The sequence below is a fragment of the Burkholderia sp. 4M9327F10 genome, from assembly GCF_005503145.1.
In the GTDB taxonomy this organism is placed as follows: Bacteria; Pseudomonadota; Gammaproteobacteria; order Burkholderiales; family Burkholderiaceae; genus Paraburkholderia.
The window spans coordinates 1-57,468 of the sequence record NZ_SCNV01000051.1 but is presented as its reverse complement, the minus strand read 5'-3'; the positions used below and the strand labels follow the sequence as shown (position 1 = coordinate 57,468).

Here is a 57,468-nt window from a genome sequence, read left to right as displayed (position 1 = left end):
ACAAGGGCACGCTCGGGCCCGATGTGATCGACATCCGCAAGCTCTACGGCCAGACCGGCAAGTTCACGTACGACCCGGGCTTTATGTCCACGGCGGCGTGCAACTCGGCCATCACCTATATCGACGGCGACAAGGGCGAGCTGCTGTACCGCGGCTACCCGATCGACAACCTCGCGCAGAACGCCGACTTCCTCGAATCCTGCTACTTGCTGCTCAAGGGCGAACTGCCGAACGCCAAGGAAAAGGAAGCCTTCGTTGCCACCGTCAAGCAACACACGATGGTGCACGAACAGATGCACTTCTTCTTCCGCGGTTTCCGCCGCGACGCGCACCCGATGGCGATTCTGGTGGCGGCAGTCGGCGCGCTGTCGGCGTTCTATCACGACTCGCTCGACATCAATAACCCGGAGCACCGCGAAGTCTCCGCGGCACGCATGATCGCAAAGCTGCCGACGCTGGTGGCAATGGCGTACAAGTACAGCATCGGCCAGCCGTTCGTGTATCCGAAGAACGACCTGTCGTACAGTGCGAACTTCATGCACATGATGTTCTCGAACCCGTGCGAAGAGTACAAGGTCAACGACGTGCTGGTGCGCGCACTGGACCGTATCCTGATCCTGCACGCGGACCACGAGCAGAACGCCTCGACCTCGACGGTGCGTCTGGCAGGTTCCTCGGGCGCGAACCCGTTTGCGTGTATCGCAGCCGGTATCGCCTGCCTGTGGGGCCCGGCACACGGCGGCGCGAACGAAGCGGCGCTGAACATGCTGGAAGAGATCGGCTCGGTCGACAACATTCCTGAGTTCATCAAGCAGGTGAAGGACAAGAACTCGGGCGTGAAGCTGATGGGCTTCGGTCACCGCGTGTACAAGAACTACGACCCGCGTGCCAAGCTGATGCGCGAAACCTGCCACGAAGTGCTGGAAGAGCTGGGCCTGCACGACGACCCGCTGTTCAAGCTGGCCATGGCACTGGAAAAGATCGCGCTGGAAGACGAGTACTTCGTGTCGCGCAAGCTGTACCCGAACGTCGACTTCTACTCGGGCATTGTGCAGCGCGCGCTGGGCATCCCGACCTCGATGTTCACGTGTATCTTCGCGATGGCGCGCACGGTGGGCTGGATTGCGCAATGGAACGAAATGATCGCCGATCCGGAACAGAAGATTGGCCGTCCGCGTCAGTTGTTCGTCGGCGATACGCCGCGTGAAGCGAAGCCGATTGCTCAGCGCTGATTGCAGCGTCGATTGCAACGCTGATTGAGCATTGATTGACTAACGGGACGGCTTGAGCACAACTCGAGCGCAGACCGTGAGCGGGCGTTGTCTCCGGATACAGGAGCAACGCCCGCGCTCCGTTTACGGGCGGAGGCATGCCAGAGGGGGCGTCGAAACTTGCGCCAAAACTGCATGACGCGTGCCACCTGCGCGCATACGCTGCCGCAGCGCATCGTTCGTAGCGATTTGTTACGCCTTCTGGAAGTCTGACTGGCTCAAATTCACCACAGTCCTGTGTTAAGTTCGTTCGACAGGTGTAGACCCTCTACAATCGGAACGAAGCCCATAGCACAGGAGCAAGCTGATGCAGCAACCCGAAGCCCTTGGCGGACTGTCTCACTCAGGCGGCGTGGATCACAGCGAACACGAACCGGATGGCGCGTTTATCCCGCCGGAAAACCTCAACGTCGCTAGCGCGAACCAGTACGTGCTGAAGTCGGGCGACACCTTTATCGTCAACGACCCGCTGGGCGACATCACCGGTATCGACGACGGCCTGTTCGTCAACGACACGCGAGTGCTTTCGCAACTGCGGCTGACTTTCGGCGGGCGCGCGCCGTCGCTGCTTTCGGGCAGCGTCAGCAGCGACAACACGGCCTTTACCGCGCATCTGACCAACCGGCCCTTGCCTCCGCTCGGCGGCGACAGCACGCCCGAGGGTGTGATTCACGTGGAGCGGGTGCGCGTGCTGTCCGGCACGGTGCTCAACGAAGCGATTGAACTGACCAACTACGGCACCAAAGACGCAGTTGTGCCGCTTTCCATTTCATTTGCCAGCGACTTCCGCGACATGTTCGAAGTGCGTGGCCTGAAACGCGACAAGCAGGGCAAGGTCGAACCGGCACGCGTCGAGAATGGCGAGGTGCTGCTCGGCTACGTAGGGCTCGATAACGTCGCGCGCAACGTAGGCATTGCGTTCTCGCCGACCCCGGACAAGCTCTTTGCCAATCGGGCCGACTATACGGTGAACCTGCCGGCCCAGGCATGCGTGTCGATCTACCTCGCGGTGGATGTGCAGGTGAAGGCCGAGCAGGCAGTCGCAAGTGCAGGCGTCTCGAAGCCGGCGCATGCGCTGAGCGAGACCCACCTGTCGCAGATCGACACGGTGCGTCCGCGCGTCGGCCGAGCCGCCGTGCGCGCGGCGCTGGTCGACGCCCACCTCGTGATGCGCGAGCGGCGCCGGGCAACGGCGCGGGTGCGTTCGAGCAATCCGCTTTTCAACGCATGGATCGACCGCTCGCTTGCCGATCTCGGCCTGCTCACCACCGATCTGGAAACCGGCCCTTATCCTTATGCCGGCATCCCATGGTTTTCGACCCCGTTTGGCCGCGATGCGCTGATTACGTCGCTGCAGACGCTTTGGCTGCAGCCTGGCCTCGCACGTGGCGTCCTGCGCTTTCTTGCCGAGCATCAGGCGCGCGAGAATTCGGCGTTTCGCGATGCGGCGGTCGGCAAGATCATGCATGAGATGCGCAAGAGCGAAATGGCGGCCACCGGCGAGGTGCCGTTTGCGCTGTATTACGGCGGGGTCGACTCCACGCCGTTGTTTATCGTGCTGGCCGGCGCCTATGTGGCGCGCACCAACGACGTGGCCCTGATCGACGAGTTGTGGCCGGCGCTGGTGCGCGCGGCGCAGTGGGTCGCGGGCGTCTGCGACAAGAACCGCTATGGCCTGCTCGACTATCAGCGCGAATCGGATGGCGGTCTTGCGAATCAGGGCTGGAAAGACAGTCACGATTCAGTCTTTCACGCGGATGGACGCTTTCCTGACGGTCCGATTGCACTCGTCGAAGTGCAGGCCTACGCGAGCGCGGCGTTCGACACGATGGCGCACTTTGCCACGCTGCGTGGTCAGCCAGACGACGCGGCCGGTTACAGCAAGCGGGCGAAAGCTATCCGCGAGTGTGTCGAAGAAAAATACTGGATGGAAGAGTCGGGCTTCTACGGCATCGCGCTCGACGGTCATGGCGAACTATGCCGTGTGATGGCCTCGAACGCCGGCCATCTGCTCGCCTTCGGCCTGCCGTCGCGCGAGCGCGGCGAAGCGGTGGTGCGGGGTCTGGAATCGACGCTGTTCCACACCGGCTGGGGTGTCCGTACGCTTGCGGCAGGGCAGGCGCGCTTCAATCCGATGGCGTATCACAACGGCTCGGTCTGGCCGCACGACAATGCCCTGTGCGCTCGCGGCGTGGCGCGCTACGGCGGCAAGGCGACCGCGGTGAAGCTGCTGCAGGCGCTGTTCCAGGCGGCGGTCAATTTCGACATGCGCCTGCCCGAACTGTTCTGCGGCTTTCCGCGTCGGCGCGGCGAACCGCCTACCGCGTATCCGGTGGCTTGTCTGCCGCAGGCGTGGGCGGCAGGCTCGCCGTTCATGATGCTGGAAGCATGTCTGGGCGTCACCGTGGACGCGGCGCGGCGCGAAGTCCTGATCGAACAGCCGATGCTGCCCGATGGTATCGACTGGCTGGAAATCGGCGATATGCGCGTCGGCGATTCGAGCGTGACCATTACCTTCCGGCGCGTGGCGGGCAAGGTGGTGGCCTCGGCCGAACAGGGGGATGTACGGGTGGTGGCATTGCTGTAAGCCTGACGTAGCTATCGTGGTGCGTGCGGTAGGCCGGGTGGTAACATTTGTTGTCAACTGACTTCCCAACTTACTCCCCGGTCCATCGCATGCCCGACAGTTTCGACCAGCTTGCCGCCCTGATCCGGGCGCGCTTCTCAGAACTGAGTCCGCAATTCCAGATGGGAGCGGCTTTCCTGCTGGATCATCCCGACGAAGTCGCTGTTTCCTCCATGCGCAAGGTGGCTGAACGGGCCCAGGTGCAACCGGCATCGCTCGTGCGGCTCTCGCAGCAACTGGGTTTTCCTGGCTGGAACGAGCTGCGTGACCTGTTCGTGGCGCGCGTGCGCACGCGGCCGGAACCGCTCGCAAGCCGCGCCCGCTCGCTTGTCAAGATCAATGCCAAAGATGCGCTGGCGCATGATCTGCTAATCGCGCAACAACACAATCTGGACGTTACCGCCGCGCAAAGTGCGCGTGTCACGGTCGAGACGGCGCGTCTGCTGCGCCGTGCGCCGCATGTGCACGTGGCCGGGTTTCGCTCGTGCTATGCGGTGGCGTTCAGCCTCGTGTACGGCTACCGGCTGTTTCGCCCTTCGGTGTCGCTGCTGGCAGGCGAAGCGGGCACGCTGGAGATGCAGTTGCGCACCATCGAACGCGATAGTGCGACCGTCGTCATCAGCTTTGCGCCGTATTCGGTGGAGGCTGCAAGGGTGGCCGAAGCGGCGCTCGAAAAAGGCAGCAAGCTGATTGCGATCACCGACAGCGCGGTGTCGCCGATCGCGCTGAATGCCGACAAGGTGCTGATTTTTTCACACGAGAGCCCGTCGTTTTTCCCGTCGCTTGTCGCGGCCACTGCGATCGCCGAGTCGCTGGTCGCGCATCTGCTCGCGCTGGAAGGCGCTGGCGCTGTCGAACAGCTTGAGATTGCCGAACGTTCGATGCACGCAAAGGGCGCGTACGTTCCCTGATTGCGCCAACTGTCGCGCGTGCCGCGCCGCCATGGCGCGCTGCACCATGGCGGGGGCAATGGGCAAGCTCCGCTCGGTCCGCAACCGCATCCCGCCTTAGGTTATTGGGCGTCCCTCACCTATACTCAAAAGCAGCCTTTTCGGCCCGCCAAGGTGGGCAAGACGGGGTATGGGCTCGCCAGTTGAGAGCAAACGGTCGACCGCCTGCTCGACGGCGTCGGGGAGGGTGTCTCATGAGTCCAGTCGAAAGCGTGGTTCAGGCCGTGCTGTATGAGGGATACATGTTGTATCCATACCGGCCGTCTTCCGTGAAGTACCGGCAGCGCTCGACCTTTGGCGGCGTTTATCCGCGTGCTTACTCGCAGGCATCGGGCCGCGATCCGTGGCTGATGCAAAGCGAGTTCCTCGTGCGCGGCGATGCCCGCACCCGCGTCGCGCTGCAAGTGGGCTTTCTGCAGGTGATCGAGCGCATTGTGCTGGATGCGCCAGGCGCGTCGCACGGAGCGCCGGCCTCCGAGGCGCAGGCCTGGCGCCAGGTGCCGATGCTCGAAATCGACGGGCGCCGCTATTATCCCTGGCAGGAAGCCGTCGAGCGGCAGATCCGCATTCCGGAGTGTGTGCTGGGCGAACTGCTTGGCTCACCGCGCCAGATCGCGCTCGCGTTCGAAGCAGGCAACGATCTCGAGACGCTTGCCGACTGTCACCGCGTGGTGCGCGGTGCGTTGCGGCGCACGCGCCGTCAACTGAAAGGCCGGGTCGAAGTGGCAGCCGAACCGGCTGGAGGCGGCGCCTTCCGCGTGATGATCCGTATCCTCAACGAAACCCCGTTAAAGCGCGCAGATACGCTGACACGCGCTGCCGCCTCGCTTTACGCCCTGGTGTCGTGCCATACGATCCTGAGCGTCAGGGGCGGGGAATGCGTGTCGTCGATCGATCCGCCGGCCGGGCTCGAGGCGGCCGCGGCATTGTGCAAGAACATTGGCGCGTGGCCGGTGCTGGTAGGCGACGAGAGCCGGCCCGACACGATGCTGGCCTCGCCGGTCGTCCTCTATGATTTTCCGCAGATTGCGCCGGAAAGCGCCGAGCGGGCGTCGCCGTCGGCTGAACTGGATGGGCAGCCGTATCTCGCATGTGTGCGCGTCGCGGGTGTGGAAATTCAGGTGGGCGATCAGGTCCGCCTGCATCCACGCTGCCGCGCGGATATCTTCGACGCTGCCTTAAGCGGCATGGTCGCGACCATCGAGTCGATCGAGCGCGATTTCGACGATCACGTGCATGTGGCGGTGACGATCGGCGACGAGTCAGGCAAGGATCCTGGCATGGCGCGCATGCCGGGTCATCGCTTCTTTTTTGGGCCGGACGAGATCGAGCCGTTGAGCGATGGCGGGAGGCGGGCATAAACGGTGTCGAGTCGGCACGCTGCTGCGTTTTTATCCAGAGCGCCGGTGTTTCCGCTCCATTCGATGTTGCTGCGAACGCATTGACAACATATGTTGTTAAGAGGTATAAATTCGTATCGAGTGTTGAATCGGTGCCGGCGTGTCCACGAGGGCTAACGGCATCCTTTCAGCGTCGCTGCACGGGCAGAGCGGTTAGCGTTGTCATGCCTTTGCGGCGTCATCGCGAGCAGGACATCAACGAGGCATAACCGTCAATGCAGGAATGGAGTCTTTTCCGGATCACCGGCCAGCCCGATGATATCGGCTACAGGTTGGGTGAGCTGGCGCGGCCGGTCATGTCGGCCTATATGGCGCAAAGCGCCGCGTGGCAGCGGGTCAGCCAGTGGCGTGGCCATCCGTTTGTGGAGAGCTTGCGGCGCGCCGCAGAAGCACATTTTCCCGCGCTTGTAGCAGAGCTCGAAGGCATGGCCGCCGGGCTGGGGTGGTCCGCGCAGGACGTGTTTCTGTGGAACTGCCGCGGCGAGCTGATTCACAACGCGCCGGACGGCTGCACCACGCTCGCGGCGGTTGCGGGCAATGCGCGTTTCATTGCCCACAATGAAGACGGCGATCCGTATCTGCGCGAACGGTGCTTCCTGGTAGACGTCCAGCCAGCCGGTAAACCGGGTTTCGTCAGTTTCTACTACCCGGGTTCGCTGCCCGGTCACACGTTTGCAGTCAACCGCGCCGGTCTCGTGCAGGCGATCAACAACCTGCGCATCCGTGTGCCGGCGGCGGGCGTGCCGCGCATGATCCTCGCTCGTGCGGTCCTCGACACCCGCTCGCTGGACGAGGCCGTCGCGCTGTTGCGCGAGGCGCCGCGCGCCAGCGGCTTTCATCACACGCTCGGCTGTGTCGGCGACGCCCGGCTGTTGAGTGTCGAGGCCACCGTGCAGCGCTGCTCGATCCTGTCTCCGGCTATGGGGGTTGCGCAGCGCTTCGGTCATGCGAATCATCTGATTCACGACGGATGCGATCGCGAAGCGCAGATCGTGACCGATTCGTCGCGCGACCGTCAGGCGCGTGTCGATGCCTTGCTGCCTTCGCTTCGCACCCCGGTGACGGACGACGCGCTGCTGCGCGTGCTGCGAGACGAGGCGCCCGCCGGCCTGCCGATCTTCCGCGACGACCCGCTCGATCCCGACGACGAAAACACCCTGGCTACCGCGCTGTTTCGCCTCGAAGCAGACGGTGTGGCAATGCAGGTTTACCGGCAAGGCCATTGTGCGTTCGACACATTCATCCCCAAGACCGCGGCTGCGCAAGCCACTTTCTGACCGCTATCCTGCCATCCCGCGAAAAGGAATCGTATGTCCGCCGTGTTTCACCGTGCCCCGAAGCAAACCCTGCCAGTCGCCGTCGCGGGCGACGGCATCGAAGTGATCGATTCGACCGGCAAGCGCTATATCGACGCGTCAGGCGGCGCCGCCGTCTCGTGCCTGGGCCATAGCAACCAGCGTGTGATCGATGCGATCCGGCGCCAGTCACAACAGTTGCCGTATGCGCACACGTCGTTCTTCACGACGCAAGTGGCCGAAGAACTCGCGGATCGTCTTGTGGCGGGCGCGCCGCAGGGACTCGAGCATGTGTATTTCGTCTCGGGCGGCTCAGAGGCGATCGAGGCCGCGCTGAAACTGGCGCGGCAGTATTTCGTCGAAAAGGGCGAACCGCAACGCCGCCATTTCATTGCACGCCGCCAGAGCTATCACGGCAATACGCTGGGAGCGCTGGCGATTGGCGGCAATGCGTGGCGGCGTGAACCGTTCCTGCCGATCCTGATCGAAGCGCATCACGTCAGCCCGTGCTACGCGTATCGCGAGCAGCGCGCGGAAGAAAGCGAGGAAGCGTTTGCCCAGCGTCTTGCGGATGAACTGGAGCAGAAGATTCTCGAACTCGGCGCTGGGAGCGTGGCGGCCTTTGTCGCCGAGACGGTGGTGGGGGCGACCGCCGGTGCCGTGCCGCCGGTGCGTGAGTATTTCCGCAAGATTCGCGCGGTCTGCGACCGCTATGGCGTGCTGCTGATTCTGGATGAAATCATGTCCGGCATGGGACGCACCGGCTATCTTTACGCGTGCGAAGAAGACGGCGTGGCGCCGGATCTGCTGACTATCGCGAAGGGGCTAGGCGCAGGCTATCAGCCGATTGGCGCAACACTGGTCAGCAAGCGGATTTACGACACGATTGTCGGCGGTTCGGGTTTTTTCCAGCATGGCCACACGTATATCGGGCACGCAACGGCCTGCGCCGCCGCACTTGAAGTGCAGCGCGTAATTGCCGAAGACAACCTGCTGCAAAACGTACAGGCGCGCGGCGAACAGTTGCGTGCGCAACTTCGCGAACACTACGCGGAGCATCCGTATATCGGCGATGTGCGCGGCCGTGGGCTGTTCGTCGGCGTCGAACTGGTGCGGGAGCGGGCCAGCAAGACGCCGTTCGATGCCAGGCTCAAACTGCATGCCGCGATCAAGCGCGAGGCGTTTGCGCGCGGGCTGATGGTGTATCCGATGGGCGGGACTGTCGACGGCCAGATTGGCGATCACGTTTTACTGGCGCCGCCGTTTATCTGCACTGCACAGGACATCGACAATATTGTCAGCCGCCTTGTTGATTCGATCGATGCTGCGCTTCATGCGGCATCGTGAATGTGAGCCACTGCTTCACTATTGATGAGGGTTTCCATGACTGACCGCTTACCCCGCTTATCCCGCTTACCACGTTTCGACACAGCGCATGCCACCCCCGAGCAGAAGGCCGTTCTCGACGAGATTCTGTCCGGGCCACGCGGGAATCTGAACGGCCCGTTTCTGGGTTGGATTTACAGCCCGGAACTCGCGCAGCAAGCGCAGCGCCTGGGCGCGTTCTGTCGCTACCGCACGGGCTTGCCGCTGCGCTTGTCGGAGCTGGCGATTCTGGTGACGGCGGCGCGCTGGCAGGCCCAGGCGGAGTGGTATATCCACTATCCGATCGCGCTCGAGGCGGGCGTGTCGGCGGCGGACGCGGAGGCGATCCGTTCGGGGCAGCAGCCGGCGTTTGCGGACCCCGACGAGGCCTTGATCTACGCTTTTGCGAACGAACTGTATGACGCGAAGCGCGTGTCCGATGCCACCTATGAGGCGACAGTGGCGCGCTTTGGGCGCGAGGTGACAATCAATCTGGTTGGCTTGCTTGGTTACTATGCGCTTGTCGCGATGACGCTGAATGTGTTCGGCATGCGGGCAGAAGGGCAGGTGACGTTGCCGTTTGCGGAGTGAGGGACCGACGTCGCCATCAAAGCGCTCCCGATGAGGCGGTGGGCTTCTTGCGGCGAATGCGTTTCGGAACGGCTTGATCCATCAGGCTTAGGCCAACATCGTCGGAGGCGGTATCAAGCAGGTTTGTGAAGCGCTCCAACTCGCTCAGCACAAACAGCGCAGTAGCCACTGTGCCCACCGCGACAGTTGGGTCACCTTTTTCAAGCCGCTGCAAGGTTTTCAACGAGACCTGCAGACGTTCCGCCATCGATTGGGTAGAGATACGACGGCGTCTCCGCGCGAGCGCAATGTCTTCGCCGAGCTTTTTTAGTCCGCGACGAACCGGCAACGGTAGGGTATCTACTTTTTCAGCTTTTTGTGACTGATTATCATGGTTTGGCGGTTTCATGTGACCGATTATAGGCTGAGCAAGGAAGTAGTGCTCCAGCACCCCAAGAGCCCCTACATGCAGAGCTCCCTCAGAATATTCTGCAGCACGCTGCAACAGCCAACGCATCAGGGCCAGAGCCCGTTGAGCGGCTAAGGCAAGAAGGGGTCTCATCGCGTCATGCAGTTCCTCGCACTCATCAAATCCCATAACCGCCTATCATGAAATTCGGTCCACGCCCGCGTCTGTCGCGCTGCGTGCCATGCACCCACCTTCGCCGGTACCGCAAGAAACCCGGGCGTGACCGTTGCGGCAGGCGTTCAGGTGGGTAGCACGGCAGCGCCGGCAGGGCACCCTTTGGAGAGAACGATGAAGCGCAAGGCATCAGCGGTCTGGCAAGGCGGCCTGCAGGACGGAAAAGGCACGATTTCGACTGACAGTGGAGTTCTGAAGGACACCCAGTATTCGTTTGCGACCCGTTTCGAAAACGGCATCGGCACCAATCCGGAAGAGTTGATCGCGGCGGCGCATGCCGGCTGCTTCTCCATGGCGCTTTCGGCCGAACTGGGTCAGGCGGGTATCAAGCCCGAGCGCATCGGCACCACAGCCACCCTGACGCTTGACAAGGTCGAGGGCGGCTTCGCCATTACCGCGGTCCACCTGGACGTGAAGGTGAAAATCCCCGGCGGCGACAAGGCTGCGTTCGAGAAAGCCACGGCGAACGCCAAGGCGGGTTGCCCGGTTTCGAAGGTGCTGAACGCCACCATCACGATGGATGCAACCCTCGAAACCTGAGCGTTGAGTGCAGGCAAATCAGCCGGCTATCGCGCCGTCCTTACATCGGCGGCGCGACTCCGTCTTTCTCGACCACTACCCGTTGCGCCACAAACGCCCCTTGCTCGCCGGGCGTGGCGACTACGAACACCTTCTTGCCCGCAGTCAGATCGGTGCGGGCGGCCGGCGTGAAGGTCACCACCGGGACATTCGGCGGCACCGTCACCACGTTATTGCCGCCCTTGTACGACAGCTTCAGATCGCGGCCGTTGGTGCCCTCGACCACCGTGTCGACATTCGCGTTCGTCATCGAACTGTTGGGACCGAGATCCCACGCATAGTGCCCTTCACCGGTGCCGCGCGCCGATTCAGGAAACACCACCACTTCGGTGGCGGTCAGCTTGCCGTCGGTTCCGGTCGTGGCCGCGGTGCCGACGAACGAGCCGGGTTTGATATCGGCCAGTTGCATCGCCTTGACCGCCGAGATGCCGACGTTCGGCGCGACGTTGATGGACACCGTATCGCCGCTGCGGCGATGCACCTGCAGGACGTCGCCGTTGAGCGAGACGATTTCGCCGCGAATCCGCGTCGGTTTGACAGCAGGCGTCTGGGCGAGCGCGGCGCCGGCGAACGCCAGCGTTACAAGCGTCGCGCCAAGTTTCAGTCGAATGGACATGGAACCTCCGTACAGTGTGGTTGAGTTGAAAATCAGAGTGCCGCTCAGGAACCGCCGAACCAGTTGTAGCCCTGGTTCTCCCAGTAACCACCGGGATATTCGTTCGTCACCGTAATCGCGACGATGTGCTTGGGATTCTTGTAGCCGAGCTTGGTGGGCATGCGCAGCTTCATCGGAAAGCCGTATTTCGGCGGCAGCGTCTGGCCGTCGTAGGTCAGTGTGAGAAGCGTCTGCGCATGCAGCGCAGTAGGCATGTCGATGCTGGTCCAGTAGTTGTCCGCGCAATGCAGCGAGACGAAGCGCGCCGTGGTGTCGGCGCCGGCGCGCCTGAGGAAATCGGCGAAGCGCACGCCGCCCCAGCGGCCGATCGCGCTCCATCCTTCAATGCAGATATGCCGGGTAATCTGGTCCTGTTGCGGCAACGCGTGCAGCTCGTCGAGCGTCCATACGCGTTTGCCGTTCGCAAGCCCGCCCACCTGAAGACGGTACGTGCCGGCATCGACGTCCGGCACGTCGTCGATGTCGTAGAACGCGTTGAACGGAAACGGCCGCGTGATCATCGACTCGGGATAGGTCGGCGCCATCCGGTTCGGATCGAACAGCAGCGCCTGCACGTCGTCGTTGAAGAATGAGATCTTGCGCAGCATCGTATTGACCGACTTGTCGGTGCTCAGGTCGCAGCCCGACAGCAGGGCCAGCCCGCCAAGCGAGAGGATCCGCTTGCCGAGCAGGCGGCGCGCCGGGTCCTTCAATGCCTTGTGGGCGTCCTTGAGAATGGAGTCGCCGTGCGACGCCAGCGTCGTGCCCGGTTCGCTGCGAGGTTTGCGAATCGCCATGTCTACCGTCCTCGAATCATCAGAAGCAGCGAGCGCGGCACCAGCGCGACCATCACGACGTGCACGACGAAGAAGGCCACCAGCACGCTCATGCAGATGAAGTGCACGACGCGTGCATTGTCGTAGCCGCCCATCAGCGTGCGCAGCAGCGGAAACTGCACCGACTTCCACACGGCCAGTCCCGAGAGTACGAGCAGCACGATATCGGCGATCACCACGAGGTAGGCGAGCTTCTGGATGGCGTTGTAGCGGGACAGGTCGCCGTGCGTGAGGCGGCCGCGCAGGGCCGCGAGCGTATCGGCGGCGAGCGCGCGAAAACTGAGCGGCAGCAGCTTGTTGCGCAGCCGTCCTGATACCAGATTGAGGCCCAGATAGACGAGGAAATTTGCTACCAGCAGCCACATCACCGCGAAGTGCCAAAGCAGCGCGCCGCCGAGCCAGCCGCCCAGGGTGATCGCCGCCGGAAACCGCAAGGCCGGAAAGATCGGCGAGGCGTTATAAACCTGCCAGCCGCTCATCACCATCAGGATGACGGCCAGCGCATTGATCCAGTGCGTAATGCGGACCCAGACAGGTTGAATCGTGCGGTGACTCAAGGTGCTCTCGCGGTTGGTGGCAATGCACGTGTAGCAGGGCGCCCACGCGGGCCGGCCATGCGTCGACTGCCGCGTAGGGGTATCGCAGCTACTGGCGCGGCTTCAGGGTGGCAAACACCACCTAGCCGGCCTTATTCCGTCGAAATAAAAAGAATTTTTCTTACAGGAAGATAACGACGAGGCAGCTCAGAGCCCTTGCGCAGGACGCAAGGGCTGCAAGGGACGCAGGCAGGGGAATGCAGGGTAGCGCTTCAGGGGCAGGGTTACGGACGCGCGTCTTGCTGAGCCATGCGAATCAGCGTGGAGCGGTTGCCGACCCCAAGCTTTTGAAACGCGCGGTCCACGTGCGTGCGCACGGTGGTGTACGAAATGCCGAGCCGCTCCGCGATCTGCTTGTCGAGCAGGCCCTCGATGATGAGGCTAACCACTTCCTGCTCACGCGCGGTCAGTGCCTTGAGAACCCGCTCTGAAATCATACGGGTGTGCGCCGGCATGGCTTCAGCCAAACCGGCCGACGCGCGAGCACGGGCGAGTGCGGTAGTGAAGGCGGGACGAATCAGTTCGGCCAGTGCGAGATCGTGATCCGAGAAATTGTCGCGTTGCTTGCCGCGCCAGATGCGCAGGTCGCCGATATTCGTGTCGCCCGACCACGCAAAAATGTCCATGCCCCAATGCAGCCCGTCGCGGCGCAGGAAGTCGTTGAACAACTCGGTGCGCACGAGTTCCTGCTGGGGAATCACATCGGTGACGCGCACCGCTTGCCGGCAATTGTGCAACAAGGGGGTGACGGTGTCGTGGTACTGATAGTAGCGCTCGTAATCGGAGAGGTTGTCATCCGACATATTGAGTGCGACGCGATTCACATACTCTTGCTTCGTAGCATCCCATACATACGAGCCGAGATAATCCGCGCGCAGCAGATCGAGCATTCTGACGCCGACTTCCCGGCGCATTAAATCTTCCGGCAAGGCGTCAGCAAGAACGGCAAAAATGTCTGAGACCACGGCGGTCTCACGGCTTGTCAGATACATGGCGTTCCGGACTGCTCGAAAATCGACGTGAGGCCTGCGCCGTCTGGCGTCCGGCCGATAGGGGATAAACCAGGAAACCACTCCCGGCCAGCTTACACGGCCAAAGTTAATGATTCAAGCAAACAGTAAAAATGCCGTTAAGCCGTGAGCGTGATAGCTTCCTGGTGGCCGGGTAAGTGCGTAAATGTCCGTAAATGCGCGGCACCGGCCGCCACCTTATGCATGATTATCTTTCGCCAACGAGGAGCAGCATGCCGTTCATTCCGAATCTTCGCCGCCGCACACGTCCCGCCGCCGACATCACCGGCGCGGTGCCCGAGAGTCCCAGTTTTGGCTATATCGACACATTATTCGATTACGGCGCTTACCTGAGCGCGGTGCCTGATGCCCTCGGCCGGGTGCCGCCGGCAGCGGCGAACGGCACGATCGCGATTATCGGCGCGGGTATTGCCGGACTCGTCTGCGCGTATGAGCTGCTACGTGCCGGTGCGGCGAATGTCATGCTGTTCGAGGCCTCGGAGCGCATTGGCGGCCGCGCGTGGAGTTCAGTCTTTACGGAAGCCGCGCCCGAGTACCTCGCCGAACTGGGCGCGATGCGCTTTCCGCCCAGCGAGTACAGCCTGTTCCACTACCTCGACCGCTTCGGCATCCAGGCCACTTCGAGCTTTCCCGACCCCGGCGCGGTTCTGACCAACCTCGGCTATCAGGGTAAGACCTATACGTGGCCTGCACACGGCAATCCGCCCGATATGTTCACGACGGTCAACGCCGGCTGGAATGCCTTCATCAGCGAGGGTTTTACGCCGGAGAGCGGCCCCGCGCTGATTGCACCGGTGGCGATTACCGCCTTGCTGCGCAACGGGCAGGGCGCCGCGGCCCGCGACGCGTGGCAGGCCTATATCGATGCGTTCGGCAACGAGAGCTTCTACAGCGCGCTGTGCCGGATGTTCGGCAGTGCCAACCCGCCAGGCGGCACGCGCTGGCGCTTTCCCGACGACTACGAGCTGTTCGGTGCCCTCGGGGTGGGGTCGGGCGGCCTGGGGCCGATGTACCCGGTCGCCTTCCTCGAGATCGTCCGTTTGATGGTGGACGAACTGGAAACAGACCAGTTGTTTATCCCCGCGGGCATTGAATCGCTTGCACGCGCGTTTTCGACGCAGGTCTTTGCGCGGCGCTCGATCGCACAGCGCGTGGTCAAGACGCCGGTCTCGCGGGTCAGCCGCGACGCGGGAAAGGTCAAGCTGTGGCTCGCGGACGGCACCACACAGTTTGCCGACCGGGTGATTGTGACCGCGAGCACGCGCGCCATGCAGATCGACATGGGGCTCAACTCGGTGGGCTCAGCGCTTTCACCGCAACAGTGCACGGCAATCAGCGATGTGCATCTGACGAGTTCCTCCAAGGTCTTCGTCATGACCCAGCGCAAGTTCTGGCTGGACGAGAATCTGCCGGCCAACATTCAGACCGACACGCTGGTGCGCGGCGTTTATTGCCTCGACTATGCGCCGCAGAATCCCAATTCAGCGGGTGTCGTGCTGCTCAGCTATGCCTGGGAGGACGACGCAATCAAGCAACTGGCATTGGGCGACAACGTCCAGCGCGTGCAACGGCTGGTGACGGATCTCGCCCAGACCAACGCGGCATTCGCGCGCCATGTGGTGCCGATCAACAACGACTACGACACCTATGTGCGGGTGGTGGACTGGGATCTGGAGCGCGGCTACTACGGCGCCTTCAAGCTGAATTTTGCCGGTGGCGATGGCTATAGCCAGCAACTCTTCTTCCAGTTCCAGTCCAGCCGCGACGCGTCGACCGATCCCTACATCTACCTTGCGGGCGATAGCTGTTCGTTCACGGGAGGGTGGGTGGAAGGCGCTTTGCAGACCGGGGTCAACGCGGTTTGCGCGGTGATTCGGAGCCTCGGCGGTGAACTATACGGTGCGTCCAACCCGCTCGATGACATGGCGCCGCAATACAACTACGGCGGACGGGCGGCAGGGCTGGCCACCGGGTTTTAACCGCGCCAATCGTTTGCGCGGGCCATTTCAGGCAAAAAAAGACCCGCGCAAGGCGGGTCTTATCTCTCAGGTTCAGCGGCGCCCTTTGTATCAGGTGCTGTACGTGCAGTCTTCGCCGGGTCCGGCATCTGCGTTGGATCCGGTACTTCAAATAAATATACCTGATGCATATTCCCACTCCATCCTCATTTCTGAGGACAAAAAAAACGCCAGCTTACGCTGGCGTGAAAAGTTCTGGCAATTCCGAGGGCCGCCAGAACCTGAGAGACGGTAGGGCGCGACGAACGCGCCGATGCGAGTGTCGCAGCAGCAGATGAACATGTTGCGACGCGCATCAACTTCGCAATCTTACTGCTAAATCGTCCTCAGGAAATCAAAAACCGCAAGCTGTTAGATTTCACAGCTATTCTGCATCGACTTCAATGCCCTATAAATATCGTGCCGGCACGGTCCGCGGTATGCCGCTGTACTCTCAAGTGGCTTGCAGTCGAACGTGCCAGGCGGAGCACTAGATCAACCCGGTGGCAACGGCTTTGACGACGGCTTGCACCTTGTTGGTCGCAGCGAGTTTCAGCAGTACGTTGTTGACGTGGAAATTGACCGTCCGTTCGGTAATGCTGAGTATTTTGCCAATTTCATATGACGTTTTGCCTTCACCCGTCCAGCGCAGGACCTCGCGCTCGCGGGCGGTGAGCGTTGTGCTCACCTCAGGCAGGAGTTTGCTTTCGAGGAATTGACCCATCCGCATGTGGCAGAGATTGGATAGCCAGCTGGCCGGCAATTGAAGTTTCTCCAGCTCGGTGGGGGATAACGGCTCGGCGTGACGCGACATGGTTAGCAGTCCGAATGCACCATGTGCTGTCCAGCTGGATTGGGCGACGCCGAACCTGATGCCGAAATCCCAGGCGTCGGACCACAGGCGTGGCGCCTCGTCGTACATGGCATCGGGCCAGACGATCAGATTGGTGTTGCGCATGCCGGCGCGCACGGTTGGGTCGATGGCAAGAAAATTGTTGGTTTGATAGTGCTCCATCCAGCCGGGCGGGTAGGAGTCGAAAATCCTGACCGCCGGCTTCGAGACCGGCAGAGGCATGCGAATTCCGTAACAGCAATATTCGAAACCAAGCGCGCTGGCGAAAGACGTGATTTCCTCAAATAACTCATATTCGTCTCTTGCAGCATAAAACGACTGGTAAGCATCCTGGAAGTAAGATTCCATTTCGGCCCCCTCTCTCTCATATAACAGCTTTTTATCGAACCAAGCCCGTTCAGATCCAGCCACAGATAACAGGCCCGATGAAACTTCCTGCACTACGCTTCCATTTCCCGTCATCAGACGGCTATATCCGGGTTCCCGAACTCATGCTGAACCGCGTGACGCTGGCGCATGTGTCGTCAGGGATCGACACAGAGTTGCTGGCTCATTTGCGTGCGGACGCGATTGAAGCATTTAATGCCGGTTACACGGAGTGGCGGGGCGCAATCCACCCGTTCACGTCCCACATCTCGGTTGGTTGGGATTGGTATATCGAACGTACATCAGGCGCGTTCCTGATCGCCTGGGGCGATGTGAGAAGCAACCTGATGGGCGTCGATCGCTCAGGTACAGATATGGGAATGGCATGCACCGCGCAAGCGCTCATACGCCGGCTCATCCGGTTGAACTGGTCGCATACGGTGGCCGCCACCGTTGCTTCGCACGCATGTGAACAGCAGGGTCTTTTTCCCCCTGTTTACCGGCATTGAGCATTGCGGCAGCCATGTATCGATTACGAAATTCCTGCCGTTTATTTATAAGCAAAAGCCCCGCGCTTTGCAATCGTAAATTCGTTTTTCGGCAAAGCATTTTCACCAGTGAAAATTTTTTGTCATAAGCCCCTGTCAACTCTGTCAGTTACCACGGGCTTTTCCCCGGGCTCTAATGCGCTCGATTAAAACAGACCACGGGGCGCACAATGCGGACTGACATTCACGACGATGGACGCTTGCCCGAGGCTGTGGGCGATGCGCTCGCTCAATATCGGCACGAGATTTTTGTCAAGCAGCTCGGATGGCGGCTGCCGATGGCGGACAACGGCTTCGAGCGCGACCAGTACGACCGTGACGATACGGTCTACGTGGTCGGACGTGACGAAGCCGGTTCGATTTGCGGCTGTGCGAGGCTGCTGCCCACCACGCGGCCTTATCTTCTCAAAGACCTGTTTCCCTCTCTGCTTGCGCAGGGAATGGACGCGCCCGAATCGCCGGCGGTCTGGGAGCTGTCGCGCTTCGCGGCGAGTCCGCTGGCGATGGGGCAGTCCGAGAGCGGGGCGCTTAGCTGGGTGTTCCGGCCGATGCTGGCCTCGGTCGTGCGTTGCGCCGCGCAGCTCGGCGCGCGGCAAATCATCGGCGTCACCTACCTGAGCATGGAACGACTGTTTCGCCGCATTGGCGTACATGCGCACCGGGCAGGACCGGCCCAATGCATCGATGGCCGGATGGTGGTCGCCTGCTGGATCGACATCGACAGTCAGACGCTAGCGGCGCTCGATATCGAACTCACGCCCGATGAAGCCAGCCCACTGGCGGGATTCGCTCAAGCCCGGCGCGATCCGCTCTACGCAGCGTAAGCGTGCGGCTTTTGTACAGCGGCCGTATGGTCCACCTCAATTGACGATGCGGCCGGCATGATAAAGAATCGTAAGCATCGAATTCGATAATTTTGAAAAGTCTTGAATTCTTCTGGATCGACATATTAGTATCACACCGTAACGCGACACTATGCTCCACTGTGCATTACGGATGACGTAGTTTCTGCACTTTCTGGGTGCATACATATAAAGAGAATAAACGAGGCATCGAATACCCGATTGACGTCGCGTGTCGTATTGACGTGGCGTGCAAGCGGGGGTTCGCATCATATACATAGTGTGTGGTGCGGGCTGCGATGGCGCGGTAGCCGGCTTGGATCGCACCTTCCCCGGGGGGCAGGTGGCATGGGCCCGATCCATTGGCTGTACGGCTCCCAAAGCGTCCGCTCAGGCGGGCGCGGTATCAGTGCGCATTTGCTCAGGCAAGTGTACGGGATACGCCCATGCCCATCGAAAAACTGGTTGTTCCACTCCCGACAGGCCGGAAAGTCTACGTCGAGCGGCACGTATTCAATCCGGATTTCGAAAGTGTCATTCTGATCAACGGCGCATTAGCAACTACCGCGTCGTTTGGACAGACAATCAAATATCTAGGCGAGCGCTATAACGCGATCTGTTTCGATTTACCTTATGCGGGGCAATCGAAAGCCTATAACGCCGGCGAATTCGTTCTGACCAAGGACGATGAAGTCGATATTCTGCTGCATCTGATCGGCGTATTCGAACCGGCTTTCCTGCTTTCCGTGTCCTGGGGCGGCGTGGCCTCGCTGCTGGCGCTTTCGCGCAGGCAAACCAGCGTGCGGCGGGCGGTGATTGCCTCGTTCTCGCCCCTGCTCAACGCGGCCATGACCGACTACGTGAGCTGTGCGCGCGATTACATCGCCGCGGGCGAAAACCTCAGGGCCGCGCAACTGCTCAACGACACCGTGGGCCGTCATCTGCCCAGGATCATGAAGCTCTACAACTACCGGTATCTGACCGCACTGCCGCGCCAGGAACAGGAGCAGGTGGCGTTTCACGTCGAGCAGATCCTGGCGATTCGTCCCGAACAGTACCTGCACGAATTCCGTAATATCCGCTGCGAGCTCAAGTTCATCAACGGCGAGCTGGATGAATACACCACGCCCGACGATGTGCGGACGCTGGCAGTGCATCTTGCCCGCGCCGAATTCACCACCATCGAGCAGGCCGGTCACTTTCTCGATCTGGAAGGGCGTCATCAGTTGCGTCAGGTGCGCACGGCGATTTTCGATTTCCTGGGCGAAGCGGCCTGCGGGATTGCGGACGAAGGGTTCGCGCCGTTCGTTGTCACTCATTCAGAACAGGTTGCGCTACCGTGAATATCGTTCAAAGCCTTGCCATTGTGATTCCCTGGACGGTGTGGCTGATCTACTGGATTGCCACGTCAAAACAGGTCAAGCAGACCGCGCAACGGGAGACCTCGAATTCGCGCACCCTGCAGTCGATTCCGCTGATCGTGGGCGGTGCGCTGATCATCGTGCCGGACCTGAGCGCGGGCGCATGGATACCCGGCTGGCAGCACCTGCAGGTGGCGCAGTTCGCCGGTTTGGCCGTTCTGCTTGCGGGACTCGCGTTCTCGGTCTGGGCACGCTTGCACCTGGGCACCAACTGGAGCGTCTCGGTCACGCTCAAGGAAGGGCACGAACTGGTGCGCAGCGGCCCGTACCGGCTAGTACGGCATCCTATCTATACGGGTTGCCTGGTGGCGCTTGCCGGTGCCGTGCTGATCGGCGAGCAGTGGCGTTGTGCGGCCGGCCTGTTGCTGGTCTTCGCCTCGCTTGCCTACAAGGTGCGTGTCGAGGAAAGCTGGCTGACGCGCTACTTCGGGCCGGCCTATACGCAGTACCGCCAGGAAGTGGCCGCGCTGATTCCCGGTCTCTATTGACGCGCTCATGGCCAAGCTCATCATTACCGCCATCGGCTCCGCGGGCGACGTCCATCCGCTGATCGGCATAGGTCTGGCGCTGGCGGCGCGCGGGCACCGGATCGTATTCTGCACGCATGTGCCGTTTGCGGACCTGGTCGAGCGGCGCGGCTTCGAGTTCGTGCCGATCGGCACGCACGAAGAGTATGCGACGGCAATGGCCGATCCTGCGCTATGGAATCCGCGCACCTCGTTTCGAACCTTGTGGAATGTGATTGCTCCGACGCTGCGTCCGCATTTCGACACACTCGCTTCGCTCACTGACGCCGATACGGTGCTGGTGGGCACGCTATGGGCGTTCTCGGCGCGGCTGATGCAGGAGGTGCACGGGGTTCCGCTGGTGTCGGTACAGGTGTCGCCGTCGACCTTGCTTTCGGCCCACGCGCCGCCTACCCATAAGCGTCTGACCATCCCGCGGCGCCTGCCTCTTGGCCTGAAGGCCGGCTTGCTGGGCCTGGTGGAGCGACACGTGCTCGACAGGGTGTGCGGCCCCGCGTTGAACGCATTGCGCCGCGAACTCGGCCTTGGACCGGCGCGACGCATCATGGGCGACTGGCTGCATTCGACCGATGGCATCCTGTGCCTCTTTCCCGACTGGTTTGCGCAGCCGCAGCCCGACTGGCCGCAACCGCATCTGTTAAGCGGTTTTCCGCTGTTCAACGATCTCGGCTGGCCGGCGCCTGACCCTGGACTCGAGGCTTTTCTCGCAGCGGGCGAGCGTCCGCTGGTCTTCACGGCGGGCTCGACGCTGATCGATCAGGCGGGCTACGCGCATGCGGTGCAAGAGGCGCTGCAACTGAACGGGCTGCGCGGGATTCTGCTCACACCGGATGCGGCGAGGCTGGAAACGACCGCAGGCGATAGCGATGCCGCTCCTGCTCCCACGCCCGCTGTCCACGGCGCATTGCTCAAACGCCGCTATGTGCCGATGGGCACGTTGTTGCCGCGCTGCCGTGCGCTGGTGCATCACGGTGGCATTGGCACGGCCGCGCTTGCGTATGCCGCAGGGATTGCGCAGATTGTCACGCCGTTTGCCCACGACCAGTTCGACAACGCACAGCGCGTCGCCGACAGCGGCTGCGGCATCCGTATCGACGCACCCGTCAATGGCCGGACACTGGCGCGTGCCATCGACAAGGTGCTTGGCAACCCGTCGGTCGCACTTCAGTGCGGCCGCATCCAGGAGCGTCTGGCGGTTGCCGCAGACGGTTGCGAGGTGGCAGCGGCATATATCGAGCGTTTCGTTGGGCGGTCTGCGGCGCCTGCCAGCATGCCGGGGCAGGTAGAGCGCGCGTGGCCGGGCGCGCAACAGGTGCAACGCGCATGAGCGCGTCGTCCACCCCGGCGCGAGCCGTTGCCGCCGCAACGGGAGGGCCCGGTGCATTGCCTGCCATGCGCGGCGCGAGGCTTGCGTTGCTGACCTTCGCGTTATCGCTGGCGACCTTTATCGAGGTGCTGGATTCGACCGTCACCAACGTCGCGGTCCCGGCGATTTCAGGCGGCCTCGGCGTCTCGAACAGCCAGGGCACATGGGTCATCAGCTGCTATTCGGTCGCGGCGGCCATTGCCGTGCCGCTGACCGGCTGGTTGTCGAGGCGGGTAGGCGAGACGCGCCTGTTCGTCACGGCCGTGATCCTGTTTACGCTGACCTCGCTGTTGTGCGGCGTGGCGGGCGACTTCCATCTGCTGGTCGTGTGCCGCACGCTCCAGGGCCTGTTCTCCGGGCCGATGGTGCCGCTCTCGCAGACGATCCTGCTGCGCACTTTTCCGCCTGAAAAGCGCGTCGTGGCGCTCGCGTTATGGGCGATGACGGTACTGCTGGCGCCGATCTTCGGGCCGGTGGTCGGCGGCTGGATCATCGACAATTTTTCGTGGCCGTGGATTTTCCTGATCAACCTGCCGATCGGCCTGTTCTCGTTTGCGGTCTGCACTGCGCTGCTGCGCCCAGGCGCAGGCGAGGAGAAGCCGAAGCCGGAACCGGTCGATCTGGTCGGCATCTTGCTGCTGGTGGCCGGCGTCGGCTCGTTGCAGGCCATGCTCGATCTGGGCCACGATGCAGGCTGGTTCGATTCGCCGCTGATCCTTACGCTTGCCATCGTCGCAGCGCTCGCGATTGGCTCGCTGCTGATCTGGGAGGCAGGGGAGCTGCATCCGGTCGTCGATCTGAGCCTGTTCAAAGACCGAACCTTTTCGTTCTGTGTACTGATTATCTCGCTCGGCATGATGAGCTTCTCGGTGGTCGGCGTGATCTTTCCGCTCTGGCTGCAGGCCGTGATGGGCTACACCGCCTATCACGCGGGGCTCGCCACCGCGCCGCTGGGCATCCTTGCGCTGGTCTTCTCGATCTTGGTGGGACTGTTCTCGGCGCGCTTCGACGCGCGGGTGCTCGCGACCTTCGGCTTTCTCGTGTTTGCCGGCGTGCTCTGGTGGGACGCGCACTTTACGCTGACGATGACCTTCACGCAGATCATTACGCCGGGCCTGATTCAGGGCATCGGCCTGCCATGCTTTTTTATTCCGCTGACAGCCGCCACGCTCTCGCGCGTGCCGGACGAGAAGCTCGCAGCCGCCTCCAGCCTGTCGAACTTTCTGCGCACGCTCTCGGCGGCGTTCGGCACCGCGATGAGCGTGACCCTGTGGGACAACCGCGCCAGCTATCACTACGACATCGTCGCGCAGTCGGTGACGCATGCGTCGGCCAATACCCAGCGCTTCGTGCAAAGCCTGCACGGCATGGGTATCCAGGGCACACGCGAACTGACGACGCTGCATCAGATCGTGCAGCAGCAAGCCTACATGATGGCAACCGGCGACATGTTCTTTATGGCCAGCATGACCTGTCTCGTGCTGGCCGCGATGATGTGGCTGACACGCCCGAGACGTGGCGCCGCCATGAGTTTGGGCCACTGAGCTTTGGGCCATTGAGCCGATGAGGGAGGGAACTGCGATGACTATCCTTGGCGCCCTGGTGATTCTGTTTCATCCGACGGCCGAAGAACTTTCGCGCGTGCTCAGCGTGCATGAGCGTTGCGATGCGCTGACGGTGGTCGACAACTCGCCGCAAGCGGATCTCGCCGCAGCCGAGCGTCTTCGGGGCAGCGGGATTACGCTGTTGCATAACGGCAACCGCAACGGCATTGCCGGCGCGCTCAACTGCGGACTAGCCAGCCTGTTCGAGCAGGGCGTGGACGCGGTCGCGCTGTTCGATCAGGACTCCGTGGTGCCTGGCGGGTATTTTCCGGTCATGCGGGCCGCATGCGCGGCGCTCGGTTCGGGGTCGTTTCTTGCCGGTCCGCGTATCTTCGACGAAAACGATCAGCGCTTCCTGCCCGAACTGAGCACGGACGGCCTGACGGTGCAGCGCCTGAAGCTGAACGAGGGCGCCGTGCCGCAACGCTGCGCGTTTCTGATCTCGTCCGGATGCGTGATTTCTCGGCACGCATTCGAGACGCTCGGCCGCTTCGACGAACCGCTCTTCATCGATCACGTGGATACGGAATACTGCCTGCGGGCGCTGGCCCGCAACGTGCCGCTGTATGTCATCCCGTCCTTGATTCTCTCGCACAAGATCGGCGAGCGGCGGCGCCACCACCTGGGGCCGTTCCATATGACGGCAAGCAATCATCCGTGGTACCGCCGCTACTACAGCGCGCGCAATGCCATGCAGATCGGGCTGCAGTACGGCATGCGCTTTCCGGTTGCCATTGTGCCGAATCTGCTGACGCTGTGGCAGATCGTGCAGGTGCTATTGCTTGAAAAGGACAAACTCGCCAAGCTCAACGGTATTCTGCTTGGCATGTCGGATGGCCTGTTCGGCCGTCTCGGTCCATTGGAACGCACGCGCCCGGCGCTCGCCGCGCGTTTCGCACATAGGACGCAGTACGAATGAAGCACGCTCGTTTCGAACGTTGGCTGGGTCCGGCGTCGGCATCGGCGTTACCGCTTGCGCTGCTTTTTGCACTGACGCTCGCCGGCTGCGTCGACGATGCGGGCTTGCACGCCAACATCAAACCGTTGATGCCGGCGGCCGATGCGCTTGCGAAGACAGCCGGCACCCAGACCAACGGCGCATGGCCCACGCCCGACTGGGTGCAGCAATACCGCGACCCGCAGCTCAACGAACTGGTGGGCGAAGCGCTGCAGCAGAATCCGGACATGCAGATTGCGAAATCACGCATCGGCGTCGCGCAGTCGCAACTCGAACAGTTCGCCTCGCTGACCGGACTCACGGGCACCGCTGGGGCAAGCGTCACCAAGGCGCGCTTGCCGCAGCCGTCGGACGTGGCGAATGTGTCGGTGGCGGGAGAGACGATTCCGGTGCAGCTCTTCGGCGAACCCACGGCGTCACCCTCGGCGCTGTTCGCGGGGTTGAGCTATCAGTTCGACCTGTGGGGCAAGAATGCCGCCATGACGCGTGGACTCCTATCCGAGCGGGATGCTGCACGCGTGGATGCGGAGCAGGCGCGGCTCTCGTTGAGCGTGGCTGTCGTCACGCTGTATTTCGAACTGGATCGGGCCTACGCGTTGCAGGACAACCTGCAGGAAAAGCAGCACGCGAGCGAGTATGTCAACGACGTCTTGCGTGAACGCTTCGCACGTGGCCTCGATAACGCCTACGATGCAGCCGACGCGCTGCTCAAGCAAAACCGCCTCGTCGCGCAGATGGAACTCAACGACGAACAGATCAAGCTCACGCAGTTGCAGCTTGGCGTACTGAGCGGCCGTGGCGCGGAACGCGGCCTCGCGATTCACCGGCCGCAACTGGCCGACCTCGCGGACCTCGATCCGGCGGGCTTGCCGGCGCGCCTGCCCGTCGATCTGCTGGGGCGGCGTCCCGATATCGTCGCCGCCCGCTTGCGCGCCGAGGCCGCGGTGGCGAACGTCGATGCGACACGCGCGCAGTTCTATCCGGACGTGAATCTGGTGGCTTTCGCGGGCTTGACGGCGCTCACACCGGCCTCGCTGTTCACGCACGAAGCGCTGACCGGCTCCATCGGCCCGGCAATCTCGCTGCCGATCTTCGACCGCAGCCGCCTGCGTGCCAAGCTGGGCGGCGATTTTGCGAGCGTCGATGCGGCCGTCAGCCTCTACAACAAGACCATCGAGCAGGCGCTGGGAGAAGTGGCGCAGCGGCTGACTTCGTTGCGCACCGTCGATAAACTGGTGCAGCAGCAGGCGCAGGCGGTGGATGCCGCCACGCACATCGTTTCGATTGCCGACCAGCGTCACGAGCGCGGCCTCGTCATGCAAAAGGACGTAATGCTGGCCGACCTCACGCTGCTTGACGAGCGCGCCCAGCAGGTCGATCTGCAGACGCAGCGCCGCATGTTGCAGGTCCAACTGGTCGCCGCGCTGGGCGGGGGCTTTGACGAGCAAAAAATTGCCGGGCCGCCGCTTTCCCATTTTCAGGCTGCCTTTCCTTCACACGGCCGGATCACGGATACGCACTTCGACTGAATGTACAACGACAAGAACGATATCGACCGGGCCGCCCAGTCCCAGGCAGCCGCACTGCAGCAGGATGCCCGGCGGGCCACGCGGCGCCTGCGGCTCGCTCTCTTTCTGGGCATCGCTGCCCTGGCGGGGCTGGTTGCGCTCGGCTGGTGGGCGTTCAACGCACGCTTTTACGAGGAAACGGATGACGCCTATGTCGCCGGCAATATCGTGCAGATTGCCGCGCAGATTCCCGGCACCGTCACGGACATCCTCGCCGGCAACACGCAACGCGTGAAGGCCGGGCAAACGCTGGTGCAGCTCGACGATACCGAGGCGAGCGTCGCTTACACCCAGGCGCAGGCGCAACTCGCGCTGGCGGTGCGGCAGGTGGCCAATGCGAACCTCTCGCGCGGCTCATACGTGGAGGCGATCAAGGCGCGCCGCGCGGAACTGGCGTTGGCGCAGCAGGCGCTGGCGGCGCGCGATCATTCTCCAATCGAGATCGTCGCCCCGGAGGAGCTGGCGCACGCCCGTGAAACGGTGGCGGTGGCCGAGGCCAATCTCGCTTCGGCCCAGTCGCAACTGGATGCGGCGCGTGCGCTTGGCGGGGGCGGGCAGGCGCTCGAGGCGAATCCTGCGGTGCAGCAGGCCGCGGCGCAACTACGGCTGGCGTATCGCAATCTGCAGCGCTCGACGATCGTCTCGCCTGTCGACGGCACAGTGGGGCAGCGTTCCGTGCAGATCGGGCAGCAGGTTGGGCCGGGCGTGCCGTTGATGTCGATTATTCCGCTCGAACGGCTTTGGGTTGAGGCCAATTTCAAGGAAGGGCAGATCCGCCATATGCGGGTCGGTCAGCCGGTTCGCATCGTCTCGGATGTGTATGGCTCGCAGGTGGTGTATCGCGGCCGTGTAGAGGGCTTCTCAGCGGGGACGGGCAGCGCCTTTTCGATGCTGCCGTCGCAGAATGCGGCCGGCAACTGGATCAAGGTGGTGCAGCGCGTGCCGATCGTGATCTCGCTCGACCCGGACGAGTTGAATGCGCACCCGCTGCGTTTGGGGCTATCGATGCAGGTGTCGGTGGATACGCATGTGCGCACCGGGCAACTGATCGGCAACGATACGCCCGCGCCGCAGCAGAGCACGCGGGTGTACGACCAGGGCGCCGCGGAGGCGGAGAAGGTGGTTGCGAAGATCATTCGCGAGAACGCGGGGTTGTGAGGGATCTACCGCCGGAGGAAGCGTGGTGCGATTCAGTACCTCAAAAACCCCACTTCCAGCAGGCTTGATTTATTGAATGGATAGTCATAATATCCACCTCCATGAGCCAAGCTGCCTCTGCCAGGAAAACCCGCACCACGAGCGCCCGAGGGCGTCCGCGTGAATTCGACACGGCCACCGTGCTGGCGCACGCGAGCGAAGTGTTCTGGCGCCACGGCTACCACGCCACCTCGATCGACGACCTGTGCAAGGCCACCGGCCTGTTGCGCGGCAGTCTTTACGGCGTATTCGGCGACAAGCACGGCATTATGCTGGCCGCGCTCGATCATTACGCGGACGGCTCGATCGCACGCCTCGCCGGGCGGCTGAACGCGGCGGTATCGCCACAGGAGGCGTTGCGCAATGCGCTGATGCATTACGCCAAGACGTCGTCGGCACTCGCGCCGCAGCGCAGTTGCCTGATTACCAACACCACGCTGGAAATGCAGATTGACGATGAGGCGATGCGCACCCGCATCGCCTCGATCCAGCGCCGTATGGCCACGCTGCTTGCCGCCGCCGTGATTCGCGGCCAGGCAAGCGGCGACTTCAGCTCGACACTCGACGAAAAGGCAGTCAGCAATTTTCTGCTGTGCATCATGCAAGGGCTGCGTGTACTGGGCCGGGTCGCGCATGAAGAGCACGAGCTGACGGCGATTGTCGATGTCGCCATGCGCGCCCTCGTGTAAATTTTTTTGGCAAATTATTGAACGATCGGTCATGAATAGCGAATGCATCAAATCTACGCCGGCGGCGTTTGCAGTGCCGGGCACAGGTGCTGCAAGCGCTGCACCCGCCACCGGCCGTGCGGCCGAAGCGGCTCCGCATTTCGAGCGCCAGGGGCTCGCGCTCGCCGTGCTGTTCGTGGGCGCATTTCTCGCGCCGCTCGATTACTTCATTGTCAACCTTGCGCTGCCGGCGATCCATACCGGCCTGGGCGCCACCGACGCGCAGTTGCAACTGATCGTCTCGGCATATGCGTCCGCGTATGCCGTGCTCCTGATTACCGGCGGGCGCCTGGGCGACCTGTTCGGGCGGCGCCGCATGTTTATGACCGGCATGGCGGGGTTCGTAGTGGCATCGGCCTTGTGCGGCTTTGCGCCGAGCGGACATGTGCTGGTGCTCGCGCGGATCGTGCAGGGCATGGCGGCCTCCGTCATGGCGCCACAAGTGCTGGCCACGATCCGTGCGGTGGTGCCGCTCGCCCAGCAAACCCGCGTGATGAGCTTTTACGGTTTCGTGTTCGGCCTGGCCTCTATCGTCGGGCAACTCGGCGGCGGTGCGCTGATTACGTACCGGCCGTTCGGTCTCGACTGGCGCGTCATCTTTTTGATCAACATTCCGGTGGGCATCCTTGCGTTTATCGGCACCTGGAAATTCGTGCCGGAAAACCAGCCTGCCGTGCGCACGGGTGTGGACCTGAAGGGCGTCGGTTTGCTGTCGCTGTTGCTGCTGCTGGTGATCTATCCGATGACGCACGGCCGCGAGGCCGGTTGGCCCGCCTGGACGTTTGTGATGTTTGCGCTGAGCGTGCCGGTGTTCGCGCTGTTCGTCGCCACAGAACGGCGCGTGGAGCGCGGCGGCGGTCACCCGCTGGTCGACCTGCAATTGTTCCGTAATCCGGCATTTGCGCTCGGCCTCGTGCTGGCGTTCCTGTTTTACTGCAACAGCGCGTTCTTTCTGACTTACGGCATCTACTTGCAGACCGGTCTGCACTGGACGCCGCTTGCCTCCGGTGTCGCCATCATGCCGTTTGCAATCGGCTTCGTGGTCGGACCGCTGACCTCGCCGGCAGTGGTGCGGCACATCGGCGGCCATGTGCTGACGCTCGGCTTTTCGATGATGACCGTGGGTTTTACCGCAACGGGTTGGTCGGCCACGCATGCCGCCGCACCGGATCTGCTGTTCTACTGCGGTCTCGTCTGTGCGGGTGTCGGCCACGGCCTGCTGTTGCCGTCGATCATGCGCACGGTGCTCACGGAAGTGGCGCCGCAAAAGGCCGGGCTGGCTTCGGGCGTGGTGACGTCGACCCTGCAGATCGGCTCGGCGTTCGGTACGGCGGCAATCAGCGGTGCGTTTTTTGGCGTGCTGGGGGGCCGGGCAACGGCGGATGCTTACGCGCATGCGTTTCAGTACAGCCTCGGCATCAACGCGCTGTTGATGCTGACCTGTATCGGCTTGAGTGCGCTACTGGTGCGCCATCAGCGAACCTCGATTCACCATTGAAGTGACAAAACCGGCCAGATGGCAGTGACCGGGCATTTCACTGCACCGACTTAATGCGGCGGGCCCTCAATTGGTGATATTCATGGATGAGCGGCTGGTTTATGGGTGGTTTTCAAAATAATGAATTTCGTAAAATTGTTTCATCGCTGTAACTGAAATTGAAATGCTAGGTCTGATGAAAGCCGTTCAGTATCTTTTACGGTGCGGGCGTTCGATTCGCGTAATTTGTTCCCGCGCTGAGGCCCGTGGGGCGGGGCGGAGAGGATTTGCTGAATAGGTTTTAGCGAGCCGATCATTGTTTCATCCGTTGAGCCGATGATCGAAATGTAATTCCCGTCCGCGTGAAAACGGTATCAATAAAAATCACTTGCGAGCCGGAATTTCAATTGTTAATCTTGGCAAACTTTATAAATCTTTCGCCAGCCATCCGGCTGAGACCATGTGTTTGCGTTAAAACATCTCACGGCCTTCGTCTTCGGGGATTGATATGCTGACTGCCACTCTCGATGCATTCGATACACCGTCAATCGCGCCGCTCAATGTCGGCGACGTCGTCACGCTCAAATCGGGCGGCCCGCGCATGACCGTAACCTATAGCGGTCCTGTCGCGCTCACGTCGGGTGACTGGGTAATTTGCCAGTGGTTCGACGAACAGGGCGAACTGCGCCAGGAGATGTTCGAGCAGGGCCAGGTCCGGCTCGAACCGCGCTCCATCCCGGCAGGCTCGGTGAAACTGCGCACGTTCACACGTGTCGCGCACTCAGGCTGATCTGACCTGATCTCGCCTGCTCCTGCGCGGTCCTGCCCGATTCGCCCCGAAGCTCAGATGGCTGGGGGCTTGCCCACGGCCTTGGCCATTTCGGTGGTCGGCGCCCAGCCGAGTCCTTCGTAAAGCGGGCGCCCCATCTGGGTGGCGTGCAGAATCGCGTAGGGCAAACCTCGCTCGCTAAACGCCGCCTCCGCGCGGTCCATCAAGGCACGTGCGATGCCGCGTTGACGGTGGCTGGGTTCCACATAGACATTCAACACGTAGCCGCGCCGGTCCTGTTCCGGATGGAGCGGGTGTGGCGGCCAGTCGAGTTCCATCAGGCCGATGCCCGCCACCGGCGCGTCGCCATCCAGCGTAATAAAGCCAAAGTATGAGCCGTCCGCGAGGCGCGGTTGCAGCCACGTGCGAAAGGCTGGCGTCATCTGTTCGAGCACAGCGGCGTCGCGCCCTGCCTCACGGAACATTTCATGGCGGTGGCGGCAGATCAGCTCCAGATCGCCAGCCTGTAGAGGGCGCGTGTGCAGCATCTCAGCGCCGCGCTTCAGTGGCCATGCGCACCGCGAGGCCCGCGAGCACGGTGCCCATCAACCAGCGCTGCACCAGGATCCACCCTGGGCGTCGCGCGAGAAACACGGCGATCGAGCCGGCCATTGTCGCCACCAGTGCATTGATCGTCAGGCTAAGGGCGATCTGCATCGACCCCAGCACCAGCGATTGCTCCAGCACGTGACCCTGTTGCGGATCGATAAACTGCGGCAGCAGCGAGAGATACAACACCGCGATTTTGGGGTTCAGCAGGTTGGTGACGAAACCCATCGCAAACAGTTTGCGCGGGCTGTCAGCCGGCAGATCGCGCACCTGAAACGGCGAGCGCCCGCCCGGTTTGACGGCTTGCCACGCGAGCCACAGCATATACAGGGCGCCGCCGAAGCGCAGCGCGTCATAGGCGAACGGCACGGCCAGCAGCAAGGCAGTGATGCCGAGCGCGGCGCTGAACATATAAAACACAAAACCGAGCGCCACACCGCCAAGCGAGATCAGGCCAGCGGTACGCCCCTGACAGATCGAGCGCGAGACGAGGTACAGCATGTTCGGACCAGGCGTAAGCGCCATGCCGAACGCGACGAGACCAAAGGTCAGCAGCTTGCTGAGTTCGGGCATTGCAGGACTCCAGAGAGAGTGGTGCGCGAGGTGAAGGGACCGGCCGATTATTTCATGCATGGAGAAAACGCGGCAATCGGCCGAACGGCCGAGTGGTCAGCGCACGAGAACGCGCTGCGGCGGGCCGCCGTCTTGCCGTGGGCTGCGGCTGGCAACGCGGGAACGGGCAGGAAGGCGTAATGAGCAAGCGCAAGCGAGCAAGGAAGCGCCTAGCGCCCGTCCTTGCTCCGGTTCGTGCGGCTCTGCACGCGCTGGATCAGCATGGTCGAAAAGGTTTTCATCCTGACGACGCGCCGTGTCTCGGCCACTTCGGTGGCGACGTTTTTTGGCGGGTTCGGCTGCAGCGCCCAGTACAAGGCGGCCAGCCAGCCGAAACCGGTCCAGCCTAGACAGGCGTTGAATAGCGCGAGCGTCAGCAGGTCGTGACGCTTGCGCCGGTCGGCGAGAATCGCCGGCAGGAAATACGCCCCTAGTGCGACGACCGCAGCCACCGCTTGAACTACCGTGCTGCCCATCGCGGGACTCCCGGCGTAGTGCCAATTTCACAATTGTCGCGCGATTGGGCAATTTGCGCAGAGGCTTGCTGCTCCACCGCCGGTTCGCGCTCCCGGCCTGAGTTTCGGCCATCTTGCGCAACGGCGCTGGAAGCGTTCTGCGCTGCCCTGGCCGGATGGGGGACTTCAGGCCGGCCCGCTAGAGGACTATCATGTGCGTTTTGACCGACCGACCGGACAGCCATCATGATTTCCGACGACACCACCCAGCAGACCAGGAAAATCAACCACGACACGCTACGCGAGTTCGTGGATCGCAAGTGGAACGACGAGATCGTACCGGCGCTCACCGACTATATCGCCGTACCGGCCAAGAGCCCCGGTTTTGACGCGGACTGGGCGAGGCACGGTTTTATCGACCGGGTGGTGACGGATGCGGCGCAATGGGCCGAGCAACAGCCCGTCAAAGGCCTGAAGCTGGAAGTAATCCGCCTGCCGGGCCGCACGCCGGTGATTTTCTTCGAAACGGCGGCCACCCGTTCGGGCAGTACCGAAACCATCGTGCTGTATGGCCACCTCGACAAGCAGCCTGAGTTCGACGGCTGGCGTAACGACCTCGGTCCGTGGACTCCCAAGCTGGAAGACGGCAAGCTTTACGGCCGCGGCGGCGCGGACGACGGCTACGCGATCTACGCCAGCCTGACGGCGCTCGCCGCGCTGGACGCCCAAGGCATCGAGCGGCCGCGCTGCGTCGGCCTGATCGAAACCTGCGAGGAGTCGGGCAGCTACGACCTGCTGCCGTACGTCGACGCGTTGCGCGAGCGGCTCGGCACGGTGAGCCTCGTCGTATGTCTCGATTCCGGCGCCGGCAACTACGACCAGCTATGGCTGACCACCTCGTTGCGCGGCCTCGTGTCGGGCGACCTCGAAGTCCATGTCCTCGATGAGGGCATTCACTCGGGCGGCTATGGTGGCATCACGCCGTCGAGCTTCCGCATCATGCGGCAACTGTTCGACCGCCTCGAAGACGCCTCGAACGGCAACCTGCTGCCGAAGGGTTTCCATGCGCCGATTCCCGCGGATCGTCTGCGCGAAGCCGAGGCCACTGCGCAGATTCTGGGCGACGACGTCTGGAAGAAGATTCCGTGGGCGTGCGGCCAGGACGGCCGGCAGGTGCTGCCCACCACGACCGATCCGAAAGAGGCGCTGCTCAACTCCACCTGGCGGCCGTCGCTCTCGGTGACGGGAGCAGCCGGCTTGCCGGCTATCGCCGACGCCGGCAATGTGCTGCGTCCCCGTACGGCCTTCAAGCTGTCGCTGCGCCTGCCGCCGCTTCTCGATGCAGTCAAGGCGGTTGCGGAGCTGAAGGCGCTGCTCGAGGTCGACCCGCCGTATAACGCCAAGGTCACGTTCAAGCCGGACGCCGGTGCGGCGACCGGCTGGAGCGCGCCCGATCTGACGCCGTGGCTCGCTGCGGCGCTTAACGAGGCGTCGCGTGAGCATTACGGCGCGGACTGTGCCTATATGGGGCAGGGCGGCACGATCCCGCTGATGAACGTGCTGAAGGAAGGCTTCCCGCACGCGCAGTTCATGGTGTGTGGCGTGCTCGGACCGAAGTCGAACGCCCATGGGCCGAATGAGTTCCTGCATGTGCCGTATGGCAAGAAGCTGACGGCGGCGGTGGCCGATGTGATCGCGGCGGCGCCGTGACATGAGCGCTCCGCGTGCAGCCTCAGTGGCAACGGCAGTGACAACGGCGGTGACAACTGCAGCGGCCCCGCTCAGGATCGCGTCGTCGTCTCTGCACGCGTTCGTCCGGGCCATCTGGGAGCAGGCGGGCAGCGCGCCACGCGAGGCCGAACTGGTGGCCGACCACCTGCTCGCCGCCAATCTGGCCGGGCACGACTCGCACGGCGTCGGCATGATCCCGCGCTATGCGGCGTCGCTGCGCGACAACGAGCTCAAGCTCAATCTGCATGCGCAAGTGGTGCGCGACGCTGGCGCGGTGCTCACCATCGAAGGCGGCAAAGGCTTTGGCCAGGTGATCGCGTACGAGGCGATGGAGCGCGGCATCGAGCGTGCACGGCAGCTCGGCATCTGCGCGGTCGGCCTGCGCGGCGCGCATCATATTGGCCGCATCGGTCATTGGGCCGAGCAGTGTGCGCGTGCCGGGCTCGTTTCGTTTCACTTTGTCAATGTGGCGGGCGACCCGCTCGTTGCGCCGTTCGGCGGAACGGACCGCCGCATCGGCACCAATCCGTTTTGCGCTGCTTTTCCGCGCAGCGGCAAGCCGCCGCTCGTGCTCGATTTCGCTACCAGCGCGGTCGCATTCGGCAAGGTGCGGGTGGCGTATAACCAGGGCAAGCAGGTGCCTCCCGGCGCACTGATCGATCACGACGGGCATGCCACACTCGATCCGGCTGTGATGATGGAAGCGCCGCTCGGATCGCTGCAGCCGTTCGGCGGCTACAAGGGTTTCGGGCTCGCGGCGATGTGTGAGATTTTTGCCGGCGCTCTGTCAGGCGGCTACACCACCCACGCGGACACGCTTGGCACGAACCACGCCGTCATCAACTGCATGCTGTCGGTGATTCTCGATCCGGCCGCCTTCGATGCCCCGAACGCCGAGGCCGAAGCGCAAGCGTTTGTCGAATGGCTGAAGGCCTCGCCGCTGGCTGCGGGCAGCGAGAACATCCTCGTGCCCGGTGAGCCGGAGCGCGCCACGCGCGCCGAACGCGAGGCGCACGGCGTGCCGGTCGACCCCGCTACCTGGCAACAGATCTGCGCCGCTGCCCTGGCGCTTGGCATGCCGGCGCAGCAACTCGAGCACTGGTCCGCAGCAGTGCAGTGATGCCCCAGCCGCTCGGCGTCCCGAGTGCGCCGCCGTATCGCCAATCGACTTCGCTTGAATATTACCTCGCGCCGTATTTCGCATTACATTTCCTGACGGCAAAGAATTGCCGTCCTTCTCTAATCCGGCAATAAATTCCGTATTCGGGCGCGCATTCGGCCGTCTGCCGATTTTCCTGTCAGTTTGACGCAATGATTACCACGCCGCTTCACGCAGGCAATCGTTTGCGCCCATGCCTCTCAGTCCCCGTTTGAAACCTCCTTCACAGCCCTTTCGTCAAGGGGCCACAAGGGTGACTTGCGTTCGTCCGTTAGCTAACCCGCTCCCGTCATATTGAGGTCTGCTTTAGGCTCGACTTGCGTTACCGCCGTTTAACCTTAAAGGACCATTCAAAATGAACCTTCACAACCATCACGCCTGCCGTCCGTTCCTCGAAGCGGGTAATTTGTCGCAAATTTCCGCCTACTACGAAGAGGGACGCAACATCATGTGGATGATGTTGCGTGCGCAGCCGCGTCCGTGTTTTAACCTTGAACTGGTGCACGATATTCTGGGTCTGGCTCAGGCCGCGCGTGAGTCCGGCTTGCCGATCGATTTCTGGGTGACGGGCTCACTGATTCCGGCGATGTACAACGTCGGCGGCGATCTGGACTTCTTTGCCGAGACGATCCGGGCCGGCAAGCGCCAGGCCCTGATGTCGTATGCGCGCGCGTGCGTCGATTGTGTGCACGCCGCGGCGCGCGGCTTCGATACCGGCGCAATCTCGATTGCGATGGTGGAGGGGACGGCGCTCGGCGGCGGCTTCGAAGCCGCGCTTGCGCATCACTTTCTGCTCGCGCAGAACGATGCGCGCATGGGTTTCCCCGAGATCGCCTTCAATCTGTTCCCGGGTATGGGCGGATACTCGCTCGTCGCCCGCAAGGCCGGGATGCGCCTCGCGGAAGAACTGATCGGCATTGGCGAGTCGCATACCGCGGAATGGTATGCGGGCAAGGGACTGGTCGACCAGTTGTTCGAGCCGGGAGAGGCCTATGTGGCGACGCGTACCTTCGTCGACACCTTGCGCCCCAAGATGAATGGCATCCGCGCCATGCTGCGAGCCCGCCAGCGGGTGCTGCAGCTCTCGCGCGCCGAACTGATGGAGATTACGGAAGACTGGGTGGAGGCCGCGTTCACGATTGAAGAAAAGGATCTGGCCTTCATGGAGCGGCTCGTGATGTTGCAGAACCGCCGCACCTCCAGTCTGCGCCAGACTAGCGCGAGCATTGCCTAGACCGACTGAGGCTCAGGCAATCAGCCTGAGCTTCTGCCGCTCGCGCAGCCACTGCTCGAACTCGACGGCCGGCATGGGCTGGCCGTACAGGAAGCCTTGCACGTATTCCACCCCGAGCCCCTTCATAAACGCTTCTTCCGCCTCCGTCTCGATTCCTTCGGCGACCACCTTGAAATTCAGCTCCTGGGCCACCGCCACCATTGAGCGCACCAGCGCCTGGGCCTTGGTGTTCTCGTTGATCGAGCGCACGAAGCTGCGATCGAGCTTGATGACATCGAGCGGAATCCGCCCGAGTTGCGAGAGCGAAGAATAACCGGTGCCGAAGTCGTCGAGATGCACCTGCGCGCCGAGTTGGCGGAACTGCGTAATCAGCTGGATCGCGGCGGCTTCATCTTCGATCAGGCAGCTTTCGGTGAGTTCGAGATCGACCAGGCAAGGATCGAGCGCGGCCTGCTGAAGCGCTTCGGCGAAATGCCGGACCACCGCGGTATCCACCAGTTGCCGCGCCGACACGTTGATCGCCACGCGCAGGTTCAGGCCCGCGGCCTTCCAGCGCGCAGCTTGTGCAGCGGCTGTCTGCATCACCCAGCGGCCGAGGTGGCCGATCAGGCCCGATTCTTCGGCATAGCGAATGAATTCGGTGGGCATGATCTGGCCGCGTTCGGGGGAATTCCAGCGTATCAGCGCCTCGGCGCCAGTCACCGCACCGGTCGAAATCGACAGTTTGGGCTGGTAGTAGAGCGTGAACTGGCCTTCGTCGATGCCGCGCCGCAGGTTGGTGTCGAGCCACATGTACTCGGCCACCTTGCGGTCCATCTCCTGCGAAAACACCCGGTAGGTGCGCTTGCCCTCGTCCTTGGCGACGTACATCGCGGTATCCGCCGAACGGATCAGCGATTCGAGGCTGTCGCCATGCTCCGGGCACAGCGCGATACCGATCGAGCAGCCGGTGTAGACCTCGACGAGACCCAGGCTAAACGGCGTGCGCAGGCGGTCGAGAATCCGTTGCGCGGTGGCTTCGAGCGAAGCCACGGTGCCGGTTGCGGCCAGCACGATGAATTCGTCGCCGCCCAGCCGCGCCAGCGTGTCGCCTTCGTTCAGGCAGGTGCCGACGGCGGCGGAAACGTCCTTGATCAGCCGGTCGCCGAACACATGGCCGTAGTGGTCGTTGACCTTCTTGAAGTTGTCGAGATCGAGGAACAGGATGCCGACCGAAACCCCATCCGGCGCGCTGGAGATCGCCGCGCGGATCTTGTCCTGAATCGCGTTGCGATTGGCGAGGCCGGTGAGCGAATCGGTGTTGGCCAACTCGGTCAGGCGCTCCTGCGCGCGGCGCTCTTCGGTGATGTCGGTGCCCGAACAGATCAGGAACTGCTCGTCGACGCCACTGCCGCTCTGCACGAACTTGTTGCGAAACAGGAAGAGCCGCTCGCCATGCACGGTCTTCACGAGCCGCTCCACTTCATAGGAGACGCCGCGGTTAAAGAAACCGGCAATGTTCTGGCTCGACGCCGCGCCCGCTTCGGACGACATGAACAGCGCCCAGACACTGCGGCCGACAATGTCTTCCTCTTTCATGCCGGTGAGCTCTTCGGCGAGGCGGTTAAAGCGCTGGATGCGGCCGTTGCGGTCGACGATCACCACGACCGAGTTGACCTCCGACACCACCTGCTCGGCGAACGACAGTCCGTGGACCAGATCGCGCGCCACCGATTCGGTGTCTTCATAGGCCGAGGCCGTGCCTGCCCAGAGATTGCTGGTGAGTTTCTTGCCGACCAGATGCAGCCGCAACGGCTGGCCGAACAGGCGCACGTCGAGAATCAGGTGCGAGGTAATGCCCGTCAGGCAGCGAATCTGCGCGGCCTGTTGCGGGTTCAGGGGAATGGCGGCATTGGCCGGCATGTCGCCCGTGACCGGCGTCAGCTCCAGCGCGTTGCTGTCTTTGGACAGACGCCAGCAAGGGCTGCTTGTGCCGAACTGGGCATAGAGCACCTGGTCGTGTTGGTCGTCGTTCATGTCGTTTCCCGGGCAAGGTGTGCCTGCGGGCCGCCAGCACGGAGCGCCGGGCGGGCGGGTGGCAAATAGTCTACATCAGATGTAATGCTGGCTTTCATTTCATTGTATCCAGGCGGCAGCCAGCACGCGGGATCGTAAACTACTAACGGCAAGGTACTATGAACCTTTAGACAAATGTTAAATATTAATACCTCCGCGCCAGTCTGACGCGCATTTGTTCCTTTGCTTCACCCTCCACGTCGGCCAGATAAACAAACTCATCCGCCACCAGCGCGGCGACCGCCACGCCGTCCCGGTACAGCACGCGATTGCCGGCCACGGCCGGGACCTTGTCGCCGGGCAGCAACGTGCCGACCAGATTCAACGGATCGGTTGCGGCAACGCAGACGAGGGCGCCGTCGTCGGCATGGCGGCGCACTTCGCGCAACAGCGGAATCGCTTCCGGCAACGCGAACTGTTCGCCGGCCAGGCCATTGACGAAGCGCCCGCCGCGCACCTGGCCGCGCGCTTCGAGCCGTTGCAGCACCCGTAGCAGATCGCGCCACGGCGGCAGCCATTCGGCTTCGCGGGCGAGCAGGCGCCAGAACACGACGCCATAGCGGCGCAACAAGGTCATCGCCAGATGTTCCAGCACCTCAGGCGCGAGCAGCGGGGCGCGGCTTGTGACGGGAGCGGCGGATGAGGCGGATGAGGCGGATGAGGCGGATGAGGCGGGAGCAGGGTTCTCCGCGACGGCAAGCGTGCCGCGCGGCCGTACCAGCGCCCAGCGGCCGGCGTCGTCCATGCCGCCGATCAGCGCGCCGCCGCGCGGCCTGCGGTTGTGATGATGGGCCTGGCGTTTCGCGGCTGGCCGGAGCAGCGCACGCAGGCCGGCGAAACTGTCGGAGTTCACGAGTCCCGCTGCGACCAGTTCGCCTAACGCGTTTTCCAGTTCGATGCCGAGCAGGCGTGTGTTGCGCAGCAACTCGTCGAAGAACATCGCGCCGTGCTTGATCAGCGTTTCATAAACGCCCTGGGCCCGCGGCGACAGCTCGGCCGGCTTGCCCTGATCGATCAGCGTGCTCCACAGGCCGATATCGCGGCGTGGCAGCAACACGATCGGCGTACTGCGCACGGGCGAAGCCGCCGTGCGCGTGCGTTCGGTCAGGCGTGTCCAGACCAGCTTGCCGGAGCGGCACAGTTCGTCGAGCGAGGTGCCCGAGTAGTCCTTGAGACGGGCAGGCAGAATGTCTTCCTCCCAGGCGCCAGCGGCGGCCTCGAAGCCTGTTAGCTGGTCCAGCACGGCCGCGAGCGCGTCGCGTCCTTCACCGCGCGTGGAGGGCGTCAGATGGTGCCATTCGAACAGGAAGCGCATGAAGTCGTGCCGTTCGACCGGCTCGATTTCCCGCCGCAAGCGCCGCACGGTATAGCGGTGAATCCGCGCGAGCAGATGGCGCTCGCACCATTCTTCTGTGTTTGCGCCTGGCGTGAAGCGGCCGCGCATGACATAGCCTTGCGCTTCGAGTGCGCTCAGGGCGCGCTCCACGGCGTTTGTGGGCAGGGCCAGTGCGTCGGCGATCCATGCCACCGGCAGCGGTCCGAAACCGGTGAGCCGGGCACGCATCACGTCGACCAGCGCTTCATCCTCGCTCCACGGTTCCGTGAAGCCTTTAGGGGCGGCGATGGAGGGTTCGCATTTTGCGTCCGGGTAGATGGCCAGCAGGCAGGTCAGCCGTTCCGCCGGCAGCCAGAGCGCCGCGCCGGCTGGGGTGCGCAAACGGGTTGCACGGCCTGCATCGGCGAGTGCTGCAAGCCATGCCTGCCAGTCCGGATTGGCGTGCGCTTCGGCGTCGCCGATGCACGCAAGGCCGGTCAGCGTCTCGTGCATTTCATCGGCATTGCGCGGCTGCGGCCAGGCTTCCTCGCGCACGCCGGCAATGGCGTCGGCGTCCAGTGCGCCAAGGTCGTCCGCGGAAGCGGGATCGGACCAGCGCCGGTTGAGCACGGCCTGAGTGCGGCGCTCTTCGATCGGCGCGTCGTCGAGATAGGCGTAGGGTTTGGCGGTGAGGATTTCGGCTGCAAGCGGTGAGGGTGCCGGCAACTCGCGCGTGACCAGCTTGACCTCCGCCTGCTCGATCCGGCGCAGCAGGCCTAGCCAGCCTTCGGTGTCCATGGCTTCGTGCAGGCAGTCGTCGATAGTCTGGTCCACTAAGGGATGATGCGGCAGTTCGCGCTCGCCGACGATGTTCTCCAGGCACGCGACCTGGTCGGGGAACACGGCCGCCAGCAGGTCTTCGCTGCGCATGCGTTGCAGTTGCGGCGCCGTTTTGCGGCCGCCGCTATAGCGCGGCAGGGCGAGCGAGGTGGTGGCGTTCCAGCGCCAGCGCACGCCGAACAGCGGCGCGTCGAGCAGCGCCTGGATCAGCAGATGCTCGGCCGTGTTCGAGTGCAGGTAGCGCCAGACTTCATCGAGCGCGAAGCTGTGGCTGCCGGTCAGCGAGAGGATGATGGCGTCTTCGGTGGCAGCGGCCTGCAGTTCGAAATTGAAGGTGCGGCAAAAGCGCTTGCGCAGCGCGAGGCCCCAGGCGCGATTCAGGCGGCTGCCGAAGGGCGCATGGATCACCAGTTGCGTGCCGCCCGATTCGTCGAAGAAGCGCTCCATCACCAGTGTGTTTTGCGTCGGCAGTGCACCGAGCGCGGCGCGCGTACGCGCGAGGTAGTCGACGATCTGGCGCGCGGCGGGCTCGTCGAGACCGAGCGTGCCGGTGAGCCAGTCGACCGCGCGTTCGAGCCGGGAGGTGTACAAGGGCTGCGTAGCGGCGAGTGCGCCGGCGGCACGTTCGCCACGTTCGCCACGTTCGTCATGCGCGCCATCGAAAGCCGCGGACGAATCGACGACGGCGAGTTCGCGTTGGCGCCGCACAGCACGGCGTGGCGCAGCGACGGCAGCGGACACGGTTGCGTCTGCAACGTCGCGTGCCGCGGCCGCGTTTTTCGGCGGCGGCCCCTCGTCACTCAACAACTGCTCGATCTGCGTTCGCAGGCGCGCCACGCCGAACGACAGTTCATCACTGCGCCCCGGCGCCTCGCCGAGCCAGAACGGGATATTGGGCGGCTGCCCCTGTGCGTCCTCCACCCGCACGCGGCCGGCCTCCACCCGCAGGATCCGGTATGAGGCGTTGCCAAGCTGAAACACGTCGCCCGCCAGACTCTCGACGGCAAAATCCTCGTTCACCGTGCCGATATTTACCGCTTGCGGTTCGAGGATCACCGCGTAGTCGGCGTTCTCGGGAATCGTGCCGCCCGACGTCACCGCGACCAGCTTGCCGCCGCGCCGGCCGCGCAGCGTGCCGCTCACCGCGTCGCGATGCAGATACGCGCCGCGCGGACCGTGACGGCTGGTATAGCCTTCCGCGAGCATCCGCAGCACGGCGTCGTATTGCTCGCGGGGCAGCTCGGCGTAGGGAGCCGCTTGCCGCATCAGATCGAACAGCGCATCTTCGCTCCATTCGGCGCTCGAGACTTCCGCGACAATCTGCTGGGCCAGCACGTCGAGCGGCGCACGCGGAATCTGCAGCGCGTCGAGTTCGCCGCGTCGCACGCAATCGAGCAGGGCGGCGCATTCGATCAGGTCGTCGCGCGAGGCGGGGAAGAGGCGCCCCTTCGGCATGCCTCCCACGTGGTGCCCGGAGCGTCCGACACGTTGCAGGAATGGCGCGATTGCGCGTGGCGAACCCATCTGGCAGACCAGATCGACATCGCCGATATCGATACCGAGCTCCAGCGAGGCCGTCGCAATCAGCACGCGCAATTCGCCGCGTTTGAGCCGCTGCTCGGCATCGAAGCGATGCTCTTTGGCGAGACTGCCGTGATGCGCCGCGACCGCTTCCTTGCCCAGGCGCTCGGTCAGATGACGCGCCGCGCGCTCTGCCATGCGGCGCGTGTTGACGAAGATCAGCGTGGTGCGGTGCTGCGCAATCAGTTCGGCGAGCCGGTTATAGACCAGTTCCCAGACTTCATTGGCCATCACCGCTTCGAGCGGCACCGGCGGAATCTCCAGCGCGAGATCGCGGGCGCGTACATGACCCACATCGACGATCGCGCAGTCCGCGGGTTCCGCACTACTGACGCTTGCGCCACCCACCAGAAAACGCGCGACCGCGCCAATCGGCTTTTGCGTCGCCGACAGGCCGATCCGCGGCAGGCGCCGGCCGCATAGCGCGTCGAGCCGTTCGAGACTGAGTGCCAGATGGCTGCCGCGCTTGCTGCCGGCCAGCGCATGGATTTCGTCGACGATCACCGTGCGGGTGGTCGCCAGCATGCGGCGGCCCGAGTCCGAGCCGAGCAGCACATAAAGCGACTCGGGCGTGGTCACGAGAATATGCGGCGCCTGCTTGCGCAGCGCATTGCGCTCCTGCTGGGTGGTGTCGCCGGTTCGCACGGCTGTGCGGATTTCGAGCGGCGCGAGGCCGCGTTGCGCCAGTTCGGCTGCGATGCCTTCGAGCGGCCGTTGCAGGTTCAGACGGATATCGTTCGACAGCGCCTTGAGCGGCGAGACGTAGACCACCAGCGTTTCGTCCGGCAGCACACCGTTATTGGCGAGGCCTTGCTGGACGAGTTCGTCGAGCGCCGAGAGAAACGCCGTGAGCGTTTTGCCGGAGCCGGTGGGCGCGGCGACCAGCGTCGGGTGGCCGCTGCGGATAAACGGCCACGCGGCTAGCTGGGCTTCGGTCGGAGCGGGAAACGTTTTCAGGAACCAGCCGGCGACCGCCGGGTGAAAACTGTCCAGCACGCCTGTCGTGGAAGAGGCAGAGGCGGGAGTCATGCTGGCGTAGATGGGGGCGCGACGGGCCATATCCAGAGGGGCGGCAGGCGCCGCGCCGGTGAGTAGCCAAAGAGCAAGTCTCGCAGGTTTTTGTAGCGCGCGCCACGCTTCGCACCGTGGCGCCGCGTCTGCTCGATTTTGCCCCGTGCAGTATCCTGATTGGATTCCTCACCCAGCCGGAGTCTCAACGATGCGCTATAACCAGCTAGGCCGCACCGGCCTGTTTGTTTCCGAACTCTGTCTTGGCACGATGACCTTCGGCGGCGGCGAAGGCATCTGGCGGCAGATCGGCGATCTGCAGCAGGCCGACGCCGAACGGCTCGTCGGCCGGGCGCTCGACGCCGGCATCAACTTCATCGATACCGCCGATGTCTACGCGCAAGGTCTGTCCGAGCAGATCACCGGCGCTGCGCTGAGAAACCTGAAGGTGCCGCGCGACCAGGTGGTGGTGGCCACCAAGGTCTTCGGCGCCACGGCGGAATCGGCCAATACGCGCGGCGCCTCGCGCTACCACATCATGGACGGCATCAAGGCGAGCCTCAAGCGCCTGCAACTCGATCACATCGACCTGTACCAGATCCACGGCTTCGATCCGGCCACGCCGATCGAAGAGACGGTGCGTGCACTCGACACGCTGGTGCAGCACGGACACGTACGCTATGTCGGCGTGTCGAACTGGGCCGCCTGGCAGATCGTCAAGGCGCTCGGGATTGCAGACCGGCTTGGCCGCGCGCGCTTCGAGTCGCTGCAGGCGTATTACACGCTGGCGGGCCGCGACCTGGAGCGCGAACTGGTGCCGATGCTGCACAGCGAAGGACTCGGGCTGATGGTCTGGAGTCCGCTGGCTGGCGGCCTGCTAAGCGGCAAGTATGGCCGCGAGCAGCAGGGCGAGGCCGGCAGCCGCCGCAACACGTTCGATTTTCCGCCTGTGGATCGCGACCGCGCCTACGATTGCATCGATGCAATGCGCGGCATCGCCGAGGCAAAAGGCGTATCGGTGGCGCAGATCGCGCTCGCGTGGCTGCTGCATCAGCGGGCGGTGACGACGGTGATTGTCGGCGCGAAGAAAGTCGAGCAGCTTGACGACAATATCGCGGCGACCAAGGTGGAATTGAGCGCCGACGAACTGGCCAGGCTCGATGCCGTCAGCACCTTGCCGTCCGAGTATCCGGGGTGGATGCTGGAGCGTCAGGGCGAGCCGCGCCGGACGCAGGTCAGGGAGTGCCGCCACAGCCTGTTGAAGTAAACGGGCATTTTGTTTGCGGCACGGGGCGGGAGCAGGAAGCTGCTGGGTAACTTGCCCCCCCCCCCGCACCGCACCCGCGCCCTGCGCCGTTCAGGTTTTGCGGAACCAGCGCTTCTCGATAGCGCTAATGATCCAGCACACCAGCAACGCGCTGATAGTGCCGAGCGTCACTTCGCCGAGGCGGATCAGCGCGACTTCCCACGCCGGTCCAATGCGCGGCACCAGCAACATGATCGTCGCGGTGATGCCGCCCAGCCGCGCCGCGCTGCCGATATTCGCGCACCAGCACAGGATGATCGCCGCGCCGACCGTCACCATATACGCCACGAAATATCCGTCGCCCAGCACCGCGCCGGCGAGACCGCACACACCGCCGACCATCGCGCCTATGAACTGGTCGCGCGACAGGTTGCGCGTATCGACATAGCTATGCTGGCTCACCGCAATCGCGGTGATAGCCGCCCAGAACGGCTGCTCGGCGTGCAGTTCGCGGGCGAGCGTAAAAGCGATGCTCGCGCCCATGACCGCCTGCAGGGCCATGATGCAACCCTCGATTAACCGGTCGGAGAACGGCAGTGTCTTGAGGAACGCGAATAGCGAGTTCGCGGCACTTACCCGCTCGGCTCGCCGGGTCTGAGAGGATTCCGTCATAGGCTTGGGGTGTATTCCACGGGGACGTTCTGCGAAGCTGCCTATTCTATAGACTCGCTATCAGTTCGCTGCCGGCTCGCTGCCGGTTAGGCCGCTGTGACGCCTTGGCGCCGGGAGTGCGCCGCAGGCCTTGCGGTGCCGGGCGAGCATGACGCGAGGCGCGTAAAAAACGTCCCGGCGATTGCAATTCTTGCGCGCGGGTTGCCTCGTGCGTCGGCGAACGGCACCGCGCGGCCTTGCGCCAGCGCGTTTTTCCATCTTTTGCGAATTCGGCCCGTTTCTTGCTGCACCGCACAGCAAGAACGACCGGCCGCTGCTTTCGATCGCAATTTAGCCCGCTTCGAACGCACCGCGGCCGCGGCGTCACGGGGTCCGCTCACGGCCACGCTGGTGTGAGCGATGCCACTGAACACCCAGGATTTTTATCGGAATCAGCATGACCGCGGATCGCATCAATTCGCGCGCCCACCCGCGCCACGACTCCGGTGCCGGCACTCGGAGCCCGGCCAGTCATGACCTCGCGCGCGAGCCGGCAGCCGCGCCGCAGGAGCGTCAACAGCTCATGAGCCTGGAGCAGGCTGCGGCCGGGACAATCGGCGCGCCGCAGCTCCTGATCGCATTGCTGGTGGCGCCGCTTGCCTGGCTGGCTCAGGTGGCCATCGCGGAGATGATGTTGAGCGAGCGTTGCGTGGTGGGCGCTCCGCTATTCGTCGTCCATGCCATGCCGTGGACCCCGCTGACCGTGGCGCTTGCCAGTCTGCTCTGTCTGCTCTTCGGCGCTTTCGGCACGCTCATGGCATGGCGCAATCTGTGGCGTACCGCGCGCATTCCATGGAGGTTTCCGTCGGCGCTCAGGGGCACGCGCGCCGAGCGCGACTGGTTTCTTGCGCGCATCTGCGCGCTGTCCAGCTCGATGTTCATCCTCGGGCTGATCGCCACCGAGATCGCAATCGTCGTCATCGCTCCGTGTAGCCCGTGGTAGAAAGGGCGTGTGAGTTGCCGGGGGCGCCCGGCGCGAAGGCTGCACGCGCCGCCTGGGCGATTCGGCCGGATGCGCCCGTTACAGCGCGAGGCTCATTGTCAAGGTCAGGACCAGGTTCAGGGCCAGGTTCAGGGCCGTGCGGCCACCTCATCGAGATGCAGCAGCAAATCGTCCGGGTCTTCATACACGCGCAGCGCGCCTGCGCGCTCGAGCTCATCCTGACCGTAGCCGCCCGATAGCAAACCCACCCCCAGCGCGCGGCAGCGCTGCGCAGCGAGCATGTCCCAGATGCTGTCGCCGACCACCACGCTCTGCTCGATCGGCACCCCCAGCCGGTGGGCCGCCGCGATGAACAGATCGGGGTCGGGCTTGGCATATTTGACGGCGTCGCGTGTGACGACCACCGTTTTCTCGGGATCGACACCGAGCGCGGCCAGATTCACGGCGGCTGTCTCCATCCGGCCACTCGTCGCAATGGCCCAGCGCGTGCCGCTTTCGGTCAGCGCCGCGAGCAGTTCGCGCGCACCGGGCAAAGGCCGCACCTGGCCGCCGAGGCCGCGATACGCTTCGGCATGGGCTTGCCGTAAACGCTCGATACGCTCGGCGCTCATCTCGCTGCGCGTTTCGCGCAGCAACTGGTGAGTAAACAGGCCGCCGCTCATGCCGATCTTGCGATGGATGCGCCATACCGACAGTTCGATTCCCTCCTGATCGAGAGCCTGCTTCCAGGCGAGGACGTGCTGATAGACGCTGTCGACCAGCGTGCCGTCGAGGTCGAACAGAAAGGCGGTTTCAATGCGCATGGTGTTCCTCCGGAAGCGGGTGGCGATGCTGCGAAAGGGTAGCACGCGCAGACCGAAACGCATGACGGCGTTGAACCAGCAGGGTGCTTCGCGCAACCTCCATGGCATGTCATCTGCGCATTGGCCCATTGGCTCATTGGCCGCGCTCAAGCCGACGCCGGGCACGCGGCATGCGGGACCGGAAGGCGCCCGCTGCCGCTCCAGGCAGCGGACTGGATGGACCATGAAAACCGGAGGAATGCAATGTCTACCAACGTGACCGCTGTATTGAACGATCTGGTTGAAACGTCGAAAGATGGTGAGCGTGGCTTTCGCAAGGCCGCCGAAGACTCGCACGACGCACAGCTCAAGTCGCTGTTCGTGTCGCGGGCCGACGACTGCTCGCGTGGCGCGCGTGAACTGCAGGACCTGGTGCAGCGACTGGGCGGCAAGCCTGAGAGAGGGGGCACGGTAGCGGGCGCGCTGCATCGCGGCTGGACCGACGTGAAGTCGGCTGTGGCGGGGCGCACCGAGTACGACATCCTCGCCGATTGCGAAAAAGGTGAGGACGTCGCCAAGAAGCGCTATCACGACGCGCTGGAGAAGGACCTGCCGGCCGATGTACGTATCGTGGTCGAGCAGCAATTTCAAGGCGTCTTGCAGAACCACGATCGGATTCGCGACCTGCGCGATCAGTTCGCGGTGGCGAAGCGCTAACCCGCGCGCTAACCAGACGCGCTAACCCGGCCCGACCGGCACTCACGCCCAAACACAAGGGGCCGTCCCGCGATGCGGACGGCCCCTTGTTCATGCGGAGACCGGCAAACCGCCGATGTCCGCGCTGCGCGAGGCGCGAGGCTGGCCGCTGTACTGCGGCGCTGCAGTTCGCGCCGTAGCTCGCGGCTTACTCGGCCACCACCTTCAGGCGGTTCTTGACGCTTTGCACGCCGTCCACGTTTTGTGTGACCTGCTCGGCGGCTGCCTTGTCATCGGCGCTCGGCACAGTGCCGGTGAGCCACACCACGCCCTTGCGGGTCTTCACGTGAATATGGGTGGACTTCACATTATTCGCGCCGAGCAGACCGGCTTTCACCTTGGTCGTGATCGTGCCGTCGTCGATGTGCTGGCCTACTGTTTCCGAGCTGGCCGAGGGGGCGGAGCTACTGGTTTGGGCGGTCGCGTTCAGGGCGAAAGCGACACAAGCGATAGCACCGGCTGCCTTGAGAATAGGGAGGGTCTTCATCAATGCTCCTTCGTGTTGTTGAGAGGGGGATGTGGTTTTGTCACCTCGATCCATCCACAACGCCTGTTCGCAAGCGGCGTTCCCGACTTCGCAGGACGCTGAATCGAATCGCGCCAGCCCTCATGTAGCGCGGGAATTCGCCCCTTGGCGCATGGCCTTCGGCGTGACCCGGCCGATACCACAAAGCACCTGCGCATTTTTCCTGCCTGTTGTAAAAAATGGCCCGCGATCAGCCTCGCCAGGTGCACGCGGAAAAACTAAAACTCAGAAAAAACAGCACGTTGCGAGAACTGGTACGGCAGTTGCTCTGGATAGGCAACACGTCTTTTCGAACTATTCACAGGACCTCACGACAATGCCGCCATCAATCGAACTACGCACAAGGCAGTCACTCGCACTGACACCGCGTCTGCAGCAGTCGGTGCGGCTATTGCAATTGTCTTCGCTCGAGTTCCAGCAGGAGTTGCGTACTGCGCTCGACACCAATCCGTTCCTCGAATACGACTCGACGGATACTGAAGACGTTGCGCTCGCAACTTCTTCCAGCGGCGACGAGATGGCCGCCACGATGGGCGGCGACACCGTCACACTTGCTGCTGCCGAACCTGACACGATGGCGGAGCGCGGCGCTGCCGATACGGTTGAGAGCGTCGCCGCGGAAGATGCGCCTGCCGATTTCGCCGGCGAGTTTTCCGGAGAATCGTTTAGCCGCGGCGCGACGCGCCACAACGGCGATTCCGAGGGCAGCGATCCGGCCGACTGGGCCCGCGCCCAACCCACGCTGCGTGAACAGTTGCACGATGCATTGCGGCTTTACCGGCTCGATGATCGCGACCGCGAGGTGGCGCGCTTCGTGGTTGAGGCGCTCGATGACGACGGTTATCTGCGGCAGGATCTGGCCGACCTCGCTGCGATCGTCGATCTCGAACCCGCACTGACGGAAGAGGAATTGCTGGTGGCGCTGCGCCTCGTGCAGTCGCTGGACCGGCCGGGTCTCGGCGCGCGCTCGCTGTCCGAGTGTCTCGCGCTGCAACTGCATGCGATGCCCGACGACATACCGGGCCGCGACGTCGCACTGCAGATCGTCGAACATCACCTCGAACGCCTCGCGCGCCGCGAGCAGGCGGAACTGCAAAAGCAGATTGGGTGCTCAGTGGAAGAGCTGCGCGTGGCCTGCGCGCTGGTGCGCAAGCTCGACCCTAAACCGGGCAACGCCTATGGCCGTACCGAAGACAACTACGTGGTGCCGGACGTGATCGTGCGCCAGGTACGCAACAAATGGACCGTCAATATCAACCCGGCCGTGCAACCGCGCGCCCGCATCCATCGCATGTACGCAGAGCTGTTTGCGCAGTCGGTGGGCACGAGCCGCTCGCCGCTCGCGCAGCAACTGCAGGAGGCACGCTGGCTGATCCGCAACGCACAACAGCGTTTCGATACCATCCAGCGCGTAGCCGAGTGCATCGTCGCGCATCAGAAGGCGTTCTTCCAATACGGCGAGATCGCGCTCAAGCCGATGGTGTTGCGCGATGTCGCCGAGGAACTGGGCCTGCACGAATCCACCATCTCCCGTGCAACGGGCAACAAGTACATGGCCACGCCGCGCGGCATTTTCGAATTCAAACACTTCTTCCCGCGCGAGCTCGGCACCGAAAGCGGCGGCACCTGTTCGGCGGCGGCCGTGCGCGCGTTGCTCAAGGAAATGATTGCGGCGGAAAACACCAGCGATCCGCTATCCGACGTGACGCTCGCCCGCATGCTGGCCGAGCAGGGCGTGCTGGTGGCGCGGCGCACGGTGGCGAAGTACCGCCATCTCATGAAGGTGCCGCCCGCCGAGTTGCGCCGCCAGATCTGATTTCCCCGCTGATTTCTCCCTCGCGCAGCCAGCGCGAGGGTGGACGTTTTTGCCGCTCCCCATTACATTGTTGACCGGACCGCGCGTCATTGGCGTGCGGCAACGGCGCGCCTGCGCGGGCGGCGCCTGGTCCGTTCCTGCCTGCACGGCAAGAACCAATGAAACATATCTCGAACATGACATGCCGGCAGAGTCCTGCATGTTGCAACGGCGGAGCTGGACACGGCGGGCTGACCGTGCTGTCCGACCCGCGAGGAGTGGGGATGAAGTATTCAAGCCTGGTCGAGCGCCTGCAGGGCAAGCGCACGTCAGCGTGGGAGATTCACCATGCCGCACAGCAGGCGCGGGCACGAGGCGAGGATGTGATCGTGCTGAGCGTCGGCGATCCGGACTTCGCAACGCCCGAGGCGATCGTCGAGCGGGCGGTCGAAGCGTTGCGCGGCGGTGACACGCACTACACCGCGGTGGTGGGACGCGAGCCGCTGCGTGCGGCGATTGCGCGCGAGCATACCCGCACCACCGGCCGTCCCGTCGGCGTGGAGAACGTGATGCTGTGCGCGGGTGCGCAGAACGGCATCTTCGCTGCCTCGCTCTGCCTGTGCGAAGCGGGCGACGAAGTGATCGTGCCGGAGCCGCTCTACCTCACCTACGAAGCCTGCGTGCGCGCCTCGGGTGCGACGCTCGTGCCCGTGCCGGTCGACCCGGCGCGCGGCTTCCACGTGGATTGCGACGCGCTCGAAGCGGCCGTTACCCCGCGCACCAAAGCGATTTTCTTTGCCACACCGTGTAACCCGACCGGCGTCGTGATGCCGCGCGCCGATCTGGAACGCATCGCTCAGCTCGCGCGTCAGCATGACCTGTGGGTGCTGTCCGATGAGGTCTATGCCGACCTGACCTTCGAACGCGAGCATGTCAGCATCGTTTCGCTCGAGGGCATGGCCGAGCGTACGGTGACGGTCGCGAGCCTGTCGAAATCGCACGCCATGGCGGGCTGGCGGGTGGGTTGGGCGATTGGGCCGGCCGAGTTGATCGGGCATCTGGGCCGGCTTGCGCTGTGCATGCTCTATGGTTTGCCCGGCTTCATCCAGGAGGCGGCGTTGACGGCATTCGAGCATAAGGCGCAGATCGTCGCCGAGATGCGCGAGGTCTACCGGCGCCGCCGCGATGTGGTGTATGAGCGCCTGAGCCGGGTGGCCGGACTGCGATGCCTGCTGCCCGAAGCAGGCATGTTCATGATGGTCGACGTGAGCGGCTGCGGCCTCGATACCGTTGATTTCACCTGGCAACTGTTTCGCGCGCAAGGTGTTTCGCTGCTCGATGCGAGTGCGTTCGGCGAGACTGCCACGGGCTTCGTGCGGCTAGGCTTTGTGGTCGACGAGGCGCGTCTGGCCGAGGCGTGCGACCGGATCGCGGCGTTTGTCGCCAGCCTGAACATTGGGGCGCCGGCGCTGAAGGCCGGCTAGGGCGGTTGCGTTCCGGCTTCGCTGCCATGGCATGGCGAGGCTGTCATCTTGATGCGGTGTTTACATCGGGCGGACAGGTTTTTGTTCGTCCGATACATCATTCCCGGTACTGTTGATCGCACGCTAATAACCAGCGGGCGATATGCAAAACAAACAGACAAACAGGGGAAACGAAAGCCGCGCCACGCGGGCCGCACGACTGGTGGGCCTGACTTTGGGCGCGTTGGCATTGTCATTTGCGAGCGCGATGCAGGCGGCCGAGATGCCGCTTATTACGGATGCGCCGGGTCTTGAGGCGCCCGGCTTCGCTGCGTCTGGCGCCTCCGCGCCGGCCTTCGACGCAGCAGGCATGGCGCCGCCGGTGGTCGCCAGCCAGACAACAGGCACACCTGGCGCGGCGGCTCTGGTTGAAATTTCAACCATCTTGTCGGGGCAATTTCGCCTCGCGCGCAGCGAGTCCAATGCGATTGCCCGCGCGGTGCTCGATGCCGCGAACCGCTTCGCCATGTCACCGGTCCTGCTGCTCGGCGTGATCGCCACCGAATCGGGCTTCAACCGCCGCGCGGTCAGTCCCGCCGGCGCCAAAGGGCTGATGCAGGTGCTGCCTTCCGCACATCCGCAACTGGTCTCAGGCGGCAAGGATCTGTCCGACCCGGTCATCAACGTGACCATCGGCTCGTCGATCCTGCGCGGCTATCTGGATGACGCGGGCGGCGACATGAACTCCGCCTTGTCGCGCTATAGCGGTGGCGGCAAGGGCTACGCGCGGCGCGTCGCGCTGCATATGCAGCAGTTTTCCGAGCGGCTGCATACGCAGCCCGATCCGTTCGTGAAGGTCTCGCTGGTCGAACCGCGCTGAAGGGCATCGCGGTGAGCCAGTGCTGCTACGGTTGAATCGCCCGCAGAGTGAGACGTGCCCAGGCGCACGGTTCAGCCCAGACGCCATGCGGGGCACGGACGCTATAATTGCGCCATCCAGTTGCGGCCGCTGCGTCCAGAGCAAGCGTCACGCGCCTTGGCGAGGTTGCGGCTATTCTCGCAGCCCGTCGCGCCCTCTACCGCTACGCCACTCTCGCCCATGCAATTTCACCCGATACAGTCCTTCACGCGCAAACGCCTGTCCGACGTGGTGTCCGACCAGATCAAACGCCTGATCTCGGATGGCGCCTTGATGCCGGGCGACCGTTTGCCCGCGGAACGCGACCTGGCGACGCAGTTGGGCGTGTCGCGTCCGTCGTTGCGGGAGGCGCTGATCCGGCTGGAAGCGGACGGCTACATTGAGACCTCGGGGCGGGGCGGCTTCACCGTGGTCGACGTGACCGCGCCGATCATCTCGAAGCCGCTGGCCGAGCTGCTGCTGCAAAATCCGCGCACCAGCGCCGATATCCTGGAGTTGCGCCAGGGGCTGGAGTCGATCTCGACGGTGTACGCCGCCGAGCGCGCGACTGCCGCGGACCTGCAGAAGATCGAGACCGCATTTGAAGCACTCAAGGCCTGTGCACTTTCCGAGGATCGTGCGAATCTGCCGGAACTGGATGCCGCCTTTCACCTGGCGATTGCCGATTCGACCCATAACATCGCGCTGGCGCATGTCATGCATGGCATCCATACACTGATTCGCGAGGGGATGCGGCAATACCACCGGCTGATCGACTATGACGACGCCAAAGAGCAGCAACTGCTGACCCAGCATCAGGCGATTTTCGATGCCGTGATGGCGCGCGACGCGCAAAAGGCCCGCAAGGCGGCCGAACGTCATTTGACGTACGTGCGCGAATTGTATGAAGAGGAGGCGGCGAAGCCGTCTTAGCCGCTGAGCGGCGCCGGCGGCGCTTTAGCCTTCGCCTGCTGCCTGCTGCCTGCTGCCTGCTGCCTGCTGCCTGCTGCCTGCTGCCCGCTGCCCGCTGCTCTCTGCTCTCTGCTCTCTGGCCGGGCCAGTCAACACCGGCTATCCTCCGCCTCGCTCCATCCCCCTTTTCTTCGATTGACACGCGTTTTCCACTTCCTTATATTCTTGGTCAGACCAACAAGACCAGTCATACTGGTCGAGCAAATGCATGCAGCAGGCATCGGCGGCGCGCAATTCGCAGTAGAGTAGGCATAGGCGTGCGCGTGCGCCGGGATTGCTTCGTCTCCTCGCTTCGTCTCCTCAATACGCAGGCCTTGGAAACCATGAAAGTCGCACTTTTCATCCCTTGCTTTATCGACGCGTTCTATCCGGAAGTGGGTATCGCGACGCTCGAACTGCTCGAACGCTTCGGCATTGAAGTCGACTATCCGCAGGAGCAGACCTGCTGCGGACAGCCAATGGGCAACAGCGGCGCCCAGGCCGAAGCGGCCGGCGCGGAAACGGTGTTCGCGCGTAACTTTGCCGGTTACGACTACATCGTCGGGCCGTCGGCAAGCTGCATTCACCACGTCCGCGAGCACTTGACCGCTATCGAGCAGACGGACGAGGTGAAAAAAGTGCGGGCGAGTGCCTACGAGCTGGTTGAGTTCCTGCACGACGTGCTGGGTGTGCGCGAGTTTCCGTGGGCCGAGTTTCCGCATCGGGTAGGACTCCACAATAGCTGCAGCGCGTTGCGGCACCTGAAAGAAGCGTCGATTTCCGAAGTGGCCGGCGTGCCGTTCTCGAAGCCCTTGACCTTGCTGAAGGGCGTCAAGGGCATCGAGTTCGTCAAGCCCGCGCGTCCGGACGAGTGCTGCGGTTTCGGCGGCACGTTTTCGGTCACTGAAGAGCCGGTGTCGGTTCGCATGGGGCAGGACAAGGTCCGCGACCATCTGAACGCCGGGGCGCAGTACATCGTCTCGGGCGACATGTCGTGCCTCATGCACCAGCAGGGCTGCGCAGAACGGATGAAAGCCGAGGCGCGCTTTATCCATATCGCGCAGGTCTTGAATGGAGCACGCGAATGAGCCGCATCGACCACGCGAAAGCCGCAGGCGCTTTCATTGCGAAAACCGAGCACGTGGCGTTTCACGACAGGCGCCTCTGGGATCTGCGCGAAAAGCGCGACGCGCAGGCGCACAACATCGCCGAATGGGAAACGCTGCGGGAACTGGCATCCGGCATCAAGGAACATACGCTCTCGCATCTGTCGGAGTACCTGGAGCAGTTTGCTTCTGCGGCCGAGGCCAACGGTGTGATCGTCCACTGGGCGGCGACGGCCGAAGAGCATAACCAGCTCGTCCACAAGATCATGTCGGAGCGCGGCATGACGACGCTCGTCAAGAGCAAGTCCATGCTCACCGACGAGTGCGCGATGCGCGACTATCTCGAACCGCGCGGCATTACCGTGATGGAGACGGACCTCGGCGAGCGTATCCAGCAGCTCGACCACCAGGACCCGAGCCATATGGTGGTGCCGGCCGTGCACAAGCTGCGCGGCGACGTCGCGCAACTGTTTGGCCGCACGATCGGCACGGACCCGCAGAACAGCGACATCCATTACCTCGCCGAAAGCCAGCGGATGAACACGCGGCCGTATTTCGTGCGCGAGAAAACCGCCGGCATGACGGGCTGCAATTTCGCCGTGGCGGAAACGGGCACCGTGGTGGTATGCACCAACGAAGGCAACGCGGATCTGTCGGCCAATGTGCCGCCGCTGCATATTGCGTCCATTGGCATCGAGAAGCTGATTCCCCAGATTGCGGACCTGGGCGTATTTATCCGCATGTTGTCGCGCAGCGCGCTTGGCTCGCCGATTACGCAATACACTTCGCATTTTCGTGCACCGCGTCCGGGTACCGAGATGCACTTTATCCTCGTCGATCACGGCCGTTCCGAACGGCTCGCGATGCAGGACTTCTGGTACTCGCTCAAATGCATTCGCTGCGGCGCGTGCATGAACACCTGCCCGGTGTACCGGCGCAGCGGCGGGCTGTCGTATGGCGGCACGTATTCCGGTCCGATTGGCGCGATCATCAATCCCACCTTCGATCTGAAACGCTATAGCGCGCTACCGTTCGCCTCGACGCTCAACGGCAGTTGCACGAATGTGTGTCCGGTGAAGATCAATATTCACGAGCAGATTTACAAGTGGCGCGAAGTGATTACCGAGCGCCACGAAGTGCCGTTCGTCAAACAAGAAGTGTTGAAGATGGCCGGCCGTCTGCTGGCAAGCCCGACGCTCTACCGGGCGACGGTGGCGTCGATGGGTGGCGCGTTGCGCCGCTTGCCGAATTTTGTGCTGTATAACCCGCTCAATATCTGGGGCCGGCAGCGCGAACTGCCGGAAGCGCCCAAGCTGACGTTTCACGCGTGGTACCGAAAGAATCGTGGAGGTGGTGATGACAACGCGTGAAGCATTTCTCGCCAAAGTTCGCGCGGCCCAGCCCGAGGCGCGGCAGCGGCCCGTCGTACCGCTGTTTGCGACGCCTGGCGGCGATCTGCGCGGGCGCTTTGCCACCGCGCTGGCAGGCATGGGCGGCACCTGTGCCGACGCTGAATCGGCCGCGCAGGTGCTGGCGCTGATCCATGAGCGCTTCGGCGCGCAGGCCTCGGTCTGTTCGGCGACGCCCGAGGTGCCGGGCACCCGCGTGCTGAGCGCCGATACGCCGCCGGCCTCGTTGCAGGACGTCGATGTGGGCGTGGTGCGGGCCCGCTTTGGTGTCGCGGAGACCGGCTCGGTATGGTTCAGCGAAGAGGAGTATCGCGTCAATGCAATCGGCTATCTGGTCCAGCATCTGATCGTGCTGCTGGACCCGGCTCAGATTGTCGACGGCTTGCAGGACGTCTACCGCCGGCCGGACTTTCGCGAGGCGCGTTACGCAGCGCTGGTGACGGGGCCGTCGGCGACCGCGGATATCGAGGGCGTGCTGATTCGCGGCGCGCAGGGTGTGCGCTCGCTGACCGTGGTGTGGCTCGCGCCGCGGTGATCGCAGGAGCGGCGCGGTTTCACCGACTCACGTCAGCGACTCACCTCAGTGAATCACCCCAGCGACTCACCTCAGCGAATCACCCGCGGCGTCATGCGCAGGCTGCCTAGCGTGAGTACCGCCAGCGTACAGGTGACAAGCGTCGTGAACAGATACAGTCCACCCGGCCCCGCCAGCGCCATCAACGCCGACGCGAGCGTAGGGCCGGCGCTCGCGCCGAGCGAAAAGATCAGCAGCAGGCCCGCGCTCACGGCGATGCGCTGGTCGGCCGGAATGCAATCGTTGACATACGAGGTCACCACGCCGTACAGCGAGAACACCACGCTGACGTACACATAGCCGAGCGCTTCGACCAGCGTGCCGCCGGGCAGCACGAACAGCAGCAGGCTGCAGGCCGCCGCAAGCGAGGTGATGGCCACGATGACGATGCGCCGGTCGAACAGGTCGGCAAGCCGCGCGACAGGCCATTGCGGCAGCAGCGCCGCCAGCAGGGCGAAGCCCATGAAGTGCGAGACATCGGTTACGGAATAGCCGAGGCGACGCATGAACACGGGCTGCAAGGTATAGAAGCCGCTATTCAGCAGGCCGGCGGCGAGACAACCGTACACACCGAGCGGCGCCCATTTGTAGACTGTGCTCAAACCCGAGAGTCCGCGCGCGAGGCGCGAACCGCTGCCGCCCGGCGACTCCGCGCGCGGCGGCGCTACCGGCGGTGCTGGCGCATTGCCAGCCAGCGCGACCGGTATCAACGAGGCCGAAAATAGCGCGCTGACCACGCTGAAGAGGGCGAAGCCGGCCGGATCGGCCAGGCTGATCAGGAACTGTCCGGTGCCGACACCCAGATAATTGGTGATCAGGTACGCGGAAAACACGCGCCCCCGCTGGGCATTGCTGGCTACCTGATGCAGCCAGCTTTCGACCACCGTGAAAATGCCGACGAGGCAAAAGCCCATCACAAAGCGCAACGCAACCCACGTCGCGGCCGAGCTCCACGCGGCATAACCGAGCGCGCAGCAGGCCGAAACTGCTGCAAACGTCACGAAGGCGCGATGATGTCCAACCCGTCCGATCAGGCCGCCGCCCCACAGCGCGCCGACCATGAAGCCGATGTAATACGCCGATTGCACCACCCCGACCACCAGCGACGGCGTTTGCTGCTGAATCAGCCGCAGCGAGATCAGGGTGCCGAGCAGCCCGTTTCCGGTGATGAGAATCGCATAGCCGAGCAGCAGGATGCCAGTCGCTTGCAGGCTGCTGACGGGCGTCGGGACGCCGGCGGGTTGGGCAGGGTGGACCGGCTGGGACGGCTCGGCTGCCGGTGCGGGCGGCTGCAGCGTGCCGCCAATCAGCGGTGCGACGGGCCGATTGACTGATTCGTTAAGCGTGAGCGTGCGCGCTTCGTCGAGCGCCGGGCCGTCGGGTCCGGCTGACGGCGCGGACGATAGACCGGCTGCCGTGTCGCGGGCCCAGGATTCGTTGGCCGGTTTCATGATGTGCGTCGGGTGCCGTGCATGGGGGGCAGTCTCTGGACTGTAGTTGCCGCGCGTCGCCAGCGCCCGGCAGCAATACGACACGGCCTTGCGAAGAAGCGACTTCCGGTTGCGGGGCCGGGGACGGCGGCGCAACCGGCGCGCAACACATGTTGGCTCAACTCGGGTGCGCGATGCAATTGCTGCAATTTACACAATTGATGCGGTCGTGGGGCGGGAA

The 57,468-nt window shown here is 63.5% G+C and carries 49 protein-coding genes (1 of these 49 only partly in view); 34 read left to right on the top strand and 15 right to left on the bottom strand.

Annotation, left to right across the window (positions count from 1 at the left end):
- From gltA to FFS45_RS31785, 7 genes are all read left to right on the top strand, one after another.
- A protein-coding gene (gene gltA, locus FFS45_RS31815; protein ID WP_137958612.1) for a citrate synthase crosses the window boundary here: on the top strand, positions 1–1,232 show its 3' portion. The gene continues 70 nt to the left of window position 1, outside the view; 1,232 of the gene's 1,302 nt are visible here — the last part of the coding sequence; the start codon falls outside the window, past its left edge; its stop codon occupies positions 1,230–1,232.
- A 346-nt stretch (positions 1,233–1,578) separates the two neighbouring features.
- Positions 1,579–3,858: an amylo-alpha-1,6-glucosidase gene (locus tag FFS45_RS31810; protein ID WP_137958611.1), complete on the top strand. Its 2,280-nt coding sequence runs from the start codon at positions 1,579–1,581 to the stop codon at positions 3,856–3,858.
- Between the two features lie 89 nt (positions 3,859–3,947).
- A complete protein-coding gene (locus FFS45_RS31805) occupies positions 3,948–4,808 on the top strand; it encodes a MurR/RpiR family transcriptional regulator (protein ID WP_137958610.1) in 861 nt (286 codons plus the stop codon).
- Between the two features lie 233 nt (positions 4,809–5,041).
- Positions 5,042–6,208 (top strand): hypothetical protein, encoded by a 1,167-nt coding sequence (locus FFS45_RS31800; protein ID WP_137958609.1) that lies wholly within the window; start codon positions 5,042–5,044, stop codon positions 6,206–6,208.
- Positions 6,209–6,462: 254 nt separating this feature from the next.
- Positions 6,463–7,524 carry a C45 family peptidase gene (locus tag FFS45_RS31795; protein WP_137958608.1) on the top strand — a complete coding sequence of 354 codons (1,062 nt, stop codon included), beginning with the start codon at positions 6,463–6,465 and terminating at the stop codon, positions 7,522–7,524.
- Positions 7,525–7,557: 33 nt separating this feature from the next.
- On the top strand, positions 7,558–8,889 hold the full coding sequence (locus FFS45_RS31790) for an aspartate aminotransferase family protein (protein ID WP_137958607.1): 1,332 nt from the start codon (positions 7,558–7,560) through the stop codon (positions 8,887–8,889).
- Positions 8,890–8,925: 36 nt separating this feature from the next.
- The gene (locus FFS45_RS31785; protein ID WP_137958606.1) at positions 8,926–9,498 is read left to right on the top strand and encodes a carboxymuconolactone decarboxylase family protein; all 573 of its coding nucleotides are present in this window, start codon (positions 8,926–8,928) and stop codon (positions 9,496–9,498) included.
- 16 nt (positions 9,499–9,514) lie between these two features.
- On the opposite strand, the gene FFS45_RS31780 is transcribed toward FFS45_RS31785, so the two are convergent.
- Positions 9,515–10,075: a hypothetical protein gene (locus tag FFS45_RS31780; protein WP_349292336.1), complete on the bottom strand. Its 561-nt coding sequence runs from the start codon at positions 10,073–10,075 to the stop codon at positions 9,515–9,517.
- 159 nt (positions 10,076–10,234) lie between these two features.
- Here FFS45_RS31780 and FFS45_RS31775 point away from each other — a divergent pair, with 159 nt between their 5' ends.
- Positions 10,235–10,660: an OsmC family protein gene (locus FFS45_RS31775; RefSeq protein ID WP_137958605.1), complete on the top strand. Its 426-nt coding sequence runs from the start codon at positions 10,235–10,237 to the stop codon at positions 10,658–10,660.
- Positions 10,661–10,700: 40 nt separating this feature from the next.
- Here FFS45_RS31775 and FFS45_RS31770 read toward each other — a convergent pair whose 3' ends face one another.
- The 4 genes from FFS45_RS31770 to FFS45_RS42805 all read right to left on the bottom strand — a co-directional run bounded on the left by FFS45_RS31770 (position 10,701) and on the right by FFS45_RS42805 (position 13,700).
- Complete coding sequence (locus FFS45_RS31770; protein WP_137958604.1) at positions 10,701–11,315, bottom strand: hypothetical protein; 615 nt, start codon at positions 11,313–11,315, stop codon at positions 10,701–10,703.
- Between the two features lie 44 nt (positions 11,316–11,359).
- On the bottom strand, positions 11,360–12,151 hold the full coding sequence (locus FFS45_RS31765; protein ID WP_137958603.1) for a molybdopterin-dependent oxidoreductase: 792 nt from the start codon (positions 12,149–12,151) through the stop codon (positions 11,360–11,362).
- Positions 12,152–12,153: 2 nt separating this feature from the next.
- Positions 12,154–12,747, bottom strand: coding sequence for a cytochrome b/b6 domain-containing protein (locus FFS45_RS31760; protein WP_137958602.1), 594 nt, complete (start codon positions 12,745–12,747; stop codon positions 12,154–12,156).
- A 263-nt stretch (positions 12,748–13,010) separates the two neighbouring features.
- Positions 13,011–13,700 carry a LuxR family transcriptional regulator gene (locus tag FFS45_RS42805; protein WP_283204778.1) on the bottom strand — a complete coding sequence of 230 codons (690 nt, stop codon included), beginning with the start codon at positions 13,698–13,700 and terminating at the stop codon, positions 13,011–13,013.
- Between the two features lie 329 nt (positions 13,701–14,029).
- Between FFS45_RS42805 and FFS45_RS31750 the strand changes: the two genes are divergently transcribed.
- Positions 14,030–15,796, top strand: a complete 1,767-nt coding sequence (locus tag FFS45_RS31750) for an NAD(P)/FAD-dependent oxidoreductase (protein WP_137958600.1) — start codon at positions 14,030–14,032, stop codon at positions 15,794–15,796.
- A gap of 508 nt (positions 15,797–16,304) precedes the next feature.
- Here the strand turns inward: FFS45_RS31750 and FFS45_RS31745 are convergent.
- The gene (locus tag FFS45_RS31745; protein ID WP_137958599.1) at positions 16,305–17,015 is read right to left on the bottom strand and encodes an autoinducer binding domain-containing protein; all 711 of its coding nucleotides are present in this window, start codon (positions 17,013–17,015) and stop codon (positions 16,305–16,307) included.
- A gap of 77 nt (positions 17,016–17,092) precedes the next feature.
- On the opposite strand from FFS45_RS31745, the gene FFS45_RS31740 reads away from it, so the two are divergent.
- The 12 genes from FFS45_RS31740 to FFS45_RS31685 all read left to right on the top strand — a co-directional run bounded on the left by FFS45_RS31740 (position 17,093) and on the right by FFS45_RS31685 (position 30,059).
- A complete protein-coding gene (locus FFS45_RS31740; protein WP_137958598.1) occupies positions 17,093–17,542 on the top strand; it encodes a DUF4902 domain-containing protein in 450 nt (149 codons plus the stop codon).
- Between the two features lie 209 nt (positions 17,543–17,751).
- Positions 17,752–18,405 carry an acyl-homoserine-lactone synthase gene (locus FFS45_RS31735; RefSeq protein WP_137958597.1) on the top strand — a complete coding sequence of 218 codons (654 nt, stop codon included), beginning with the start codon at positions 17,752–17,754 and terminating at the stop codon, positions 18,403–18,405.
- A 464-nt stretch (positions 18,406–18,869) separates the two neighbouring features.
- Positions 18,870–19,766: an alpha/beta hydrolase gene (locus FFS45_RS31730; protein WP_137958596.1), complete on the top strand. Its 897-nt coding sequence runs from the start codon at positions 18,870–18,872 to the stop codon at positions 19,764–19,766.
- Positions 19,763–20,332, top strand: coding sequence for an isoprenylcysteine carboxylmethyltransferase family protein (locus FFS45_RS31725; RefSeq protein WP_137958595.1), 570 nt, complete (start codon positions 19,763–19,765; stop codon positions 20,330–20,332). Before FFS45_RS31730 ends, FFS45_RS31725 begins: the two co-directional genes overlap by 4 nt.
- Positions 20,333–20,339: 7 nt before the next feature.
- Complete coding sequence (locus tag FFS45_RS31720) at positions 20,340–21,698, top strand: nucleotide disphospho-sugar-binding domain-containing protein (protein ID WP_137958594.1); 1,359 nt, start codon at positions 20,340–20,342, stop codon at positions 21,696–21,698.
- Entirely contained in the window at positions 21,695–23,281 is a 1,587-nt protein-coding gene (locus FFS45_RS31715; protein ID WP_137958593.1) for a DHA2 family efflux MFS transporter permease subunit, read from the top strand. Before FFS45_RS31720 ends, FFS45_RS31715 begins: the two co-directional genes overlap by 4 nt.
- Before the next feature lie 37 nt (positions 23,282–23,318).
- Positions 23,319–24,260, top strand: coding sequence for a glycosyltransferase family 2 protein (locus tag FFS45_RS31710; RefSeq protein WP_137958592.1), 942 nt, complete (start codon positions 23,319–23,321; stop codon positions 24,258–24,260).
- Positions 24,257–25,828, top strand: coding sequence for an efflux transporter outer membrane subunit (locus FFS45_RS31705; protein ID WP_137958591.1), 1,572 nt, complete (start codon positions 24,257–24,259; stop codon positions 25,826–25,828). The genes FFS45_RS31710 and FFS45_RS31705 overlap by 4 nt, the downstream gene beginning before the upstream one ends.
- The gene (locus tag FFS45_RS31700; RefSeq protein ID WP_137958590.1) at positions 25,829–27,025 is read left to right on the top strand and encodes an HlyD family efflux transporter periplasmic adaptor subunit; all 1,197 of its coding nucleotides are present in this window, start codon (positions 25,829–25,831) and stop codon (positions 27,023–27,025) included.
- Between the two features lie 101 nt (positions 27,026–27,126).
- A complete protein-coding gene (locus FFS45_RS31695; protein ID WP_137958589.1) occupies positions 27,127–27,753 on the top strand; it encodes a TetR/AcrR family transcriptional regulator in 627 nt (208 codons plus the stop codon).
- Between the two features lie 31 nt (positions 27,754–27,784).
- Positions 27,785–29,290 (top strand): MFS transporter, encoded by a 1,506-nt coding sequence (locus FFS45_RS31690; RefSeq protein WP_137958588.1) that lies wholly within the window; start codon positions 27,785–27,787, stop codon positions 29,288–29,290.
- A 487-nt stretch (positions 29,291–29,777) separates the two neighbouring features.
- Positions 29,778–30,059 carry a YodC family protein gene (locus tag FFS45_RS31685; RefSeq protein ID WP_137958587.1) on the top strand — a complete coding sequence of 94 codons (282 nt, stop codon included), beginning with the start codon at positions 29,778–29,780 and terminating at the stop codon, positions 30,057–30,059.
- Between the two features lie 53 nt (positions 30,060–30,112).
- On the opposite strand, the gene FFS45_RS31680 is transcribed toward FFS45_RS31685, so the two are convergent.
- From FFS45_RS31680 to FFS45_RS31670, 3 genes are all read right to left on the bottom strand, one after another.
- A complete protein-coding gene (locus FFS45_RS31680; protein ID WP_137958586.1) occupies positions 30,113–30,586 on the bottom strand; it encodes a GNAT family N-acetyltransferase in 474 nt (157 codons plus the stop codon).
- A 1-nt stretch (position 30,587) separates the two neighbouring features.
- A complete protein-coding gene (locus FFS45_RS31675) occupies positions 30,588–31,220 on the bottom strand; it encodes a LysE family translocator (protein WP_137958585.1) in 633 nt (210 codons plus the stop codon).
- Between the two features lie 209 nt (positions 31,221–31,429).
- Entirely contained in the window at positions 31,430–31,735 is a 306-nt protein-coding gene (locus FFS45_RS31670) for a superinfection immunity protein (protein ID WP_137958584.1), read from the bottom strand.
- A 225-nt stretch (positions 31,736–31,960) separates the two neighbouring features.
- On the opposite strand from FFS45_RS31670, the gene FFS45_RS31665 reads away from it, so the two are divergent.
- From FFS45_RS31665 to FFS45_RS31655, 3 genes are all read left to right on the top strand, one after another.
- A complete protein-coding gene (locus tag FFS45_RS31665) occupies positions 31,961–33,424 on the top strand; it encodes a M20 family metallopeptidase (RefSeq protein ID WP_137958583.1) in 1,464 nt (487 codons plus the stop codon).
- A 1-nt stretch (position 33,425) separates the two neighbouring features.
- The gene (locus FFS45_RS31660; RefSeq protein ID WP_137958582.1) at positions 33,426–34,565 is read left to right on the top strand and encodes a malate/lactate/ureidoglycolate dehydrogenase; all 1,140 of its coding nucleotides are present in this window, start codon (positions 33,426–33,428) and stop codon (positions 34,563–34,565) included.
- A gap of 394 nt (positions 34,566–34,959) precedes the next feature.
- On the top strand, positions 34,960–35,838 hold the full coding sequence (locus FFS45_RS31655; RefSeq protein ID WP_137958581.1) for a crotonase/enoyl-CoA hydratase family protein: 879 nt from the start codon (positions 34,960–34,962) through the stop codon (positions 35,836–35,838).
- Positions 35,839–35,850: 12 nt separating this feature from the next.
- On the opposite strand, the gene pdeR is transcribed toward FFS45_RS31655, so the two are convergent.
- Together pdeR and FFS45_RS31645 are read right to left on the bottom strand one after the other, a co-directional pair.
- The gene (pdeR, locus tag FFS45_RS31650; protein ID WP_137958580.1) at positions 35,851–37,854 is read right to left on the bottom strand and encodes a cyclic di-GMP phosphodiesterase; all 2,004 of its coding nucleotides are present in this window, start codon (positions 37,852–37,854) and stop codon (positions 35,851–35,853) included.
- Between the two features lie 184 nt (positions 37,855–38,038).
- The gene (locus tag FFS45_RS31645) at positions 38,039–42,688 is read right to left on the bottom strand and encodes a DEAD/DEAH box helicase (protein ID WP_137958579.1); all 4,650 of its coding nucleotides are present in this window, start codon (positions 42,686–42,688) and stop codon (positions 38,039–38,041) included.
- Positions 42,689–42,848: 160 nt separating this feature from the next.
- On the opposite strand from FFS45_RS31645, the gene FFS45_RS31640 reads away from it, so the two are divergent.
- Positions 42,849–43,904 (top strand): aldo/keto reductase, encoded by a 1,056-nt coding sequence (locus FFS45_RS31640; protein ID WP_137958578.1) that lies wholly within the window; start codon positions 42,849–42,851, stop codon positions 43,902–43,904.
- Positions 43,905–43,994: 90 nt separating this feature from the next.
- Here the strand turns inward: FFS45_RS31640 and FFS45_RS31635 are convergent, their stop codons facing one another.
- On the bottom strand, positions 43,995–44,555 hold the full coding sequence (locus FFS45_RS31635; RefSeq protein ID WP_137958577.1) for an FUSC family protein: 561 nt from the start codon (positions 44,553–44,555) through the stop codon (positions 43,995–43,997).
- Between the two features lie 436 nt (positions 44,556–44,991).
- Here FFS45_RS31635 and FFS45_RS31630 point away from each other — a divergent pair, with 436 nt between their 5' ends.
- Complete coding sequence (locus FFS45_RS31630; RefSeq protein WP_137958576.1) at positions 44,992–45,537, top strand: hypothetical protein; 546 nt, start codon at positions 44,992–44,994, stop codon at positions 45,535–45,537.
- Between the two features lie 128 nt (positions 45,538–45,665).
- Here FFS45_RS31630 and FFS45_RS31625 read toward each other — a convergent pair whose 3' ends face one another.
- Positions 45,666–46,340, bottom strand: a complete 675-nt coding sequence (locus FFS45_RS31625; protein WP_137958575.1) for an HAD family hydrolase — start codon at positions 46,338–46,340, stop codon at positions 45,666–45,668.
- 243 nt (positions 46,341–46,583) lie between these two features.
- On the opposite strand from FFS45_RS31625, the gene FFS45_RS31620 reads away from it, so the two are divergent.
- Positions 46,584–47,036, top strand: coding sequence for a PA2169 family four-helix-bundle protein (locus FFS45_RS31620; protein WP_137958574.1), 453 nt, complete (start codon positions 46,584–46,586; stop codon positions 47,034–47,036).
- Between the two features lie 187 nt (positions 47,037–47,223).
- On the opposite strand, the gene FFS45_RS31615 is transcribed toward FFS45_RS31620, so the two are convergent.
- Positions 47,224–47,562 (bottom strand): BON domain-containing protein, encoded by a 339-nt coding sequence (locus tag FFS45_RS31615; RefSeq protein ID WP_137958573.1) that lies wholly within the window; start codon positions 47,560–47,562, stop codon positions 47,224–47,226.
- Positions 47,563–47,917: 355 nt separating this feature from the next.
- Here FFS45_RS31615 and FFS45_RS31610 point away from each other — a divergent pair, with 355 nt between their 5' ends.
- The 7 genes from FFS45_RS31610 (at position 47,918) to FFS45_RS31580 (ending at position 55,758) form a co-directional block, all read left to right on the top strand.
- Positions 47,918–49,417 carry an RNA polymerase factor sigma-54 gene (locus FFS45_RS31610; protein ID WP_137958572.1) on the top strand — a complete coding sequence of 500 codons (1,500 nt, stop codon included), beginning with the start codon at positions 47,918–47,920 and terminating at the stop codon, positions 49,415–49,417.
- Positions 49,418–49,680: 263 nt separating this feature from the next.
- Positions 49,681–50,880 carry an aminotransferase class I/II-fold pyridoxal phosphate-dependent enzyme gene (locus FFS45_RS31605; RefSeq protein WP_137958571.1) on the top strand — a complete coding sequence of 400 codons (1,200 nt, stop codon included), beginning with the start codon at positions 49,681–49,683 and terminating at the stop codon, positions 50,878–50,880.
- A 262-nt stretch (positions 50,881–51,142) separates the two neighbouring features.
- The gene (locus tag FFS45_RS31600) at positions 51,143–51,739 is read left to right on the top strand and encodes a lytic transglycosylase domain-containing protein (RefSeq protein ID WP_249363013.1); all 597 of its coding nucleotides are present in this window, start codon (positions 51,143–51,145) and stop codon (positions 51,737–51,739) included.
- 219 nt (positions 51,740–51,958) lie between these two features.
- Positions 51,959–52,690: a FadR/GntR family transcriptional regulator gene (locus FFS45_RS31595; RefSeq protein WP_137958570.1), complete on the top strand. Its 732-nt coding sequence runs from the start codon at positions 51,959–51,961 to the stop codon at positions 52,688–52,690.
- Positions 52,691–53,052: 362 nt separating this feature from the next.
- The gene (locus tag FFS45_RS31590; protein WP_137958569.1) at positions 53,053–53,796 is read left to right on the top strand and encodes a (Fe-S)-binding protein; all 744 of its coding nucleotides are present in this window, start codon (positions 53,053–53,055) and stop codon (positions 53,794–53,796) included.
- Positions 53,793–55,184 (top strand): LUD domain-containing protein, encoded by a 1,392-nt coding sequence (locus FFS45_RS31585; protein WP_137958568.1) that lies wholly within the window; start codon positions 53,793–53,795, stop codon positions 55,182–55,184. Before FFS45_RS31590 ends, FFS45_RS31585 begins: the two co-directional genes overlap by 4 nt.
- The gene (locus tag FFS45_RS31580) at positions 55,171–55,758 is read left to right on the top strand and encodes an LUD domain-containing protein (RefSeq protein ID WP_137958567.1); all 588 of its coding nucleotides are present in this window, start codon (positions 55,171–55,173) and stop codon (positions 55,756–55,758) included. The genes FFS45_RS31585 and FFS45_RS31580 overlap by 14 nt, the downstream gene beginning before the upstream one ends.
- 71 nt (positions 55,759–55,829) lie before the next feature.
- On the opposite strand, the gene FFS45_RS31575 is transcribed toward FFS45_RS31580, so the two are convergent.
- Positions 55,830–57,248, bottom strand: a complete 1,419-nt coding sequence (locus FFS45_RS31575) for an MFS transporter (protein ID WP_137958566.1) — start codon at positions 57,246–57,248, stop codon at positions 55,830–55,832.
- Positions 57,249–57,468: the final 220 nt, after the last annotated feature.

Coding starts and splice junctions, on each gene's coding strand:
- FFS45_RS31750 (WP_137958600.1), top strand. CDS start 14,030: ATGCCGTTCATTCCGAATCTTCGCCGCCGCACACGTCCCGCCGCCGAC.
- FFS45_RS31595 (WP_137958570.1), top strand. CDS start 51,959: ATGCAATTTCACCCGATACAGTCCTTCACGCGCAAACGCCTGTCCGAC.
- FFS45_RS31795 (WP_137958608.1), top strand. CDS start 6,463: ATGCAGGAATGGAGTCTTTTCCGGATCACCGGCCAGCCCGATGATATC.
- FFS45_RS31710 (WP_137958592.1), top strand. CDS start 23,319: ATGACTATCCTTGGCGCCCTGGTGATTCTGTTTCATCCGACGGCCGAA.
- FFS45_RS31655 (WP_137958581.1), top strand. CDS start 34,960: ATGAACCTTCACAACCATCACGCCTGCCGTCCGTTCCTCGAAGCGGGT.
- FFS45_RS31740 (WP_137958598.1), top strand. CDS start 17,093: ATGAAACTTCCTGCACTACGCTTCCATTTCCCGTCATCAGACGGCTAT.
- FFS45_RS31730 (WP_137958596.1), top strand. CDS start 18,870: ATGCCCATCGAAAAACTGGTTGTTCCACTCCCGACAGGCCGGAAAGTC.
- FFS45_RS31735 (WP_137958597.1), top strand. CDS start 17,752: ATGCGGACTGACATTCACGACGATGGACGCTTGCCCGAGGCTGTGGGC.
- FFS45_RS31625 (WP_137958575.1), bottom strand. CDS start 46,340: ATGCGCATTGAAACCGCCTTTCTGTTCGACCTCGACGGCACGCTGGTC.
- FFS45_RS31640 (WP_137958578.1), top strand. CDS start 42,849: ATGCGCTATAACCAGCTAGGCCGCACCGGCCTGTTTGTTTCCGAACTC.
- FFS45_RS31615 (WP_137958573.1), bottom strand. CDS start 47,562: ATGAAGACCCTCCCTATTCTCAAGGCAGCCGGTGCTATCGCTTGTGTC.
- FFS45_RS31600 (WP_249363013.1), top strand. CDS start 51,143: ATGCCGCTTATTACGGATGCGCCGGGTCTTGAGGCGCCCGGCTTCGCT.
- FFS45_RS31590 (WP_137958569.1), top strand. CDS start 53,053: ATGAAAGTCGCACTTTTCATCCCTTGCTTTATCGACGCGTTCTATCCG.
- FFS45_RS31705 (WP_137958591.1), top strand. CDS start 24,257: ATGAAGCACGCTCGTTTCGAACGTTGGCTGGGTCCGGCGTCGGCATCG.
- FFS45_RS31660 (WP_137958582.1), top strand. CDS start 33,426: ATGAGCGCTCCGCGTGCAGCCTCAGTGGCAACGGCAGTGACAACGGCG.
- FFS45_RS31665 (WP_137958583.1), top strand. CDS start 31,961: ATGATTTCCGACGACACCACCCAGCAGACCAGGAAAATCAACCACGAC.
- FFS45_RS31770 (WP_137958604.1), bottom strand. CDS start 11,315: ATGTCCATTCGACTGAAACTTGGCGCGACGCTTGTAACGCTGGCGTTC.
- FFS45_RS31805 (WP_137958610.1), top strand. CDS start 3,948: ATGCCCGACAGTTTCGACCAGCTTGCCGCCCTGATCCGGGCGCGCTTC.
- FFS45_RS31695 (WP_137958589.1), top strand. CDS start 27,127: ATGAGCCAAGCTGCCTCTGCCAGGAAAACCCGCACCACGAGCGCCCGA.
- FFS45_RS31790 (WP_137958607.1), top strand. CDS start 7,558: ATGTCCGCCGTGTTTCACCGTGCCCCGAAGCAAACCCTGCCAGTCGCC.
- FFS45_RS31610 (WP_137958572.1), top strand. CDS start 47,918: ATGCCGCCATCAATCGAACTACGCACAAGGCAGTCACTCGCACTGACA.
- FFS45_RS31680 (WP_137958586.1), bottom strand. CDS start 30,586: ATGCTGCACACGCGCCCTCTACAGGCTGGCGATCTGGAGCTGATCTGC.
- FFS45_RS31635 (WP_137958577.1), bottom strand. CDS start 44,555: ATGACGGAATCCTCTCAGACCCGGCGAGCCGAGCGGGTAAGTGCCGCG.
- FFS45_RS31765 (WP_137958603.1), bottom strand. CDS start 12,151: ATGGCGATTCGCAAACCTCGCAGCGAACCGGGCACGACGCTGGCGTCG.
- FFS45_RS31605 (WP_137958571.1), top strand. CDS start 49,681: ATGAAGTATTCAAGCCTGGTCGAGCGCCTGCAGGGCAAGCGCACGTCA.
- FFS45_RS31775 (WP_137958605.1), top strand. CDS start 10,235: ATGAAGCGCAAGGCATCAGCGGTCTGGCAAGGCGGCCTGCAGGACGGA.
- FFS45_RS31620 (WP_137958574.1), top strand. CDS start 46,584: ATGTCTACCAACGTGACCGCTGTATTGAACGATCTGGTTGAAACGTCG.
- FFS45_RS31575 (WP_137958566.1), bottom strand. CDS start 57,248: ATGAAACCGGCCAACGAATCCTGGGCCCGCGACACGGCAGCCGGTCTA.
- FFS45_RS31675 (WP_137958585.1), bottom strand. CDS start 31,220: ATGCCCGAACTCAGCAAGCTGCTGACCTTTGGTCTCGTCGCGTTCGGC.
- FFS45_RS31585 (WP_137958568.1), top strand. CDS start 53,793: ATGAGCCGCATCGACCACGCGAAAGCCGCAGGCGCTTTCATTGCGAAA.
- FFS45_RS31715 (WP_137958593.1), top strand. CDS start 21,695: ATGAGCGCGTCGTCCACCCCGGCGCGAGCCGTTGCCGCCGCAACGGGA.
- FFS45_RS31785 (WP_137958606.1), top strand. CDS start 8,926: ATGACTGACCGCTTACCCCGCTTATCCCGCTTACCACGTTTCGACACA.
- FFS45_RS31780 (WP_349292336.1), bottom strand. CDS start 10,075: ATGGGATTTGATGAGTGCGAGGAACTGCATGACGCGATGAGACCCCTT.
- FFS45_RS31690 (WP_137958588.1), top strand. CDS start 27,785: ATGAATAGCGAATGCATCAAATCTACGCCGGCGGCGTTTGCAGTGCCG.
- FFS45_RS31800 (WP_137958609.1), top strand. CDS start 5,042: ATGAGTCCAGTCGAAAGCGTGGTTCAGGCCGTGCTGTATGAGGGATAC.
- FFS45_RS31700 (WP_137958590.1), top strand. CDS start 25,829: ATGTACAACGACAAGAACGATATCGACCGGGCCGCCCAGTCCCAGGCA.
- FFS45_RS31630 (WP_137958576.1), top strand. CDS start 44,992: ATGACCGCGGATCGCATCAATTCGCGCGCCCACCCGCGCCACGACTCC.
- FFS45_RS31720 (WP_137958594.1), top strand. CDS start 20,340: ATGGCCAAGCTCATCATTACCGCCATCGGCTCCGCGGGCGACGTCCAT.
- FFS45_RS42805 (WP_283204778.1), bottom strand. CDS start 13,700: ATGCGCCGGGAAGTCGGCGTCAGAATGCTCGATCTGCTGCGCGCGGAT.
- pdeR (WP_137958580.1), bottom strand. CDS start 37,854: ATGAACGACGACCAACACGACCAGGTGCTCTATGCCCAGTTCGGCACA.
- FFS45_RS31645 (WP_137958579.1), bottom strand. CDS start 42,688: ATGGCCCGTCGCGCCCCCATCTACGCCAGCATGACTCCCGCCTCTGCC.
- FFS45_RS31810 (WP_137958611.1), top strand. CDS start 1,579: ATGCAGCAACCCGAAGCCCTTGGCGGACTGTCTCACTCAGGCGGCGTG.
- FFS45_RS31685 (WP_137958587.1), top strand. CDS start 29,778: ATGCTGACTGCCACTCTCGATGCATTCGATACACCGTCAATCGCGCCG.
- FFS45_RS31670 (WP_137958584.1), bottom strand. CDS start 31,735: ATGGGCAGCACGGTAGTTCAAGCGGTGGCTGCGGTCGTCGCACTAGGG.
- FFS45_RS31745 (WP_137958599.1), bottom strand. CDS start 17,015: ATGGAATCTTACTTCCAGGATGCTTACCAGTCGTTTTATGCTGCAAGA.
- FFS45_RS31580 (WP_137958567.1), top strand. CDS start 55,171: ATGACAACGCGTGAAGCATTTCTCGCCAAAGTTCGCGCGGCCCAGCCC.